The following is a 51,601-nucleotide window of genomic DNA, read 5'->3' on the forward strand; positions in this document are numbered from 1 at the left end:
ATGCGGCCGGTTACTACAGCTACAAATGGGCCGAAGTGCTCAGCGCCGATGCCTATGCCGCGTTCGAGGAAGCGCCCGAGCAGGTAGCCGAGACCGGCGCCCGTTTCCGCCACGAGGTGTTGTCGCGTGGCGGCAGCCGCAGCGCGGCCGACAACTTCCGCGCCTTCCGTGGCCGCGCGCCCCGGATCGACGCGTTGCTGCGGCATAACGGCATGGCCGGCTGAACCGGGAATGGGGAATCGGGATCGGGGAGTGGCAAGGGCGATCTCCCGGCACACCGATTCCCCATTCCCCATTCCGCGCGGCGTCCAGCGCCGCGTAGTTACACCCGGCCGAACACCAGCGTGCCGTTGGTGCCGCCAAAGCCGAAGCTGTTGGACATCACCGTGTTCAAGCTGGCGTTCTGGGTTTGCCGCAGGATCGGGAAACCTTCCGCGCGCGGGTCCAGTTCTTCGATATGCGCCGAGCCGGCCATGAACCCATCGCGCAACATCAGCAGGCTGAAGATCGCTTCGTGCACGCTGGCCGAGCCCAGCGAATGGCCGGACAACGCCTTGGTCGAGGACAGCGGCGGCACGTTGTCGCCGAACACCTCGCGCACTGCGCCCAGTTCGGTGACATCGCCCAGCGGTGTCGAGGTGCCGTGCGTGTTGAGGTAATCGATGGGGCGATCCAGCCCCTGCATGGCCATGTGCATGCAACGCACCGCGCCCTCGCCGCTGGGGGCGACCATGTCCGCGCCATCGGAAGTCACGCCGTAGCCCAGCAATTCGGCATGGATGCGTGCGCCGCGCGCGATGGCGTGGTCGTAGTCTTCCAGCACCAGCATGCCGCCGCCGCTGCTGATGACGAAGCCGTCGCGCTGCGCGTCGTACGGGCGCGATGCCACCGCCGGGCGATCGTTGAAGCCGGTGGACAGCGCACCCATCGCATCGAACATCACGCTCATGGTCCAGTGCAGTTCTTCGCCGGCGCCGGCGAACATCACGTCCTGCGCGCCATGGCGGATCAGATCCGCTGCCGCACCGATGCAATGCGCCGAGGTCGCACACGCGGCTGACAACGAATAGCTCAGCCCACGGATCTTGAACGCGGTGGCCAGCGAGGCCGATACCGCCGAGCACATCGTGCGCGGCACCATGTACGGGCCGACCTTGCGCACGCCACGGTTGCGCAGCAGATCGGCGGTTTCCACCTGCCACTGGCTGGAGCCGCCGCCGGAGCCGGCGATCACGCCGGTGCGCAGATCGCTGACCTGTTCGGCACTCAAGCCGGCATCGGCGATCGCATCGCGCATGGCCAGATAGGCGTACGCCGAGGCATCGCCCATGAAGCGCTTGAGCTTGCGGTCGATCAACGCGTCCAGGTCCAGTGTGACCGCGCCCCCCACCTGGCTGCGCAAACCGGCATCGGCATGATCGGGCAGTGCGGTGATGCCGGAGCGGCTTTGGCGCAGTGCAGTGGAGACAGTGTCCAGATCATTGCCCAGACACGAATTGATGCCCATTCCGGTAACGACAACACGGCGCATCAGAAGCTCTCCGTTGAAGTGAACATGCCCACGCGCAGATCCTTGGCGGTATAGATCTCACGCCCGTCAACGAGCATGCGTGCATCGGTCTGCGCCATCACCAGCTTGCGGTTGATCACGCGGCTGACATCGATCTCGTAGCTCACCAGGGTGGCGCTGGGCAGCACCTGTCCGGTGAACTTGACCTCCCCACAGCCCAGGGCGCGGCCGCGGCCGGGCGCGCCGATCCAGGTCAGGAAAAAGCCGGTGAGCTGCCACATCGCATCCAGGCCCAGGCAACCGGGCATCACCGGGTCACCGATGAAATGGCAGCCGAAGAACCACAGGTCCGGGCGGATATCCAATTCGGCGCGAATTACGCCCTTGCCGTGTGCACCGCCGGTGTCGCTGATCTCGGTGATGCGGTCGAACATCAGCATCGGATCGTTCGGCAGCCTGCCGCTGTCGGGCCCAAACAATTCTCCACGCGCGCTGGCAAGCAATTGGTCGCGCGAGTACGCACTTTGACGAGTCATGACGAACGTGTCCTGCAAGGAGCGAGAGGCAAGGTCGGCAAGGGTGCATGAGCCCGCGCGGTTCAATCAAACGTTTTATCCGTACGCATGCGTGCTGTTTCCAGCCGTTTGCGCTGTTCATCAGGGCCGGATTGCATGTGGAACGGCAGCATGCCGACATGCCGTCTCTGGGGAGCGCATGGTTGGCTCTGCAGCTGTGCCTTCCAGGCGTGATCGCTGGTGTTCGATGGCCGGTCGCGCCCGTTTGCCGCTTACATCGTGCGCGATCGCCGCTCAAGGCATGAGACGGCGCTGGCTTATCATGGATGCAGACCTGCAATAGAGAAACCAGCTTGATGCGCAAGATCGTGCACGTGGACATGGATGCGTTCTACGCATCCGTGGAGCAACGTGACGACCCAGGCCTGCGCGGCAAGCCGGTGGTGGTGGCCTGGCGCGGCGCGCGCTCGGTGGTGTGCGCGGCCTCATACGAAGCGCGCACCTTCGGCATCCGCTCGGCGATGCCGGCCCTGCGCGCCGAGCGCCTGTGTCCGGATGCGGTGTTCGTGCCGCCGGATTTTGCCCGCTACAAGGCGGTGTCGCGGCAGGTGCGCGAGATCTTCCATCGGCATACCGATCTGGTCGAACCGCTGTCGCTGGACGAAGCCTATCTGGATGTCACCCAGGCCAAGACCGGCCTGCAGCTGGCCACCGAAATCGCGCAGCTGATCCGCACCCAGATCCGTGAAGAAACCCAGCTCACCGCATCGGCCGGCATCGCGCCGAACAAGTTCCTGGCCAAGATCGCCTCGGACTGGCGCAAGCCCGATGGCCAGTTCGTGATCGCGCCCAGCCGCGTGGACGCGTTCCTGCTGCCGCTCAAGGTCAATCGCATTCCCGGCGTGGGCAAGGTGATGGACGGCAAGCTGGCGGCGTTGGGCATCGTCACCGTGGCCGATCTACGCCTGCGCCCGCTGGAAGAATTGCAGGCGCATTTCGGCAGCTTCGGGCAGAGCCTGTATCGCCGCGCGCGGGGCATCGATGAGCGCCCGGTGGAGCCGGACCAGGAAGTGCAATCGGTCTCTTCGGAAGACACCTTCAGCGAAGATCTTGCGCTTGATGCGCTGGACCCGCACATCCTGCGCCTGGCCGAAAAAACCTGGCTGGCCACGCGCCGCACCGAACGCATCGGCCGGACGGTGGTGCTGAAATTGAAGACCTCCAATTTTCGTATCTTGACGCGCTCCCACACGCCCGAGCAGCCACCGGCCTCGTTCGAGGCGTTGGCGCAGATTGCGCTGGCGCTGACCCGACGCGTGGAGTTGCCCGGCGACACGCGCTATCGCCTGGTCGGTGTCGGGCTGAGCGGTTTCAGCGATGTGGAAGAGGGCGCGGTGCAGGGGCAGTTGTTCGGCGAGGTCTCGCAGGCGCCGTGAGCGCGTGCCCGCCGGCGTTGCCGCGCGCGTAGACGGGTAAAACGGCTGCGCTCGCGCGGTGACGCGGCCTGAATCCCGCACTGCATACACTGCCGCGTTCCCCGCACGAGGCCATCCGAATGTTTGCGTATCCGCTGGTGATTTTCGATCTGGACGGCACCCTGGTGGACAGCGCGCCCAATATCGCCGAAGCCCTCAATGACACCTTGCAGGAGCTGGGGCTGGAGCAGTTCAGCGAATCCACCATCCGCGGCTGGATCGGCGAAGGGGTGCAGGCGCTCCTGGCCGCTGCACTGCGCGAAGCCGGCAGCACGGACGATGCGGCCACGGTCATGCCGGTGATGATGCGGCATTACGAAGCATGCCTGCTGCACGACCCGCAGCTGTACCCGGGTGTCGCGCAGGCATTGCACGGCCTGCGCGATGCCGGGGCGACGCTGGCGCTATGCACCAACAAGCCATCGCGATTCATCGCACCGCTGCTGGAGCATCTGGGCATCGCCGCGTCCTTCAGCAGCGTGCTTGGTGGCGATTCGTTGCCGCAGCGCAAGCCCGACCCGACGCCGCTGCTGCACCTGGCCACGCAGTTCCGGTACACGCCGCAGCAATGTTTGATGGTCGGCGATTCGGGCACTGACGCGGCAGCGGCGAATGCCGCCAATATGCCGCTGGCCATGGTGCGTTACGGTTATCTGCGCGGCTTCGACGTGCAGGGCTCCGGTGCGGTGGCCATTGTCGATGACATGCGGGAACTGCTGGCGTTGACGTAGTCTGCTCGGCGGGACCAGCGCAGGAACAGGCATCGCCCGCCACGTCGTGCAGCGACGACCATCGCCGGAGCTGGCGGCGTAGGTCGCCCTAGGTGATGGTCTTTCGCGTGATCGCCGCCCCGGCCAGCTGCCAGGTGCCGCCACCGCGATCCACGCGCGTCATCGGTGGTGGATGAGCTGCGCCACGCTGCGCAGCCCGTACACGGCCACGCCCGCATGGCGTTTCGTTTTGAGAATGAATCGCATCTGTGTAGAATGCGCGGCCAGGCTTGACTGCATCGGCGCGCCCGCGCGTCGTTACGCCTGTTGACGCATTACCCCCACCGTATCACCTCAAGCCGTCGCCAGAGGTCTATCTCCTGTCGAGAGGTTTGAGAATGTCCGCATCACGCCGGTCATGGATGTCTGCGTCTGCATGTCGTCCCGTGTTGTCCCACCGTCAGCTGGTCCAGGCTATTGCGCTCTGCTGTGGCAGCGGCATTTGCAGCGCATCGGCTGAAGACGTTGCCGCTGAGCCGCGGTCGCTGGACACCGTGCACGTCACCGCCGCGCAGATTGCACGCCAGGCCTTGGGGTCATCCGTGATCACCGCCGAAGACATCGAACGGCGGCCACCGGTCAACGATCTGTCGCAGTTGCTGCGCACCATGCCGGGCGTCAACCTCACCGGCAACAGCGCCTCCGGCCAGTACGGCAACAACCGCCAGATCGATCTGCGCGGCATGGGCCCGGAAAACACGCTGATTCTGGTCGATGGCAAACCGGTGGGATCGCGCGATGCGGTGCGCATGGGCCGCAGCGGCGAGCGTAATACGCGCGGCGACACCAACTGGGTGCCGGCCGAAGCGGTGGAGCGCATCGAAGTGCTGCGTGGCCCGGCCGCGGCACGGTATGGCTCCGGTGCCTCCGGCGGCGTGGTCAACATCATCACCAAGAAGCCGACCGGCGATCTGAGCGGCTCGATGAGCATGTTCGGCCTGGTGCCGCAGCACAGTGCCGAAGGCGGCGGCCAGCGTGCCGGCTTCCAGCTCAGCGGACCGCTGACCGATACCTTCTCCTTCCGCCTGTATGGAAACCTCAACAAGACCGATCCGGATTCGCTGGAGCTCAATCGCCGCTTCGCCAGCAGTACTGCGGCGGTGCCGCCGGCCGGGCGCGAGGGCGTGCGTAACAAGGACATCAACGGCCTGCTGCGCTGGGATCCGAGCGAAGGCCAGGTGATCGAACTCGATGCCGGCCTCAGCCGCCAGGGCAATCTGTATGCCGGCGATCGCGCGGTCAGCGCCGATGGCCTGGCCGGTGCCGATCTGGGCGCACTGTTCGGCAGCGAAACCAACACCATGATCCGCCGCACCGCCTCGCTGACCCATCGCGGCACCTGGGCGCTCGGCACCTCCCGCCTCACCGCCGCGTACGAAGGCACCGACAATACCCGCCTCAACGAAGGCCTGGCCGGCGGATCGGAAGGCTCCATTGCCGCGGGCCTGCTGGACTCCACCGCCACGCTCGACAATCTCAATATCGATGGCGAATTCAATCTGCCCCTGCAGGCCTGGGCCGAGCAGGTGCTGACGTTCGGCTTCGAGCGCCGCCAGAGCCGCCTCAGCGATGCGTATTCGACGTCGCAGACGGTGAGTGCCGGCGGTGGTTTCCCCGGCCTTCCCAACGGGACGCGCAGCCCGCGCAGCGAGGCCACGCTCAGCGCGGTGTATCTGGAAGACAACATCTACGCCAGCGAGCGGCTGACGCTGACGCCGGGTGTGCGGCTGGATCACCACAGCCAGTTCGGCAACAACCTCAGCCCCAGCCTCAACGTGCAGTACAAGCTCAGCGAAGACTGGTTGCTCAAGGGCGGCATCGCGCGCGCCTTCAAGGCGCCCAACCTGTATCAGTCCAACGCCAATTATCTGTATTACACGCGCGGCAATGGCTGTCCGGTGCTGTTCCCCAATCTTGGCTCGGGCTGCTATATCCAGGGCAACGACGATCTCGATCCGGAGACCAGCATCAACAAGGAAGTCGGTATCGAGTGGGCCCCACAGACCGGTCACCATGCCTCACTGACGTACTTCCATAATGCCTACGACGACAAGATCGTCGCCGGGATGGTGCCGGTCGGCGTCACGGTCGACAGACGCGGGCAGGTGTTCCAGTGGACCAATGCATCGGAAGCGATCGTGCAAGGGGTGGAAGGCAATCTCACCCTGCCGCTGCTGGGCGAGCAGGGCCGCGTGTTGAAGTGGAATACCAATGTCACCTACATGATCGAGAACAAGAACACCGCAACTGATCAGCCGCTATCGGTGATCCCGGAATACACGGTCAACACCACGCTCGATTGGCAACCGACCCAGGCCTTGTCGTTGCTGCTTACCGGCACCTTCTACGGCAAGCAGGAGTCGGCCACGCAATCGAGCACCAGCGGTGGCGCCATCGCCCCCGACGCGCGCGACCCCTACGATCTATGGGGCGTCAGTGCACGTTACCGCATCACCCGTAAGGTCAGCGTGGGCATCGGTGTGGACAATCTGTTCGACACCCGCCTGTTCCGCGAAGGCACCAATAACACCGGCGGTGCAGCGGGTGCAGCCACCTACAACGAGCCCGGTCGCGCGTATTGGGCGAGCCTGAGTTTTGGTTTCTAACAGCAATTTAGCACCGCGCGCGAACGTGGGCGCAGGACAAGGAGAGCATGCAGTGACGCGACATGATTCCTGGCGGCCTGCGTGTGCCGGTGTGCTGATGTGGATCGTCGGCACGGTGCCGGCATTCGCACAGCCGGACCTGAGCCGCACGATCGGCAGCACAGTTGCCGATCGTCCCAGTGCCTCGTATGTCTTCAGCGCATTGCGCCTGGATTCGGCCGATGGCCAACGCCACTACCGCGTGCGCATTGCCACCCCCAAAGCGGCGCCGCCGGCCGCGGGATATCCGGTGGTGTATCTGCTGGATGGCAATGCGGCATTGATGGAACTGGATGAACGCCTGCTCGACAGCCTGTCCACCCACGGCGATGCGCCGGTGCTGGTGTTCATCGCCGACGACAGCGCGTTGCGCATCGATGCGATGGGGCGCAGCCTGGACTACACGCCTGCGCGCTACGGCGACGGGCGGGTGGAAACCGATCCGCTGAATCCGCAGCGCAGGACCGGCGGCGCGGCAGCATTCACGCAGCTAATCGCAACACGCATTCGCCCACAGGTGCAAGCGCGTGTGGCGGTGGATCGTCAGCGGCAGACCCTGTGGGGCCATTCGTATGGCGGGCTGTTCGTGCTGCAGGTGTTGCTGACGCAGCCGCAGTTGTTCCAGCACTACGTCGCGGTCGATCCATCGCTGTGGTGGGGCGATGGACTTGTCATGCAGCAGGCACGGCGTGTGGTCGCCCATGCACGGGAGGGTTCGGCAGGCACGCAGCCATCCAGGCGTCGGCTGACGCTGATGGCAGGTGAGGGCGCATCACCAGCGAACAATGCAAAACCGGATCGTCCGGTGCGGCCGCGTGCAGATCCACAGGCCGCACAGCGCCTCGTCACGTTGCTGTCGTCGTTACCTGGCCTCACCGCCGACTATCAACCGCTGCCAGGCCTCAGCCATGGCCAGACGTTAGGCGCATCGCTCGCGCCAACGTTGCAGGATGTAGCGACGCATCGATGACCTTCCATCAAGCAGGCGTTCGAGGATAACCCGCTCGACAAGCACGCTGCTGCGGATCGCAGTGTTGGCGCCCACGCATGCTGCGGTGACACCTCGGCGTAGGCACTTAATCCTCGCGCGTTTCGCTCAGGTCCGCAGTATCTGCGCCTGCTTCGCCCATGTCGCCATGCGCGTCGTCATTGTCGGCACGCGCGTAATGCACGGTTTCCACCGGTCCGCCAACCGCGCGGCCGCGCACCGGCAACAGCGCGCTGGCCGCTTCGTATTCGGCCAGCAGGGCGTGGCGCCGCGCTTCCGGCACGTCCTGCCAGTGGCAATCGGACAGCGCACCTTCCAGCGAATACAGCAGATTGAGGCTGGGCTTGAAGCCGGCACGGCGTACCTTCACGAATGCGCCCACCGCACCGACGGCTTGCAGGTCCTGCTGCGTGCGCAGCCCGACCTGGCGCAGCCATGCCGCGCTCTTGGGGCCGATGTTGCGCAGCCGTTCGGTGGTCACGTCAGCGCATCCACAAAGACCTGCGCAATCGCTTCCAGGCCGCGTTGGTCGTCCGCATCGAAGCGGTCCAGCTCCGGGCTGTCCAGATCCAGCACGCCGATTAACGCATCGCCCTTGACCAGCGGAATCACCAGCTCCGAGCGCGATGCCGAGTCGCAGGCGATATGCCCGGGAAACGCATCCACGTCGGCAATGCGCTGGCTCTGCCGGGTGCTGGCCGCTGCGCCGCACACGCCCTTGTCCAGCGGAATGCGCACGCATGCCGGAAGACCCTGGAACGGTCCCACCACCAGTTCGCGGCCGTCGTAGAAATAAAATCCGGCCCAGTTGAGCGAGGGCAGGGAGTTGAAGATCAGCGCAGCCAGATTGGCGGCATTGGCGATCCGGTCCGGCTCGCCGTGCACCAGGGCCTGGGCCTGGGCGGTTAGCTGGGCATATTGTTCCGGCTTGCTGCCGGTCAGCGAAGAGGTGGCGAACATGGCCGAAGTTTAGCAGCGGTGCTCTGCGGCGGCATGGCGCGCTAGCGCAGGGCAGCCGTGCAACGCGGCGCTTCGCGGCGCCCCCCGGCGCCCCCCGGCGCCCCCCGGCGCCCGTGGCCGGCGCGCCGCCTGCCGCAGCAACTGCTTGCCGGCTCAGCGTCGAGTACGGATGCGCACGCTATGCTGCGCGCCCTCACGGCAATGGCGGCGCGGCCGCAGGACCTGACCGATGCAGCATCCGGCGTTTTATGTCACCGGCACCGATACCGGAATCGGCAAGACCATGGGCAGCACCGCGTTGCTGCACGCCTTACGGGCGCGGGGGCGCACGGCGGTGGGCATGAAGCCGGTGGCCAGCGGGTGCGAGCGCACCGCGCAGGGCTGGCGCAACGAGGACGCGCTGGCCCTGCAGGCCGCCAGCGACCCGCAGCCGGACTACGCCACGCTCAACCCCTACGCCTTGCCCGCACCGCTGGCACCGGAACTGGCGGCAGCCGATGTCGGCGTGACGCTGTCGCTGGACCCGATCACCCAGGCGTTTGCGCAACTGCGCGCGCAGGCCGACGTCGTGGTGGTGGAAGGCGTCGGTGGCTGGGCCGCGCCGCTTAGCGCCGATCTGGATCAGGCCGACCTGGTGCGCGCGTTGCGGCTGCCGGTGGTGCTGGTGGTCGGCGTGCGGCTGGGCTGCATCAACCATGCGCGCCTGACCGCCGCTGCCATCGCCGCCGACGGCCTGGACTGCATCGGCTGGATCGCCAACGAGGTGGATCCGCAGATGGAACGCACCGAAGACAACATCCGCATGCTGCACGCGCGTCTGGCGATGCCGTGCTGGGGACGGATTCCGTGGCGGCCGGGTGCCGATGCCGCCAGCCAGGCGCAGGGGCTGCAGTTGCCGGCTTAGGTCAGACCCGGCAAGCACGCGAGCCTGCTGGCACGCAGCGTGGTCGGCATCTGGTTAGTCTGCGCCCAACGCGCGTGTTATGGCTGACCAGATAGTGCATGCACGCTTCACGCGCCGGCAGTTCGCGCGGTCACTGCGTTCCTGTAAGCAACACGCTTGCGGGGTCACCGCAGAAGCTGCGCACCTGCAGCGTCCCCGAGCCAAACCTGCGCAGCGAAAACCCAGCGATCGGACAATAAAAAAGCCCGACAGAGGGAGGGATCTGTCGGGCCGGATTGCACGGGGGGAGGGACCCATGCAAAGACGCTGAATTTTATTGGCGGTTACTTGCGCCGGGTCTTGCCTGCTGCGCCGGCTTGCTCGCTGCCGGTGTCGAACTGCTGCTTGGCGAATTGCCCAAGCTCGCTGGACATCTTCAACCCCATTCCCACCACTTCCTGATTGACCGAAGCCAGGCGTTCCAGGTTGTCGCGGGCCAGTTGCAGTCCTTTCGGCCAGAGCGTCTGGTAGGCGCCCAGGTCGCGTGCCTGCGCAAACTCACCGAAGAAGCTGGTGGTCGCGTTAACGTTCTGTTCCAGCGTGTCCAATGCCAACTGGTTGGCACGTGCTGCGGCAGAGGCGAACTGACTGGTGAAGCTGTTTTCGAACTGCGCCGACATTGCGAACCCCTTGGGGAAGCGTGTGACCGTTTGTTGCGTTGCAGCATACGCCGATATTGTTGCGATGCAACACGTTTACTGAAGATTTGCCAACTCTCTGCAGAAGCGCTTCTAGATCAAATGGTTAGAGAAGATCCGAAACGACAGAAGCCGCCCAATCGGCGGCTCTAGACACGGGACTGCGCGAACTAATTAGCCGCGATAGCGGCAGCCGGACGTACAGGTCTCATGCACCACAATCTCGCTCAGCTGCGGCAGCGCCGGCTTGAGCTGCTGCCAGATCCAGATCGCCAGCCGCTCGCTGGTGGGGTTTTCCAGCCCTTCAATGTCGTTGAGGTAATGGTGGTCAAGCCGGTCGTAGATCGGCTGGAAGGCGGCCTTGATGTCGCCGAAGTCCATGATCCAGCCGGTCTCGGCACCGGGTTCGCCGCTGACGTGCAGTTCGACCCGAAACGAATGCCCGTGTAGGCGGGCGCATTTGTGCCCAGGCGGCACATTGGGAAGACGGTGCGCGGCCTCGAGCGTAAAGACTTTGAAGATATCCATGCGCGGCATTGTAAGTGCGCCGGGCCGTCTGCAGCCGACGGCCAGCGCAACGCGCAGCGATATGGCCGCGTCACGGTGCCAAATCGGCGATCGCCTGGTTGCACTCCCCACATGCAGCGCAGCGTCGAGGTTCGACGCGCTGGCCAGCGCGCCCGTGTGTCTGTATGCGTCACCGCAGCGCATATCCGTATGCAGATATGTAATTTTTGTTAGTAAAACGCACATGGCTCACTGCACAGCCCCCTGTTCATGGATGCCGTGCGTGAAGCGCCCTACGCCTTACCTGCTGTCTCTTGCCGTGATTCCCCTTGCACACGCCGACGAGGCGACACCCGTGCCGGGTAAGACCCTGGCTACGGCTGCAGACCAGCGCCAAGCGCTACGACGCTGCACTGGCCGCGCGTGGTGGCAACCTGGAGGCGAACGTGCGCGGCAAGCTCAATGGCTCGCTGCAAGGCATCGATCAAACGCTGCTGGTCGCGGGCGGTTTGCCGGGCCGGCCGTGGTACCGCAACCTGATCTACGCACCGGGCCTGGCCACCGGCTACGAGGTCAAGACCTTGCCAGGTATCCGCGAAGCGCTGGAAGACCGGCGCTGGGACGATCTGCGCAACTACATCGTGCAGACCGCAGCGGTGCTGGATCGGTATCGCGAGGCCATCGATCGCAATACCGCGTTGATCGAGGGCTAGCAGAGCGCTGCACGGCAAAACTGGCAGTACGCGGCCTCAGCGATGCCGCCGCAGCTGCCGGTCTTGCCTGATGCCTGTTGCGCGCAGCCGGTTCGCTACAGCGCATCCTCTGCACCGCGCCCACAAAAAAGCCGCCCGGAAAGGGCGGCTTTTTCAATTCAACGCCAACCTAAGCGTCGGTCACACTGGCGCGCAGGAATCAGCGGGTGCCGCTCGGACGCTGGCCGCCACGGCCACCATCGCGACGGCCGGCGCCCGCACCGGCATTGGCCTGACGCGGCCCGCTGCTGCGCTGGCCACCCGGCTTCTTCGGGCCGGCATGCGCGTGCGCCTGGCGCGGGGCATCGCCATGCGGACGACGCGCGTGGCTCTTGCGTGGTGCGCGGTCGCCGCCCGGCTGTTCGGCACGGCCCGGCGCGCTGTTGCCCCAGCGGATCGGGGTCTGCGGCTCGTAGCCCGGCACGTCGCGGATTTCGACATCGCGGCCCAGCATGCGCACGATCTGGCGCAGCAGCTTGGCTTCGTCCTGCGCCACCAGCGAAATCGCCTCGCCGGTGGAGCCGTTACGGCCGGTGCGGCCGATGCGGTGCACGTAGTCCTCGGCCACCATCGGCAGGTCGTAGTTGATGACCTTCGGCAGCTGGTCGATATCGATACCGCGCGCGGCGATGTCGGTGGCCACCAGTACGGTGACGCGGCCGGCCTTGAAGTCGCTCAGTGCACGCATGCGCTGGCCCTGGCTCTTGTTGCCGTGGATCGCCGCGGTCTTGATGCCGGACTTCTCCAGGAACAGCGCCAGCTTGTCGCTGCCATGCTTGGTGCGCGCGAACACCAGGGTCTGCTCGCGGCTGTCCTGCGCCAGCAGGTGCAGCAGCAGGTCACGCTTGCGCGCGCCATCGACCGGGTGTACGCGGTGGGTGATGCTCTCGGCCACGGTGTTGCTCGGGGTGACCTGGATCTGCATCGGGTTGCGCATGAACTCCAGCGCCAGCTGCTTGATGTTCTCTTCGAAGGTGGCCGAGAACAGCAGGGTCTGGCGGTTCTGGCGCGGCAGCTTGGTCAGGATGCGCTTGATCGACGGCAAAAAGCCCATGTCGAGCATGCGGTCGGCTTCGTCCAGGATCAGCACTTCGATGCCGGACAGGTCCACGCTGCGACGCTCGATATGGTCGATCAGGCGGCCCGGGCAGGCGATCAGCAGGTCCACGCCACGGCGCAGCGCGTCGAGCTGGTTGCCCATGCCCACGCCGCCGTAGATCACCGCGCTGGGAATGCGCAGGTACTTGCTATAGCCGCGCAGGCTGTCATGCACCTGGGTGGCCAGCTCGCGGGTGGGGGTCAGGATCAGCGCGCGCGGCTTGCGCGGGCCGTTGACCGGCTGCGGCGAGGTGCCCAGGTGCTGCAGCAGCGGCAGGCCGAACGCGGCGGTCTTGCCGGTGCCGGTCTGTGCGCCGGCCAGCAGGTCGTGGCCTTCCAGCACCAGCGGGATCGCCTGCTGCTGGATCGGGGTAGGGGTTTCATAGCCCTGCTCGGCCAACGCGCGCAGCAGGAAGGGCGCAAGGCCCAGGGATTCAAAAGACATCAGGAAGCTCCAAGTAAAGCGTCGCCGCCAGGCACAGCCCGGAGCGCAGACGCATTGCAGATGCAAAAAGGTGAGGCTCGGAGCGTTCCCGTGAACCGCGCTGCGAGATGGTGGAACAACCCGATCAAAGAGCGATGGGTTTGTCGGCACCACGAAAGGCGTCGGGTGGGGCGGGCGAGCGGATCGATCGATCCTGGCCTCGCCGGCGGTCCCAAAGGGAAACGGACGGCCGCATGCAGACTCGGCAAGTGTACGCGGGTTTGGCGCGCTGCACAAAATTCACGTAGTGCGGTTGTGCTGCGGCTCAGTTGTTTCAGGTGTAACGGATGCCGCGGCAGGTCGTACAATCGGCCGATCCGTCACTGCAGCAGGAAGGTCATGAAGCTAGGTTCCCTGAAGGAAGGCGGCCGCGACGGCAGCCTGATCGTGGTCTCCCGCGACCTTGGCAAGGCAGTCCGCGCCACCGGCATCGCGCCGACCCTGCAGCGCGCGCTGGAGGACTGGAGCAATGTCGCGCCGCGGCTGAATGCCTTGTCGGCCTCGCTCAATGACGGCAGCGCCGACGGCGTGTTCGATCTGGATATGCAGGCCCTGGCCGCGCCGCTGCCGCGCGCCTACGAGTTCGTCGACGGCAGTGCCTACCTGCCACACGTGGAGCGCGTACGCCGCGCGCGCAACGCCGAGGTGCCGGAGAGCTTCTACACCGACCCGTTGATGTACCAGGCCACCAGCGCCGGCTTCTACGGCCCGCGCGATGCCATCAAGGTGATCAGCGAAGAGCACGGCATCGACCTGGAAGCCGAGCTGGTGGTCATCACCGATGACGTGCCGATGGGCGCTTCGTCCGAGCAGGCAGCTGGGCACATACAGTTGGTCGGCCTGGTCAACGATGTCTCGCTGCGCAACCTGATCCCGGCCGAGCTCGCCAAGGGCTTCGGTTTTGTGCAATCCAAGCCGCGCTCGGCGCTGTCGCCGGTCTTCGTGACCCCGGACGAGCTGGGCGATGCCTGGCGCGACAGCAAGGTGCATCTGCCGTTGGTGACCCACGTCAACGGCACCTGGTTCGGTGCGCCGGAAGCCGGCAACGACATGCAGTTCGACTTCGCCCAGCTGATCGCCCATGCCGCCAAGACCCGCCCATTGTCGGCCGGCACGATCGTCGGCTCGGGCACGATTGCCAACCAGGACACCAGCCTGGGTGCCTCGTGTTTTGCCGAACAGCGCGTGGTCGAGACCCTGCGCGACGGCAAGCCCAGCACGCCGTTCATGGCCTTCGGCGACGTGGTGCGGATCGAGATGTTCGCGGCCGACGGCGCCAGCATCTTCGGGGCGATCGAGCAGCGCGTCGAACGGCAGCCGCTGCCGTGAGCTGCGTTGCCGCGTCGCGTGATGTCGCCACCGGCTGCCGCGCATGAGCATGCCGCTGGAGCTGTTTTCGTACTGGCGCTCCAGTGCTGCCTATCGCGTGCGCATCGGTCTGCACCTGAAGGCGTTGGACTATCGTGCGCATCCGGTGCATCTGGTGCGCGGCGGTGGCGAACAGCATGCGCCGGCCTATGCGCAGCTCAATCCGCAGGAACTGGTACCCACCCTGCGGCATGGCCCGTTGGTGATCGCGCAATCGCTGGCGATCCTGGAGTATCTGGAAGATGCCTTCCCCGAGACGCCTCGTCTGCTCCCGGCAGCGCCTGCCGAGCGCGCCCGCGTGCGTGCGCTGGCGCAGGTCATTGCCTGCGATGTGCATCCGCTCAACAACCTGCGCGTCATGCAGTTGCTGGAGCGCGAGTTCGCGCTGGATGCAGCGCAGCGCCAGCACTGGACGCGGCACTGGATGGAGCGCGGCTTTGCCGCACTGGAACAGCAGCTGGCACGCGACCCGCTCACTGGCCGCTTCTGTCATGGCGATGTGCCAGGCCTGGCCGATGGGGTATTGATCCCGCAGCTCTACAACGCGCACCGGTTCGAGGTCGATCTGGGCCCGTATCCCACCCTGCAGCGCATCGAACAGGCCTGCCTGGCGTTACCGGCCTTCGACGCGGCACGACCGGAGATGCAGGTGGATGCGGTGGCGTGAGGGCTGCGCATCGAGGCCCTCATCCGCCCTTCGGGCACCTTCTCCCGTGGGACGGGAGAAGGGAAAGCCGGGCGTCTGGCCAGATCCGGGCCGTTGCGATGCTGGTTGATGTTGCGACGCAAAGCTGTACGGTTCAAAGCGCAAGCCCCAAGGCACCGCACGCTCACTGGTGTCCCTTCTCCCGCGGCACGGGAGAAGGGCAGGCCGGGCGTCTGATTCGAACCGGGCCGTTGCGATGCTGGATGAAGTTGCGACGCAAAACCGTACGTTTCAAAGCGCCAGCGCCAAGGCACCTCACTGTTGTCCCTTCTCCCGCATGCGGGAGAAGGTGGCGCGCAGCGCCGGATGAGGGCGCCTGTCGCATCGGCATCGCGAACGAGGAGCTCGTCGCAGCGTCCGCCCTGACAGTTCAGGAGCCGGCAACCCGAGCGCTGCAATGACCGGCCATCGCCGCCAGACTGATCAGATGAACCCGTGACTGATCTTCGGCGAAGCCGCCGCTTCGTAATCCGCGTAAGGATCGTGCTCGCCCGAGCCCCCTTCCGACAGGCGGAATTTCAGCGCCAGGCCATCGCGTGAATCGGCCGCGCGCAGCGCCTCTTCCTGCTCGATCTCACCGGTCTTGACCATCCGGAACAGGCATTGGTCGAAGGTCTGCATGCCTTCTTCCAGCGACTCTTCCATCGCCTGCTTGACCTCGTGCACCTGCCCGCGCCGCAGCAAGTCGCGGATCATCGGCGTGTTGAGCAGTACCTCGGTCGCCGGCCGGCGGCGTCCGTCCACGCCCTTGACCAGGCGCAGCGACACCACCGCGCGCAGATTCAGCGCCAGATTCATCAGCACGTTCTTGTGCGCGCTCTCGGGGAAGAAATTGAGGATGCGCTCGATGGTCTGGTCGGCATTGTTGGAGTGCAGCGTTGCCAAGCACAGGTGGCCGGTTTCGGCGAACGCGATGGCCGCCTCCATGGTCTCGGCGTCCAGGATCTCGCCGATCAGGATCACGTCCGGCGCCTCGCGCATCGCGTTCTTCAGCGCGCTCTGGAAGGCGTGTGTGTCCAGGCCCACCTCGCGCTGGTTCACGATCGACATCTTGTGCTTGTGCAGATACTCGATCGGGTCCTCGATGGTGAGGATGTGCCCGGTGGTGGTGCTGTTGCGGTGGTCGATCATCGAGGCCAGCGAGGTCGACTTGCCCGAGCCGGTGGACCCCACCACCAGCACCAGCCCGCGCGGGGTCATGATGACGTCCTTGAGCACCTGCGGCAGGTTGAGCTCTTCGATGCTCGGGATGCGGCTGCGGATGGCGCGGATCACCATGCCCACTTCGCCGCGCTGCTTGAACACGTTGACGCGGAAGCGGCCCGCGTCGGGCAGGGCGATGGCCATGTTGAGCTCGAGCTCGCGCTCGAACTGCGGCACCTGGCCTTCGTCCATCAAGGAATAGGCGATTTTCTTGACCATTCCCGGCGGCAACCCCGTATTGCCGAGCGGGTAGAGCTTGCCTTCGATCTTGATGTACACCGGCGCGCCGGTGGTCAAGAACATGTCCGAGGCATTCTTTTCGGTCATCAGCTTCAGGAAGTAGCCGATATCCATGCGCAATGGTTCCCCAACAAACAGCAGCGTCTCGTTGCAAGTCCGCCGCAGGCTTCCGACAATGGCCGTGCTCGAGACTTCTCGCTACGGCTCCCCTAATGACGGCTAGCTTCGCATACTTGCGGCGATCCCTGTATGGCATCGCCTGTTTCATGGTTTTTTCCTCTCCGGCCGCCGCCCAGGTGGCACCGGAGCTCACCGCCGCCGAACAGGCGGTGCAACGCGCCACCCAGGCCGATGCCGACCAATACGCCCCGGATCTGGTCAACCTGGCCCGCCAGGAATTGATGCAGGCCCAGCAGGCGCAACTGGACAAGCGCCAGCGCAAGCAGGTGCCGCAGATCGCCTTGCGCGCAGCGGCTGACGCCGATCTGGCCAAGGCCCGCAGCGAGGAGGCGGTGGTCACCGCCCAGCTGGAACAGCGCAAGCGGGAAGTGGCGCAGTTGCAGAACAGCCTCAACACCGGGGAAGGTGGCCGATGAAAGTGCGCCCACTGCTCTACATCGGTGTATTGAGCCTGGCCAGCTTGCCGCCGCTGGCGATGGCGGCCAAGGACGACCCGCAGGCCGACGCGCTCGACCGGCGCCTGGCGGCGCTGCAGAACGACCCGCAGACCAATGACTTGGCCCGCTTCGAGCGGCTGCAGGCCCAGCAAAGCGTGGCCGCACTGGCCGAGGCCAAGCGCCGCGACCGCGACGAGCTGGTGTTCCTGGCCGACCGCCGGGTCGAAATTGCCGAGCTCACCGCCCGCACCGCATTGGCGCGGCGCGAGCTGGATCGGCTGGAAGGCACCCGCAACGACCTGCTGATCGAAGCCAGCCGCCGCGATGCCTCGCGCGCGCGCCAGGAGGCCGAGCGCCTGCGCGTGCAGGCGCAGATCCAGGCCGAAGAGGCCGAGCGCATGCGTCAGGCCGCCGAACAGGAGACCCTGGCCCGGCAGGATGCCGAGCTGGCCCTCACTAGCGTGGCCGGCAAGCAGACCGCCAAGCTCAATGCCGCCCAGCAGAAGGCCGTGCAGCTGGCGCACGAGGAGGCCGAACTGGTGGCCGGGGCCAAGTTGCCGGCTGCCAAGTTCGATAGCCGCGGCGAAGTGTTTTCCCTGGGTAGCGGTGCCTTCGGTGGCAAGACGGCGTTGTCCGGCGATGCGGCCGGGCAGGCCAAGGCCCTGGCCGAATACCTGAACATCGGCAAGAAGGGCCGGGTCAGCATCGTTGGCTTCGACAACGACGCGGCCACGGCCAAGAAGCGTGCCGAGGCGGTACGCGATGCGTTGGTGGCCGGCGGGGTGGCTGCGTCGCGGTTGCAGGTCACCGGCGCCAAGGGTGCCGCCAGCAAGACGCGGGCGGCCGAGGTCGTTGTCGCGCCCTGATGGCAAGTGGTTGGAAGTTAAGGTCTTTTAACTCCGGCATGACGCCCGGTTGAACCGCAGTCACTGATTGACGCCAAGAAGCGGCGGAGCGGCCCTTTCGGCCTTGAACCCCCTGCGCGACCGGCGTAGGGTCGTACTTCCAGGCAGCAACTCCGCTGCCTGGAAAGTACGGAGGGCCGGGCCAGTGACGCAAGGGCACGCAGCGACGCAACGTGGTGGAAGAGCAGGTGGTCTCGCCAGCGCGTGTGCCGTTGTCCCCTTTGCCACCGTGACTCGTGGGTCTTCCATCCCCAAGCAGCGCCCCGTGCCGCCCGCGGCCGGGGCGTTCTTGTTTTAAGTGAAGGAGGCAACGCCATGTTCGAAGGGCAACCGCAGACCGAAATCGACGCATTGATCAAGTCCGATCCCGAGTTCAAGCAGCTGTACCAACGCCACAAGCTCTTGAACAAGAAATGCATGGATGCCGAACTTGGGGTGCTCCCCATCGACGACGTGACCTTGGGCCAGATGAAACGCGAGAAGTTGCAGGCCAAAGAAAAGCTCACCCGGATGTACGACCAGCTCACGCACTGATCCTTCCCCACCGCTAGAACAAGTTCACCGTCGCGGGCGGTGGCGGCCTCCTCGTCGGCTTGCCACCGTCCGCGTCTTTATTTGGCCAGCACCGGTCGTTGCATGTTGCCAAGGGCGGTTGGGCACGCTTGTTCATCGGGGCGCGCAATCGCTTCACGCCTGAATGAGCATTCCCCGCCGGTTCGTCGGATAATGACCGGTCTAGCCCGCGCGGCGCAGCGACGATATCCCGATGGCGATTCATTCCTCCGTACTCGAACTGATTGGCAACACGCCGATCGTCAAGGCCCAGCGCCTGGACACCGGCGTCTGCGAGCTGTTCCTCAAGCTGGAGGCGAACAATCCCGGCGGATCGATCAAGGACCGCATCGGCCTGTCGATGATCGAGGCAGCTGAGCAGCGCGGCGACCTGAAGCCCGGCGCCACCCTGGTGGAAGGCACCGCCGGCAATACCGGCCTGGGTCTGGCCCTGGTGGCGCAGCAGAAGGGCTACCAGCTGATCCTGGTGGTGCCGGACAAGATGAGCCGCGAGAAGATCTTCAATCTCAAGGCCATGGGCGCCAACGTGGTGCTGACCCGCTCGGACGTGGCCAAGGGCCACCCGGAGTATTACCAGGACCTGGCCGCCAAGATCGCCGCCGAGACCCCGGGCGCTTACTTCATCAACCAGTTCGGCAATCCGGACAACCCGGCCGCGCACGAATTCGGCACCGGCCCGGAAATCCTGGCGCAGATGGACGGCCAGCTGGACGCGATCGTGTTCGGCTGCGGCAGCTCCGGCACCATGACCGGCCTGTCGCGCGCGTTCGCCAGCGCCTCGCCGCACACCGAACTGGTGCTGGCCGACCCGGTCGGCTCGATCCTGACCCAGTACATCGAAGAAGGCACGGTCAGCGAAAAGTCCGGCAGCTGGCTGGTCGAAGGCATCGGCGAGGACTTCCTGCCGGATATCTCCGACTTCACGCGCGTCAAGAAGGCCTATTCGATCAGCGACGCGGAGAGCTTCCACACCGCGCGCGAGCTGCTGGCCAAGGAGGGCATCCTCGGCGGCTCGTCCACTGGCACCCTGCTGGCCGCAGCGCTGAAGTATTGCCGCGAGCAGACCACGCCCAAGCGCGTGCTGGTGTTCGTGTGCGATACCGGCAACAAGTACCTGTCGAAGATGTACAACGACTACTGGATGCTGGACAACGGCTTTTTGGAGCGCCCGCAGCACGGCGACCTGCGCGACCTGATCCTGCGCCCGTACAACAAGCGCGACACCGTCGTGGTCGGCCCGAAGGACCTGCTGACCACCGCGTACCAGCGCATGAAGCTGTACGACGTCTCGCAGTTGCCGGTGATCGACGACGGCGAGCTGGTCGGCATCGTCGACGAGAGCGACGTGCTGCTGCATGTATATGGCGACGAGGCGCGCTTCCGCGACCCGATTTCCACCGCCATGGTCAGCAAGCTTGATCGCCTGGATGTCGCGTCGCCGATCGAAGCGCTGCTGCCGGTGTTCGACCGCGGGCAGGTTGCCATCGTCATGGACGGCAAGCAGTTTCTGGGCCTGATCACCCGTATCGACCTGCTCAACTACCTGCGCCGCCGCGTGCAGTGATCGCATGCAGTGATCAGCCAGCGCCGCGCGCCCGGATGAGACGCGCGGCACCGGCCATTCAGACCTGCTTGCTACAATCCGCCACTTTTTCCGGGAACCTCCATGTCCAATCGCACCACCAATAGCCATGATGGCGAGCGCGCACTGTCGCTCGCGACGCTGGCGATCCATGGAGGGCAGTCGCCGGATCCCAGTACCGGGGCGGTGATGCCGCCGATCTATGCGACGTCCACCTATGCGCAGTCCAGCCCGGGCGAGCATCAGGGTTTCGAGTACTCGCGCACCCACAACCCCACGCGCTTTGCCTATGAGCGCTGTGTTGCATCGCTGGAAGGGGGCACGCGTGCATTCGCGTTCGCCTCCGGCATGGCCGCCACCTCCACGGTGATGGAACTGCTGGATGCCGGCAGCCACGTGGTGGCGATGGACGACCTGTACGGCGGCACCTTCCGCCTGTTCGAGCGCGTGCGCCGCCGCACCGCCGGCCTGGATTTCAGCTTCGTCGATCTGACCGACGCAGCCGCATTCGAAGCCGCGATCCGCCCCGACACCAAGATGGTGTGGATCGAAACCCCGACCAACCCGATGCTCAAGCTGGTCGACATCGCCGCCATTGCCGCGATCGCGCGCAAGCACGGCCTGGTGATCGTGGTCGACAACACCTTCGCCTCGCCGATGCTGCAACGCCCGCTCAGCCTGGGCGCCGACATCGTCGTGCACTCGGCCACCAAGTACCTCAACGGTCACTCGGACATGGTCGGCGGCATCGCCGTGGTCGGCGACAACACCGAACTTGCCGAGCAGATGGCCTTCCTGCAGAACTCCATCGGCGGCGTCCAGGGCCCGTTCGACAGCTTCCTCGCGTTACGCGGATTGAAGACGTTGCCGCTGCGCATGCGCGCCCATTGCGAAAACGCTCTGGCGCTGGCGCAGTGGCTGGAGACGCATCCCGCGATCGAGAAGGTGATCTACCCCGGCCTGCCTTCGCACCCGCAGCACGCACTGGCCCAGCGCCAGATGTCCGGCTTCGGCGGCATCGTCTCGATCGTCCTCAAGGGCGGCTTCGACGCGGCCAAGCGTTTTTGCGAGAAGACCGAACTGTTCACCCTGGCCGAATCGCTGGGCGGCGTGGAAAGCTTGGTCAACCATCCCGCCGTCATGACCCACGCCTCCATCCCCGTGGCCCGCCGTGACCAGCTTGGTATCAGCGATGCACTGGTAAGGCTGAGCGTGGGGGTTGAGGATGTGGGGGATTTGCGGAGTGATCTGGAGCGGGCCCTCGAGGCATTCCGTTCTCCATGACTGCGTCGCCGCAACGAAAGGACTTCTTCGCTTACTGGCGGAGCGGGCTGGCCGGCCTTCGCCTGCAGTCGTGGGTACGCCAACAGTCCTGGTTGCAGCGGATCTATCGCGTTTTTCCGCAGAATTGGCGTGACCGCGTTTCTTCCACACTATCCGCCCGCTCTTTGGTTCAAACGCGGTTCCAGCGCACGGATGCCTGGAAGCTGGACTCAAAAGGCGCTGACGCTCCCTTGCCGATGAACGCTGATTTCTCCGTCACCGAGATTCCATCGGTGGGAATCAACATTGTTGGCTATCTCCGTGGCGAATTCGGGCTGGCGGAGAGTGCAAGGATGTATGCGCGTGCGCTGATCAGCGCTGGCGTGCCCGTGTCGTTGTATGACCTGGACATGGGGCTTCCGCACTCCTGGGACGACCGGAGCCTGGATGGTCTCATCGACCAGCGCATGCCGCACCAGGTCACCGTCGTCTTCGTTAATCCCGACTACCTCGACGCCGCGTTCGAGAAGATCGGCCGGGCCCGCATGGAAGGACATTACGTCATTGCATGCTGGTTCTGGGAACTTGAAGTGATTCCGCCAAGTTGGCTGAGTGCCATTGCACTGGTGGACGAGATCATGGTGGCCTCACGTTTCATAGAGGATGCATTCCGCAGCGTGACCGGCAAACCGATCATGCGACTCCCGCTGCCGCTCTCTGACCAGCGTGATAGCGGCTTGCAGCGACAGGACTTCGGGCTGGATCCGGAAACCTTCGTTTTTCTTTTCACTTTTGATTTCCACTCTTTCGTGGCCAGGAAAAATCCACAGGCTGTGGTCAGTGCATTCAGGCATGCGTTTCCCGAAGGCCGCAACGACGTGCGTCTGGTCGTGAAGTCAAGCAATGGGCATATGTACCCCGAACAGATGGCAGAACTCCTGAGCCTGGTCGCGGCAGACAAGCGGATCCTGCTGCGGGACGAGGTGATCGACAGGATGCATGTGCGCGCACTGCAGCGATGCTGTGACGTGTACGTATCGCTGCATCGGGCCGAAGGCTTCGGGTTGGGGCTTGCCGAGTGCATGTCACTCGGCAAGCCGGTCATTGCAACGGGCTGGTCGGGCAATATGGAGTTCATGACGGACAGCAACTCCTGCCTCGTAGATTACGACCTGGTGCCGGTTGCGGGCCGATATCCGGAGTCGGATGGCGCGCGCTGGGCAGAGCCGCGCATCGCATCTGCCGCAGCTGCCATGCGTCGGCTTGCGGACGACCCGTCACAGGCGCGGCGGCTGGGCGAAGCAGCCAGGGCCGATATCTGCACAAGGCTTGCTCCCCGAAGCGTAGCGGAGCATCTGCTGGCAAGGGCTGCGAACGTGGTCGCGTCAACGCACTGACGGTGACTTTTTTCGATCCTGTGATGTAGCGATCTGGTTACCCCGCTTCACCAAAGTAGTGAAAACTTTCAGAGGTAGCAACGTTGGATATGATCCGGTCCGTATGGGCCTTCCGATACTTCATCCTGTCGTCGATCAGGAATGACCTGCGTCTGCGCTTCCTGCGCAGCAAACTCGGTGCATTGTGGATGATCATCCACCCGCTCATGCAGGTGCTGATCTTTGCAACGATTCTTTCCGAGGTGCTGGCCGCAAAGCTGCCAGGGGTCAATAACAAGTTTGCTTACGCACTGTATCTGATGGCGGGAACGCTTTGCTGGACCCTGTTTGCCGAATGCATTGGCAAGTGTGTTTCATTGTTCGTGGATAACGGCAATTTGATGAAGAAGCAGGCCTTCCCGCGGATATGTCTCCCACTCATTGCCGGCGGCACCGTTATGGTGAACAACCTGTTGCTGTTCCTGGCAATCATCATCGTGTTCGCTATCCTGGGGCACACTTTGGGCGCGCAGGCAGCCTGGCTGCCGCTGCTGATGCTGCTGACGTTGGCTTTCGCGATGTCGATTGGATTGCTGCTCGGCGTCTTCAATGTCTTCGTGCGTGACATCGGGCAGGTTGTGCCGGTCGTTCTGCAGGCAATGTTCTGGGTGACGCCTATCGTTTACACCATCGATATCCTTCCCGCGCAGACCCAGGAACTCTTCAAGCTCAATCCCCTGTTCCCGCTTGTCAGCGCTTATCAGGGGGTACTTCTTTACGGACGTTCCCCGGCGTGGATCGAGCTTGTCCCGCTCATGCTGGCGACCCTCGTCCTATGTGTCCTGTCCTTGGTCGTTTTTCGCCGCGCGAGTGCCGAAATGGTGGATGCCCTATGAGCCCTGTGTTGATGGTTGAGGGGCTTGGGAAGTCCTACCGTGTCTGGGGTAGTGAGTGGCTACGCGCTGCCAACTGGTTCGGGTTGAAGGTCAAGCCGCGAGAGGAGCACTGGGTTCTGCGGAATGTCGGGTTTTCAGTCGCTCCGGGTGAGTCAATCGGGATCATGGGGCGCAATGGCGCCGGAAAGAGCACATTGCTCAAGCTGATCACCGGCACGTCGCAACCGACCGAAGGACGCATCATCCGGCATGGCCGTATCGCCGCGATTCTCGAGCTCGGCATGGGTTTCAATCCGGACCTGAGTGGCCGGGAGAATGCCAGACATTCTGCCGGGCTCATGGGTTACACATTGGAACAAATCGACAAGGTGTTGCCCGAGATACAGGAGTTTGCCGAGATCGGAGAGTATTTCGATGAGCCGGTACGCACCTACTCAAGCGGCATGCAGGTGCGCGTCGCGTTTGCGGTGGCCACCGCATTTCGGCCCGATGTGCTCATCGTCGACGAAGCATTGTCGGTGGGCGATGCGTATTTCCAGGCGAAGTGCTTCAAGCGCATCCAGTCTTACAAGGACGAGGGTATGACGCTCATCCTGGTCAGTCACGCGGTCGGAGATGTTGTCAAACACTGCGATCGTGCCATTTTGATCAAGGACGGTAGCGTGCATGCCGATGGCCCCTCGCGTGAGGTCTCGAACCTTTATCTGGACGAGTTGTTCGGCAAGAAGCCTGCAGCGCTTCAGGCACAGGCCGATGATGCACCAGGCCAGATGCAGGCTGGGAATGAGGATATCTTTCATACGCGTCCTTACTACAATACGGGCGAGCACCGTTGGGGGCAGGGCGGAGCACGAATTCTCGATTATGTCGTTGTCAGCGGCGGCGAGGAATTTCCTGCTCGCGTAGAGAGCGGTACCAGGACGGTATTTTACGTCAAGATCGCCTTCGATCAGGATTTTGACAGTGTAGTGCCCGGGTTTTTGATTAAAACCCTCGAGGGTCTATTCCTCTATGGCACCAACTCCTTCCTTTCCAGTGGAGGGCGGGCAGGGATTTCGGTAAAAGCGGGGCAGGTAATCGTCTGCAAGTTCAGCATGCCTCTCGACCTCAATGAAGCGAACTATCTGGTCTCGCTCGGCATTTCCAGTGGTGACCCGCTTGTGGAATTGACGCCGCTGGATCGTCGTTACGACGCCATCGTGCTGAACGTCGCAAGAGGGATGCAATTCTGGGGGATGATGGACCTCAAGGCCGATTTCGAAATCGTAGAAGCGTTGTCATGACGGCGTCAGGATCTACCATCACATCAGAGAACATCAGTCATGACTGAAACAATGCATATTGGCGCGCGCGTGGCCGCTCTGCCTGAGAAATATCAGCCCATTTTCGGACACCCCGAGCTTTCGGAGGGAAGTTCGCGCGGCTGCGAAGACAGGTTCGTGCTGATTCGCGAATGTGCGCAACGTCTCCAGGGAGAGCTTGGTCGCCCGCTGCGGGTGCTGGATCTGGGCTGCGCCCAGGGATTTTTTTCCCTCAGCCTTGCGGCGGACGGACATCAGGTCCACGGTGTGGATTTTCTGGATCTCAATGTCGATGTGTGCCAGGCGTTGGCCCAGGAGCACCCGATGTTCGCTGCGTCTTTCGAGCACGGCACCGTGGAAGACGTGATCGCGCGGCTTGATCCAGATCAGTACGACTTTGTCCTGGGGCTGAGTGTCTTCCATCATCTGGTGCATTCCCAGGGAATTGCGCGAGTGACCGGATTATGCCGCAAGCTCTCCGAAGTCACGGACGCTGGAATCTTCGAGCTGGCATTGCGGGAGGAGCCGCTGTACTGGGGGCCCTCTCTGCCGCACGACCCGGCGGAGTTGTTGACCGATTATGCTTTCACCAGATTGTTGTCGAGGCAGGCGACCCATCTGTCTTCGATTTCCAGGCCGCTGTACTTCGCCAGCAGCAAGTTCTGGTACGTGGGTGAGGCTGTCGGCAGGTTCAGTTCCTGGTCGGGCGAGGCGCATGCCTATGGACGAGGAACGCATCAGTACAGCAGGCGCTATTATTTCGGCGACAATGTGTTCGTCAAGAAGATGACGATGGGCATCGGTGGTCGCGCGGAAATCAATTGGCAGGAGTTCAATAACGAGGTCGAGTTTCTCAGAAATCCTCCTGCATCGTATCCCGTACCAAAGCTGATTGCTGCCTTGGACGATGCATCGGATTTGTTCCTCGTCAGGGAGATGGACGACGGACGCCTGCTTTCGGAGTTGATCGACGACGGCTCGCCCTATGATCCGGATAAAGTAGTTTCTGAATTGCTTGAGCAATTGGTAATGCTCGAACGTGTAGGTCTCTATCACAATGACGTGCGTTGCTGGAATGTTCTGATTACGCAGGACGGCAAGGCCGTTCTGATCGACTATGGCGCCATTTCTGCCGAAGCCACCGACTGCTCCTGGCTGGGCGATCTGTTGTTGTCTTTCCTAATCACAGTCAAGGAAATCCTGCAGCGTCGCATTGTTCCGGCCAATCCCGGTCGGGAGCCGGCGCTGGACTTCATGACGCTTCCGCCGCGTTATCGCAATGCATTCATCCAGGCATTCGGAAGTGATCAAGCGCGCTGGACGTTTGCAGAGCTCCAGGAGTGTCTAGCGCGTTCCGAATCCGTCGCGCTACATGCGCCAGAGTGGACTTCGCTTTACAGCCACATGCAACAGGCGCTGCTGAGCTACAACACACGCCTTGGGGCGCTCTATACGCAGAACGAGCATGACCGTGTTGAGCTTGCGGCACGCGCATCCTTGATTGAGCGCCTGCAAGTAGGTGCTCAGCAGGCCCAGGACAAGCTTGCAACCCTTCAGCTGGAAGCAGAGACGGCCGATAACCGCTACCGCGATCTGGAAAAGGTGAGTAGCGAACTGCAGGAGTGGGCAAAAGATCTGGAAAAGCGCACTGCCGAAGCCGAGGACAGGGAGAAACAGCTTAACAAGGGCATGGCGGATCGGGAGGCCGAGAACGCAAGGCTAGTCTCGCAGATTTCGGTGCTCGAGTCCGAGCTGGAAGAGCGTCAACGGGTTCGTGAACTGTCGGAATTGCTTGCTGCTGACCTAAGTCGTGTGGTCGAGGAGCGCGATGGCATGCAGGTCAGCATGTCGGAGATGGAGCGCGTCAAGACGCAGCAGCAGTCAACCATCGACGAACTGCAGGCAAGAGTTGTTTCCCTGGTTCAGCGTGTCAATAGCTCGGAGACCACCAGTGCTACCGACGCACGCAGGGTCAAGGAGCTGCAACTGGATCTGTCCCATCGTTTGCGGGCGCTTGAGGAGGCGCGTAGCCGTATTCGTGAACTTGAGATGGCAGTGGATATCCTAGAGGGCCAGATCGGAGAGCTCCATACGAGCCGTTCATGGCGTGTGACAGCACCTCTGAGATGGGTCACCATGAGGGTGACCAAGCGTGGCGGACCTCTTGCGGCTCAGACATCGCCGCGGCTGGTGCGTACAGAGCCCGTCCTCGCTGAGGACGAGGTGGCAACACCCGCCGATGTGGCAATCGATAAGCAACTTGCAGCGCTGGACCAGCTGGGTAGCCGTATCAGGAAATCGAAGAAGTAAGGACAAGGATTGCCATGTGCAGGCAAGGACATCACGAAGGGGAATGTAGGTGAAGAGAGTTATTGTGCTTGGCGCGCAAGTGCCGTTTGTCAGAGGCGGTGCGGAGCTGCTCAATGAGGAGCTGGTCAAGCAGATCAATCTGTGGGGCAAGCAACGCCAGGTCGTCGCAGAGCTGGTGCAGTTGCCATACAAGTGGTATCCAGAAACGGAAATTCTGTCTTCCATGCTGGCATGGAGGTTGTTGAATTTGAACGAGAGCAATGGTCAGAAGATCGACCTGTGCATCTGCACCAAGTATCCGACGTATGCGGCTTCGCATGCCAATAAGGCCCTTTGGCTCGTGCATCAGCACCGAGTGCTTTATGACCTGGAACGCACGCGTTTCGATCAGCCCCACCTGACCGCGAAGGATTCGGCGGTGCGTGATGCCCTGCGGGCCTCCGATCGCGAGCTGCTGGCGGAAATCGAGCCGCGCTACACCATTTCTCAGACGGTCACCGACCGTCTACTGCAGCACAGCGGCCTGGGTTCTGAGGTTCTCTATCCGCCGTCGAAGCTGGCGCCATTCATCACCTCGGGAGACTATGGCGATTACGTGCTGTGTATCGGTCGTCTTGAGTCGATGAAGCGTCCCGATCTGCTGATCCGGGCTGCAAAGCATGTTCCCCATGCGAAGGTGGTCATCGCCGGAACCGGTGCCAGCGAATATGCCCACTCTCTGGCACCGCTGATCCGCGAGCTGGGCCTGACGGATCGCGTCGAGCTTGCAGGTTTCGTGGAAGACGAGAAGCTGCTTGAGCTGATTGCCAACTGCCGTGCGGTCTTCTATTCGCCGGTGGATGAGGATTACGGATTTGCGACGTTGGAAAGCTTCGCCGCCTACAAGCCGGTCATTACGGTTAAGGATAGCGGCGAGGTGGGCAGGATCGTCGAGTCCACCGGTAGCGGTTGGGTCACTAGCCCTACGCCAGAGGCGATCGCTGAAAGCCTGCTTGATTGTTACGCAAAAGCACCAGCGCAACTTCGTGCATTGGCCGAGGCTGGACAGCACATGAGTACCTCCATTACCTGGGATCGCGTGATAAGCAATCTGGTGGAGAGCCGGCTTTGAGTACGCCGTTTCGCATCGCAATGGTTGGGCCGCATCCTCCGGAGCGCTCAGGCATTGCCGAGTACACGGCAGGCCTGTCGAATTTGCTGCGCGACCAGGGCATGCAAGTCGATGCATTTACCCTGGAAGATCTTACTCGCCTCGGGGTGAGCGTCGCCGTCGGCAGATTGCTCGACGCAGATGCGATCGTTTACCAGATGGGCAACCACCCGGCGTTTCACGGCTGGATGCTGCCCTTGATGGCAGCAGCGCCGGGGATCGTGCATTTGCATGACCTGGTATTGCATCACATGGCTGCCGGAGTGCTTAACGACGAAGGCCGGCTACTCAACGGCGACTATCTGGGTCTGCTGGAAAAGTGGTGTTCGGTCACTGATGTCCGGACCGCGAGTCTGGCGCTTCGTAGTGGATCGCCTGTCTGGAATCGGGAGGACGTGGTGCGTTTCCCGCTGCACCAAGTGGCGACCAAGCTGGCCACCGAGGTGGTGGTGCATTCACAGTATGCGGCCGATCGCGTCAATAGAGATTTTCCCTGGCTCCCCGTCACGGTAGTGCCACAACTGTACCCGGTCGTTGCTCCGCACCGCGTCCGCGACGGCCTTCGTACTATCGCACTATTGGGTGGTGGACAGGCCAATCGCCGCTTCGACTGGGTCGTGCAGGCATTGGCGATGATCGACGCCGATCTGGATGAACCCATCACGCTGGAGATTGCTGGCCAGGTGGAGGAGGCCGTACTCTTACAGTTGGAAGCTCTTGCCGACCTGCGCAACGTGCGGTTGGTCAACCACGGTCATGTCGATGATGATCAGTTCTGGAAGGTATTCGAGCGCGCGGATCTGATGATCGCGTTGCGCCAACCGACGATGGGCGAGGCTTCGGCAGTCGTGTGCAAGGCAATGCAAGCTGGCCTTCCGAGCGTCGTATCCGATCACGGGTGGTACGCAGAACTGCCCGCTTCGGTCAGGAAACTCGCGCCGGACACGGAGTGCCCGCAGGCCCTTGCCGCATTGCTGCGCCAACTGGCACTTGACCCGGCAGCTTACGCCGCATGGGCTGAAGAGTGCTCCGATGCAGCAAGGCGGCCGGCGCTGGATCCGTATGTCGCTACCGAGCAGTATGCACGCCTGCTCAGACGGCATCGTGTCGTCTCCGATTTGAGGGACCAGGTTGCCGATGCAGTCGTGAGCCTGAAGGTCGAAATCGACTCGCCGCTTGCCGAAGAGTTGCATCGAATCGACGTGCTGAGCAGCCTGCGTGGGGACCGCTGGGTGAACCCAGCCCTGGCAGCATTGAATGATCAGGAACTCGATTCGCATGCGCGTGTAGTGGGAGCAACAGTGGGACCCTACCCCTACAGTGAGCCGCTGCCGGAAGAGGCCTTTCAGGGCCACGCTGCCGTTCCCGAGCAGGAGATGCTGGTTGCCCAACCATCCAGCACGGTCTCTTTGCGTGTCGAATTGACCAACGACAGCGCATACTCCTGGTTCAGTCCGCTCGGTCACGCACTGCGCCCGTTCGGCATTTACCTCGGACACTTCTGGATTCATGCAGAAACACCGACGGCAGTAGCCGAACAGCCCCGTCATTTTATTCACGATGCAGTCGCGCCGATGTCTTCTGCAGTCCACGATCTCACCGTCCGCGCTCCGGCAGTTCCAGGTGACTATTACCTGGAGATTGATCTAGTCCAGGAGTCGGTCTGCTGGTTCAAAAGCCGTGGCTTCTCACCGGCCCGACTTCTCATTCGAGTAGAAGCCGCTCAATAATGAGCGGCGCACTCATCCACCACAGGTCCTTATCCATGAAAAATAGTATGAAATCTCCTGCTTCCTTCGGTTCCATTGCCGTACTGGCAACGGTAATCGCGTTCACTGGCTGCTCAAAGGCCCCGGAGGCAGAACAGCCAGTGAAGGCCGAGCCGCAGCAGGCTGCCCAGACCACCGAGGCTGGCGGCATGTCGACTCCGCTGACGCAGGAGCAGGTTGGCGCACGCTACGCTATTGCCTCGGAGCCGGTGCTGGTCAATAACGGCGAACTGGTACGGATTGCGGTGTCAGTCACCAATTCGGGCAAGGTCGCGATCAACTCCAAGGGCACACTGCCGGTCAATCTCGCCATCTCCCTGGTGGATGATTCCGGCAATTTCTCAAATCGGGACTTCCTGCGCGCTCCGCTTCCTGCTGAGGGGATTCCGGCGGGTGGTTCCGCTGAAGTGATCGCAGATGTGCCCAGCCAGGCCGTGATTGGGAAAACGCTGCGACTCGGCCTCGTCCAGGAATCGGTGGCGTGGTTTAGCGACTTCAAGGTGGATTCGCTCGATTATGGTCCCCTCACTTCGTGCCAGGACCAGGGCAAGGAAACGGTTTGCGGTGCAGGCGGAAAGCCTTTGGCCACGCGCTGAGACTCGACGATCACAGGAAGGAGCCGCGTTCAGTCTCGGCTCGATTCCGGAACTTATAAGTAACCAAGAGAGGGATGATGAAAACTGCGTTGATTACCGGCATTTCCGGCCAAGACGGTGCCTACCTGGCCCAGCTGTTGTTGGATAAAGGCTATCGCGTGTTCGGCACATATCGCCGTACTAGCTCGGTCAATTTCTGGCGAATCGAAGAGGTGGGAATTGCAAACCACCCCAATTTGCACCTGATCGAGTATGACCTGACCGACCTTGGTTCGAGCATCCGTATGCTTGAAAGCACGGGCGCCACCGAGGTCTACAACTTGGCGGCCCAAAGTTTTGTGGGCGTATCGTTCGATCAGCCGACGACGACCGCCCACATCACCGGTATCGGCCCGGTCCACCTGCTGGAAGCCATTCGACAGGTGAACAAGGACATCCGGTTTTACCAGGCTTCGACATCAGAAATGTTCGGCAAGGTGCAGGCGGTCCCGCAAATCGAAAGCACGCCGTTCTATCCTCGCAGCCCTTATGGCGTTGCCAAGTTGTATGCGCATTGGATGACGGTCAATTACCGTGAGAGCTATGGCATCTTCGGCTCCAGCGGGATTTTGTTCAATCATGAAAGCCCGCTGCGCGGCCGCGAATTTGTGACGCGCAAGATCACCGACTCGGTGGCCAAGATCAAACTCGGGCGGTTGGAATGCCTGGAGCTGGGCAATCTGGATGCCAAGCGCGATTGGGGATTTGCGCGCGAGTACGTGGAAGGGATGTGGCGCATGCTTCAGGCCGACGAGCCGGATACTTTTGTTCTGGCGACAAATCGCACTGAAACCGTCCGTGATTTTGTCAGCATGGCGTTCAAGGGAGCCGGAATCGACGTCCAATTCCGCGGCAAGGATGCAGATGAAACTGCAGTGGATGTCGCTACCGGCAAGGTTGTGATGCGCATCAACGCGAAATTCCATCGTCCTGCAGAAGTGGACCTGTTGATCGGCGATCCTGAGAAGGCAACGCGCGTCCTCGGCTGGAAGCCTGAAACCACGCTGGAGCAGCTCTGCCAGATGATGGTCGAGGCCGACCTCAAGAGGAACGCGCATGGCTTCTCGTTCTGATCTGAACGGCAAGCGCGTTCTGGTCAGCGGAGCGTCCGGGTTCACCGGGCGCTATCTGACCCAGGAACTCAAAGAGCAGGGCTGCACCGTGATCGGAGTGGGAACCCGTGCGGAAAGCGCGGGTTCGGCCACTACAGATGAGTTTCTCCCGATGGACCTGCGCGACGCGGCGGATGTTGCGCGCGTCGTTGCAGAGGTGGACGCCGAGTACGTCGTCCATTTGGCTGCGGTGGCCTTTGTCGGACATGGCGAAGCCGACGATTTCTATCGTGTCAATCTGATCGGGACGCGAAACCTGTTGCAGGCGCTGGCCTCCGCCCGACGCCGTCCAGAGAGAGTGCTGATTGCCAGCAGCGCAAATGTCTACGGCAATGCGACCGAGGGCGTCATCGAGGAATCGGTGGAGCCGGCTCCGGCGAACGATTACGCGGTAAGCAAGCTCGCCATGGAATACGTGGTAAGGCTGTGGCATGAGCGTCTTCCATTGGTGATCACGCGCCCGTTCAACTACACCGGCGTCGGTCAGTCAGCCAATTTCCTGGTGCCGAAAATTGTTTCCCACTTCGCATCGCGGGCTCCTGCGATAGAGCTCGGCAATACCGAGGTGTGGCGTGATTTCGGAGACGTAAGGTCGGTCGTGCTGGCCTATCGGCAGCTTTTGCAGACACCTGAGGCCGATGGACAAACCGTCAATGTCTGTTCCGGGGCTGCCAGTTCGTTGGGTGACATCATCAGGATCTGCTCGGAAATCACCGGACACCGGATCGATGTGCAGGTGAATCCTGCATTTATTCGTCAGAACGAAGTCAAGAAACTGCTTGGCAGCAATGCGAAATTGCAGCGCCTGATCGGTGACTGGCGTTGCCCGCCACTGGAGGACACGTTGCGTTGGATGCTTGAGGACGCTGCACGAACGCATTGAATCAGTGGACGGCGGCAGATCGTGGAGCCGAACACGCGCAGGGCACGAGCGCTACCCTGGCATCACGACGATTGCAGATGTGCCGCTCAGATTACTGCCGCATGGAAGGGAGGCGCCGACTGCGTTGCAGTCGAGCGCCTCAGCATTCATCTCGAGCACGCGGAAGTGCATAGCTCGAAGCTGGTAAGGCCGAAGGCAAGAGGGCGCTGATCGTCTGAGATGCCGACCTGCGAGGGCGACACGGGCACCTCGTAGCTCAGAACCACGTGCACTACTTCGCCAGGCTGATGGGGCGCTACGGGTATCCTAAGCTCCAAGGGTGATGGCTCCCCGACAGTCACGCGCTTATCCAGCGATTGGATGCCGTTGACCTTGGCACGTATACGCAGGGTTCGCTGTGAACCAGCAAGGAAGGGGTTGCCACGGAGAATCAATATCACATTACCGGCGGTTGCAGTGGTCACCCGGTAGCGCAGTGAAGATGTCATACCTACTGACCAGACGCCCCATGCCTCATCTGTTGACCAACCTTCCGCCAAGAAAGTCCGAAGTGAAGGCAATGCAATCGCGGTGTCTGCTGTAGGTTCTCCGACCAGACTTTGCCTGGCAGCTTCCGCACTTGCGGGTTTTGTACCGCCAGGCAGGCGAAAGACGACGACGGCACCATCTTCGCGAACCATCGTCGGCGGCGTACCGAGCGCTTGTTCCCACTCGGCGACGACACCGGCACCTTGGTCGACATACCCTCTTTTATCGATATAGACGGCGTCGAACCCGTAGCGACGAAGGGCATCGAGTTGCGTACTGGCAGGCCGTGTTTCGAGATTCCGGTAAAACAGGTCGCCTTCGCGCCCCTTCATGCCGCCATAGCTCCATTTGAGCTGCCGAGAATGCACAAATCCAACAACATGGTCATACGCATTCAACCCGTTCTTCGGTGGCACTTCCGGGAAAGCCATGTACGGCAGCTGGTAGATCGCAGCACCGGCGGGCAGGGACGCTTCGATGCTGCCGATGAAGCGCTTGTCTCGCTCATACGCACCGCGTGCTCCAGCCTGGCACTCGCCACACACCGCTGGAGTCTGGTCCCATACGCCAAAGATCAACATGACAACGGCGGCGACCGAGGCAATGGTCACGCCGTGCCGGCGTCCCAGCTTGTCGGAAAGTGTCTGTATCGCAATTGCCACCGCCGCAAGGGTACTGAACGTCAGGAAGATGCTGGCCCGATTCCAGCCGCGGATGGACGGTGAAACGACGTGTGCGAAGAGTGATCCAAGACCACCGATGGTCATGAAGGCGAACAGCACGCCGGAAAGGATTGCAAGCAGCGCGATGCGCTCTTCAGCATGGCGCTCGGCCAGCCGTGCAAACATCACCAACGCAAGAATGGCCAGGCCGAGAGAACCTATCAGGCCGAGGGAAGCAGTCCTGTTTTCATTGACCAAGGGTGTGCTGGCCATGTACTGGGCGGTCACATTGGACAATTTTGCAGACCGATGTTCCGGCTGTGGCAGGATCAACTGCATGAATTTCACGCCATACAACTCCGACTCTGCGGGTGCACGTGCGGCAACTTCCGGGTTGCGACCGTTGATCCGTTCGTTGATCACGTTTGGTGCAATGTTCGCCAGCGTTCCAAGGGCAAGGAAAAAGATCGCAGGTGCGGCGATACGTGCGATCGACGTCCAATTCCTCTGGTAAAGCGCGATCAGGCAGCTGGTTCCGATCAGGATCAGGCCAAAAACCGTGTAGTAAACGCCGAAACAGCTCAAAACAAGATAAAGCGCGGCAAGGGCGATCTTGCGCGCAGGCCGCGCACGCAGGAAATCCAGCGAAGCATCCGAGCGCGCGATACGCACGGCGATCATGAAATAGATCGGGATGCTGAAGTAGCAGGTGTAAAAAATGTGCCGAAGTCGGAGGAAATGAAAAGGCGCCAGCGTAAATAGTATGGCGGTAGCGAAGGATAATGATCGGCCGACTTGCAGCCAGCGCATCACCCAGTACGCAGTCAGAAAATTCGCAGCGAAGCCTGCAAGGAAAAACAGGTTATGCGCCACGGCATTGCTGCTGGTCAGCATGCCGGCAAGCTTCAGGAAGAGAAAACTGCCGGCATCGGCCCCGGGATAGTCAAGAAAGGATGCGCCGAAAGGAAAGCCGCTCCGATCATTCTCGAAGATCCATCCTTCCATGGCGCGTTGCGTCAGCCAGAGGCTGCTCAGGGAGTCGTCGCTGTATGAAAAAGGGTAGGCAAGAATCGAAGACAGCCCGGCACGCCAGCCGACGACCAGGACGCTGCCGGCGATGACTGACAGCACGGCGCCGAATAGTAAGGCAAGCCAATCCGTCTTCAGGAGGAGGCCGGGCCGCGTCATTTGAGAAAGTGGGGTGCTCATGTAATCAACAAGTAGGAATGGGGTGCTGCTCGGTCATGCGGTGGATCGCTTTTGGCCGGATGACTCGGCTCAATTGCGTCCCGCACGTTGTTTGTCGCCCTGTAGCAGCAGTTTGCTCAGAACGAATGACACGGGCAGGGTCACTGCGATGGAAATCAGCGGTCCGATTGCTGCAGGCACCCCGAGATGCCCGACGGTGAGCTTCAATGCCAACGCCCCGAGTGCATAAGTCACGGCATAGATAAGCGGGAACGCCGCAAATTTCAGCCAGCTATGTGCAGCGCGGAAGACATACCGTGTATTTATGAGGTAGCTGAGCAGGATGCCGGCACAAAAACTCGCCAGATACGCCCATTGGTAATGAATGAAGCGCAACAATACCCAGTACAGCACGAGGGTGACGCCCGTATTGAGCGCTCCGCCTACCAGAAAACGAAGCGCAACAACGATCCACGACCGGTCCCGTCCCCGTTGGACGGAGCCGGCGGCCTTCAGCTCATCCGGCCGCATTCGCCAGACTCTTGAAGTCAGCGTAGTCGCGAATGTATTCGTCTGAGTCGTAGGGCTCGGAAGCAAATACCAGAAGAACAGCGTCCTTCGAGTACTTGTATTGGGTTCCCCAGATCATCGGCGGCAGATGGATGCCCTGGTTCGGCGAGTTGAGTTCGACGTCGATGCGGCGGGTGCCGTCATCCGCAAGGACTCTGACCGAGCCGGAGACACAGATCAGAAACTGATGGCAGCGCTTGTGCGCGTGTTCGCCGCGGGTCTCCTGGGTGGGGACGCCATAAACCAGGAAATACCTTCTTGCATTGAAAGGCAGGAAACTATCGAAATCTCCCACGGAGAGCGAGCCACGCATGTCGGCAAAACTGGGCATCCGGTACAGCTTGACGCCCGGAACGGCAGTGTCGGTGATTCCCTGATCAACCGGCAATGCGGCAGGCTGGTTTGCGTCCTTGTCGGAAACGTAGCCGACAATGCGTGCGGGATTACCAACCACAATGGCATTGGGCGGCACAGAACGCGTAACGACTGCGCCAGCGCCGATCATCGCACCACTGCCGATGGTGGTGCCGGCCAGGATGGTTGCATTGGCGCCAATCGAGGCGCCCGACTCGACCACGGTGCCGAGGAATTTCTCGGGATACACCCTGCTGCGCGGGAACAGGTCGTTGGTGAACGTTGCATTCGGCCCTACGAAAACGTCGTCGCCCAAACGCACGCCGTCCCACAGTTGCACGCCGCATTTGACAGTGACCCGGTCACCTACGATGACATCGGATTCAATGAAAACGCCGTCGCAGATATTGCAATCGCGACCAAGGCGGGCGCCGGGCAGCACGTGGGCAAATGCCCAGACGCGGGTGCCTTCGCCGATGGTGTCGCTCTCGCAAAGAGCATTGGGGTGCACGAAATGACTCACGGGTTATCCTTTTCGAAGTTTTCGACCGACTGCATGATCGACAGCGGACGTGCCTTGGTATTTTCGAACGCATGCCAGGCGTATGTGCCCACGATACCCAGGCCCAATGAATTGAGTGCGCCGAAGAAGAGAATGGTCAGGATGGTCAGGGTGTAGCCCGGCACTGCGACGAGTCCGGAAAACTTCGCGGCCAGCACCAGCGCACCGAGCAGCGTGGTAAATGCAAGCGCGATCAGGCCCAGCGCCGTCAGCATGCGGACCGGCAGGTCGGTGAACGCAAAGACGCTGTCGGACAGATACCGCAGTTTCTTGCTCAGGGTCCAGGCGCTCTTGCCGTGCTGCCGCTCGCGCCGCTGGTAACTGACGAATTCGCGCTTGCCGCCCAGCCAGAACAGCTGCGCAAGCAGGCTGGAATGGGCTTCGTTCAACAGCAACAGCCGCTCGAGGAAACCACGGCTGACAGCGAAGATATCCACGCCACCCTTGGGAATGTCCTTGATGACCATGCGTCGATAGGTTGCCCAGAACAAGGTCGACGCCAGCTTCGAGGCCGCCGGATCGCTGCGCGCTTCGCGCACGCCGAAGGCCACGTCATAGCGCTCGCTGGCGTAGCGTTGCCAGAAGTCGATGACCAGCGTTGGGGGTTCCTGCAGATCGGCGGCCATGACCGCCGTCAGCTCCCCGGAGCTGAGCTGTAGTCCGGTCCGGATCGCCGGAAATGCGCCGAAGTTGCGGGTCAGCGTTGCCAGTTGCGAACGGAACGCGCAGCCAGGCAACTTTTCGCGCAGCAGGGCGTAGCTGCGGTCCGGGCTGCCGTCCACCACGAAAACCGCTTCGAAATCCCCGGCCACGCTCCGTGCGATGAAGTCGACGGCCTGTAGCAGGTCATCGATCGAACCCTCGTTGCCATAGATCGGAACGACGAGGCTGAGAGAAGGCGATTGCACGTTGCTCAGAACCGGTTGCATGCTTCGATGACCCGGTCGACTTCCGCGTCGGTCAGCTCGGGGAAGCAGGGCAGTGTGGTGACGCGCGCCGCATCGGCTTCCGTGTTGGGCAGTACCACTGAATCAAATGCACCCGCATGGCAGGGCTGACGGTGGTCACACAACGGGTAATGGACTTCCGTCTGCACACCGGCGGCCTGCAAGTGTGCACGCAGTTGCTCACGGTCATCGCAACGCACGACGTACAGGTGCGCCACGTTGTCAGCGCCCACCTGGCCGGCTGCTTCGATCCTGGGGTTGGACAGCCCCTGGGCGTAGCGGTTGGCGATCTCCCTGCGACGCTGGTTCCAGCCATCCAGCAGGGGAAGCATGTACCGCAGCATGGCGGCCTGCAGCTCGTCGAGGCGACTGTTGCGGCCACCCCGCAAGCTGTTGGTGTACTTGGCTGTCCATCCGTACTGACGCAGTTGCGCAGCTCTGGCGGCCAGCTCGTCGTCGTTTGTCACGATCGCGCCGCCATCGCCCAGTGCACCCAGATTCTTGGTCGGATAAAAGCTGAAGCAAGCGATATCGCCGAAGCTGCCTGCGCGATGGCCATTTCGCTCCGCGCCGTGGGCCTGGGCGCAGTCCTCCAGGACCTTGATGCCACGCGGTTGGCAAAGCGCGACGATCGCTTCGATGTCGGCAAGTTGGCCATACAGGTGGGTCACGATGACGGCCGCTGGCGCACTGCCGCCAGCGAGCACTGCTTCCAGCGCAGGTACGGACATCAGCCCAGTGCCCGCACCTGTATCGACAAACGCCGGCGAAGCGCCACATGCCAGGACTGCGCTGGTGCCATACATCGCGGCATTCGCAACAACGGCCACCGTATCACCGGGGCCGACGCCCAACGCCTTCAGGGAGAGCTCCAGGGCGTCGGTTCCATTGGCGACGCTGACGCAATGACGGACGCCGCAGTAGCTGGCGAACTCCTGCTCAAAGGCCTTCACGTTCGGACCGAGCACATAGTAGCCACTTGCGACAATAGTGCTTGCGATCTCAGACAGGGCATCCTGTACGGGCGCGATGTGGCGGGACAACGAGTTGACGGGAATCAGAGCGTCCATGGAATCCGAGGTATCAAGTGAAGTGTGGATGGATTTGAAATGCTGCGGCAGCAATGCACGGCCGAGAAGTCTTTGAGCAGAAGGATATCGCGTTCGACCGCTGGTCAGCGGGCGGGCCTGGCCCAGGCGAACGATTGGGGGAGCCGACCTAAATTGTTTGGTATGGCGCCGGACTTTCGGTGCAGCGCAGGATGTTTGAACCAGCACAAGCATCGGCCCCGCAATCGGTGCCGGCAGTGCATGGGCAGCGCTAGCTGCCAGATCCGCCTCCTTGCAGCTCGGTCTATCGCGTATCCGTCTTCATTCGCAGCACCCGGATTTGCCGATGCACCCGTTCCGGCGACGAGAGGCGACACAGAGCTGACGACCTTCAACCCACGTGCCGCCGGAACCTCGAAGCTCTGCAAGGGCATCTACGGTATCCCGATAAGTGATGCCAATTATAACGGCACGTGCTGTCGTGGCGGACAGTTTGTCCGCCACCCCCTGCGATCCTGACCGGCGCCGCGCAGCCGATTGGCCACGCGGCGCGCACCGCATCAGCTCAACGCCTGTTCCAGCTCCGGCAACAGCGTGAACAAATCCCCCACCAACCCGATATCGGCAATCTCGAAGATCGGCGACTCCGGGTCCTTGTTGATCGCCACGATCGTGCCGGCGTCCTTGATGCCGGTCAGATGCTGGATCGCCCCGCTGATGCCGATTGCCACGTAGAGCTCGGGGGCGATGATCTTGCCGGTCTGGCCGACCTGCAGCTCGTTGGGCACGTAGCCAGCGTCCACTGCGGCGCGCGAGGCGCCCACGGCGGCGCCGAGTTTGTCGGCCAGGCTGTAGATGTGCTGGAAGTTTTCCGCCGAACCGACGCCGCGGCCGCCGGAGACCACGCGCTTGGCGCTCTGCAGGTCCGGGCGATCGGAGCTGCCTGCGGCCAGGCCGACGAAGCGGCTGTGGGTCGGCAGCGTGGCGTCAACCGAGACGGATTCGACCGCCGCACTTCCGCCCTTGGCGGCCTCCGGCCACGACGCGCTACGAATGGTCGCAACCACGATCTGGTCGGCCGGGGCCTTGACGGTGATGATGGCGTTGCCCGCATAGATCGGACGCTTGAAGGTATACGCGTCTTCGACAGTCATCAGATCGGAGATCTGGTTGACGCCCAGCAATGCCGCCACGACCGGCATCAGATCCTTGCCAAAGGTGGTGGAGGGGCCGAAGACATGGGTGTAGCCCTGACCCGCCAGTTGGGCGATCTGCGGTCCCAGCACCTGCGCGATGGCGTGTTCGTTGGCCGCGTTGGCCACGGTCAATACACGCGCGACGCCGGCCAGCTGCGCGGCCTGTGCGGCAACGCCTGCTGGGTCGGCGGCCAGCACGACCACATCAATGGATTCGGCCGAGATCGCCTGTGCGGCGCTCAGTGTCTTGGCGGTGGCCGCATTGAGCTGGCCGTTGAGATGTTCGGCAACGATGAGAACCTTGGCCATTACAGCAACCCCTTCTGCTTGAGTGCGGCCACCAGTTCGGCGGCATCCTTGACCATCACTCCGCGGCTGCGCTTGGACGGCGCCGCGTAGTGGGTAGTGGTCAGGCTGTCATGCGCCGCGACCCCGAGATCGGCAAACGCCAGGGTTTCCAGCGGCTTGCTCTTGGCCTTCATGATGTCGGGCAGCTTGATGAAGCGCGGCTCGTTCAGGCGCAGATCGGTGGTGATCACCGCCGGCAGGTCCACCTCCAGCGTTTCCAGGCCGGCGTCGACCTCGCGGGTCACCGTGGCCTTGCCATCGGCAACGACGAGCTTGCCGGCGAAGGTCGCCTGCGGGCGGCCCCACAGGGTGGCCAGCATCTGGCCAGTCTGGCTGGCGTCGTCGTCGATCGCCTGCTTGCCCAGGATGACCAGGTCCGGCTGTTCCTTTTCTACCAGCTTGAGCAGGGCGCGCGCGGCGGTCAGCGGCTGGATCGCCGCGTCGGTGACCACGTGAATGGCGCGATTGGCGCCCATCGCAAGCCCGTTGCGCAGGTGCGCGGCCGCATCGGCCGGCGCCAGGGTGGCGACCACCACCTCGGTGGCGATGCCGGCGTCGCGCAGGCGCAGCGCCTCTTCCAGGGCGATTTCGTCGAACGGGTTGGGCGAGAGCTTGACGCCGTCGGTGACCACACCAGAGCCATCGGCCTTGACCTGAATGCGGACGTTGTAGTCCACCACGCGCTTGTAGGCGACGAGGATTTTCATCGTGTACGAGATCCTTCAGCTGTTGCGGGAAGGCCCGGCCGCGGCGGCAGGCTCGGGAGTGGGGCCATTCTAACCGGGCAAGCAGCACCATGCGATGGCGTATGGATGCTGCGGCGCAACAGTTCCGCGCAGTGTTTGGACAATGCTTAGGCCCGGTATTGCCCGGACCGTATATCCTGTGTGGTTTGAAAATGCGGCGCCGCGCGCGCGCGACCAGGAGGGGTAGACAGTGGCGACTTGGCTAGTAACCGGCGGGGCCGGCTTCATCGGCGGAAATTTTGTTCTTGAGGCAGTCGCGCGCGGGATCCGCGTGATCAATCTCGACGCGCTCACCTATGCGGGGAACCTGAACACGCTGGCGTCGCTGGAGGGCAATGCCGGCCATGTCTTCGTCAAGGGCGACATCGGCGACGGCGCGCTGGTGACCCGACTGCTGCAGGAACATCGGCCGGATGCGGTGCTGAACTTCGCTGCCGAAAGCCATGTGGATCGCTCGATCGAAGGCCCCGGCGCGTTCATCCAGACCAACGTGGTAGGCACCCTGGCATTGCTCGAGGCCGTGCGCGATTACTGGAAAGCGCTGCCGGACGCGCGTCGTGAGGCCTTTCGGTTCCTGCATGTGTCCACCGACGAGGTCTATGGAACGCTGGGCGAGACCGGCAAGTTCACCGAAACCACGCCGTACGCGCCCAATTCTCCGTACTCGGCATCCAAGGCGGCCTCGGACCATCTGGTGCGCGCTTTCCACCACACCTATGGGCTGCCGGTGCTGACCACCAACTGCTCGAACAACTACGGGCCGTACCACTTCCCGGAAAAGCTCATTCCGCTGGTGATCGCCAAGGCGCTGGCTGGTGAGCCGCTTCCGGTCTACGGCGACGGCAAGCAGGTACGCGACTGGTTGTTCGTCAGCGACCACTGCGAGGCGATCCGCACCGTGCTGGCCAAGGGCAAGGTCGGCGAGACCTACAACGTGGGCGGCAACTCCGAACGCCAGAACATCGAGGTCGTGCAGGCGATCTGTGCGCTGCTGGACCAGCATCGCCCGCGTGAGGATGGCAAGCCGCGCGCAAGCCAGATCACCCATGTGACCGATCGGCCTGGACACGACCGTCGTTATGCAATTGATGCCTCCAAGCTGAAGAACGACCTGGGCTGGGAACCGGCGTATACCTTCGAGCAAGGCATCGCGCAAACGGTGGAGTGGTACCTGGCCAACCAGGCCTGGGTGCAGGGTGTGCTGGATGGCAGCTATCGGCTGGAACGGATCGGCGCCGCGGCGTAACGCGAGCCCTTAGGCAAGAGCCTGCGCATGTAAGCGTGTGCGGGCCTCAACAGGACATACCTGATGACACAACGTAAAGGCATCATTCTGGCCGGCGGCTCCGGCACGCGCCTGTATCCGATCACCAAGGGCGTCAGCAAGCAGCTGTTGCCGGTGTACGACAAGCCGATGATCTACTACCCGCTGAGCGTGCTGATGCTCGCGGGTATCCGCGACATCCTGATCATCAACACGCCGCACGAGCAGGCGCTGTTCCAGACGCTGCTGGGCGATGGCTCTCAGTGGGGCGTCAATATTCAATACGCCGTGCAGCCCAGCCCTGACGGTCTGGCGCAGGCCTATCTGATCGGCCGCGAGTTTGTCGACGGCAAGCCGAGCTGCCTGGTGTTGGGCGACAATATCTTCCATGGGCATGGCCTGACCGATACCTTGCGCCGCGCAGATGCACGAGAGCAGGGTGCGACTGTCTTCGGTTACTGGGTCAATGATCCGAAGCGCTACGGCGTTGCCGAATTCGATCAGCAAGGCAAGGTCATCGACATTGCCGAAAAACCGGAAAAACCTCGTTCCAACTACGCGGTCACCGGCTTGTATTTCTATGACGGCAAGGCCAGCGACTACGCGGCTGCCTTGAAGCCCTCGCCACGCGGCGAGCTGGAGATCACCGATCTCAATCGTTGCTATCTCGATGCCGGCAACCTGCACCTGGAGCCCTTGGGGCGCGGGTATGCATGGCTGGATACGGGAACGCATCAGTCCTTGCACGAAGCGGCCAATTTCATCGAGACCATCCAGATGCGCCAGGGCCTGCAGGTGTGCTGCCCGGAAGAAATCGCGTTTGGCCAGGGCTGGATCGATGCAGAGCAGCTGGAGCGCCTGGCAGCGCCGTTGTTGAAGAATGACTATGGCAAGTATCTGACGGCATTGGCCAAGCGCGGGGTTGTCCATTGAAAGTGATCGAAACGACGTTGCCCGGCTGCGTCGTCATCGAGCCTGCGGTCTTCGGCGATGCGCGCGGTCAGTTCTTCGAGACATGGAATGCAGAGCGCTTCGGGCAGCATGGGCTGCCGACGAGTTTTGTGCAAAGTAACGTCTCCACCTCCGCCAAGGGGGTGCTGCGCGGTCTGCACTACCAGTGGCCCCGGCCACAGGGCAAGCTGGTAAGCGTGCTCGAAGGCGAGGTCTACGACGTTGCGGTGGATATCCGCGCTGGATCTCCCCACTTCGGGCGTTGGACCGCCGTTTTGCTGAGTGCAGAAAACCGCCGCCAAGTCTGGATACCCGAAGGCTTTGCACATGGGTTTGCAGTGCTTTCAGAGAGAGCGTTGTTCAGCTATCTCTGCACCGACGTCTACGTCAAGGAAGCAGATGCGGGTGTGCGTTGGAACGATGCGGCGATCGGCATCGACTGGCCGATCAGCGATCCGGTGCTCTCGGCCAAGGATGCCGCAGCGCCTTTCCTGGCGGATGTGCCGGGCGAGCGTCTGCCGGCCTTTGCACCGTGACGACATTGGTACTGGGAGCCAATGGACAGGTCGGCACGGAATTGCTGCGGGCACTGGCGGATGATGGTCCGATCCTGGCCACCACCCGCAATGGCCGATTGCCGGACGGCGCCGCGTGTGAGGTGGCCGACTTCGACGCACCGCATTGCCTGAGCGAATTGCTGGATCGCCTTGCGCCCACCCGCGTCGTCAATGCGGCTGCCTACACCGCCGTCGATCGTGCCGAGCAGGAGCGTGATGCGGCCTTCCGTGCCAATGCCGAGGCGCCGGCGGTCATTGCGCAGTGGTGCGCGCGCGCCGGCGTGCCGCTGGTCCATTATTCGACCGATTACGTCTTCAATGGGCAGGGCACTCGCCCCTATCGTCCGGACGACGCCACCGCGCCGCTCGGCGTCTACGGGCAGAGCAAACTGGCCGGCGAACAGGCGGTGCAGGCGGCCGGCGGCCGTCATCTGATCTTCCGTACCGCCTGGGTCTACGCGGCGCATGGAAACAATTTCCTGCGGACGATGCTGCGCGTGGGAGCCGAGCGCGATGTCCTGCGCGTGGTCGCCGACCAGATAGGCACGCCGACGCCTGCCGCGCTGATCGCCGACATCACGGCGCATGCGCTACGCCAGCCCGGTGAACCCTCCGGCCTGTGGCATCTGACCGCCGCCGGGCAGACCAGTTGGCACGGCTTCGCCGAAGCCATCTTCGCCCAGGCGCACGCGCGCGGGCTGATTGCCCGTGCGCCGCGCGTGGAGGCGATCACCACCGCCGACTATCCAACGCCGGCCACGCGCCCGGCCTATTCGCGACTGGATACCCACAGCCTGCAGGACACGTTCGGCGTCCGCCTGCCCGACTGGCAGGACGGACTGAGCCAGGTGCTGGACACGCGCGCCCAGGGTTGAGCGGCTTCAATAGCGGCCTAGATCGGGGCGGCTTCAGCACCGACTCATAGCTTGCCTCTCGCTTCGGCTACCATCGGTGACTGGTCCACGCCAGGCCGGCGACCTGCTCTGCGCAGGTCGTGGCCAACGTGGATGTGCCGCTGAAGCGGATGCGATGCGTGATGCATGGGCTGGATATGTGCATGTGTGTGCGCTACGTCGCATCGGTTGGCACCGTGCAGGTTTTCGCGTGTCCCCCAGCGGGCGCGCCGGCCCATGACGGGCTCGGCCGTACCGTCATCACGCCATGACCTGCGCGCAGCGCGCTGCCTCCTCCCCCATCCAAAATCGCAAGGAATTCCAATGAAGATCGCTGTCGCGGGTACCGGCTATGTCGGTCTGTCCAATGGCGTGTTGCTCGCCAAGCACCATGAGGTCGTGGCGCTGGACATCGTCGAGGCCAAGGTCAAGCTGATCAACGAAGGCCGCTCGCCGATCGTCGACAAGGAACTCGAGGCCGCGTTGGCCGAGGGTGGCCTGAACTTCAAGGCCACGCTGGACGCCAACGAAGCGTTTGCCGGCGCCGAGTTCGTGATCATTGCCACACCCACCGACTACGATCCGGACACCAATTACTTCAACACCAGCTCGATCGAGGTGGTGATCGCCAAGGTGCTGGAGATCAACACCCAGGCGACGATGGTGATCAAGTCGACCATCCCGGTGGGCTACGTTGCCAAGCTGCGCGCGCAGTTCGGCACCGACAACATCATCTTCTCGCCCGAATTCCTGCGCGAGGGCCGGGCGTTGTACGACAACCTGTATCCGTCCCGGATCATCGTCGGTGAGCGCTCGGCGCGCGCGGAAACCTTCGCGCGGCTGCTGCAGGAAGGCGCACTCAAGCCCGACGTGCCGGTGTTGTTCACCGAGCCTACCGAGGCCGAAGCAATCAAGCTGTTCGCCAACACCTATCTGGCGATGCGGGTGTCCTACTTCAACGAACTGGACACCTACGCGCTCACCCACGGGCTGGACAGCCGCCAGATCATCGAAGGCATCTGCCTGGATCCGCGCATCGGCAGCCACTACAACAATCCGTCCTTCGGCTACGGCGGTTACTGCCTGCCCAAGGACACCAAGCAGTTGCTGGCCAACTACCAGAGCGTTCCGCAGACCATCATCCGGGCGATCGTCGATTCCAACACCACCCGCAAGGACTTCATTGCCGCCGACGTGCTGCGGCGCAATCCCAAGGTGGTTGGGATCTATCGCCTGATCATGAAAGCCGGCTCGGACAACTTCCGTTCGTCCAGCATCCAAGGCGTGATGAAGCGCCTCAAGGCCAAGGGCGTGGACATCATCGTGTACGAACCGACGCTGAGCGATCCGGAGTTCTTCCGCTCGCGCGTGGTCAATGACCTGGAGGCCTTCAAGCGCGAGGCCGACGTCATCATCAGCAACCGCATGGCCGACGCGCTGCAGGACGTGCAGGACAAGGTCTATACGCGCGATCTGTTCGGCGACAACTGAGCCCGGCAGGTCCTGCGTCTTGGCGCGTGGCGATGCCATTCGTCCAGGCCATCCATGATGTTGTCTTGGGCTACGGGGGCGTTCGCTGCCCTGCGGCGAACGCCCACGGGGCGGCAGTGGCATTGCCCGGTCGCATCCACGTGCGATGCAGCCTGCGCAAGCAGGCGACCTGTGACCTGTCTGCGCAGCGTGTTGTGATCGAAGCGAGGCAGGGATAACGCAAAACGGCGGCCATTGGCCGCCGTCGATGTTGCCGTCTACGTCGAGTGCGTGATCAGGCGCGGCCGTAGGTGTCCTCGAAACGCACGATGTCGTCTTCGCCCAGATAGCTGCCGGACTGCACTTCAATCAGTTCCAGCGGCAGCTTGCCCGGATTGCGCAGGCGATGCGTGACGCCCAGCGGGATGTAGGTACTCTGGTTTTCGGTCAGCAGCAGCACTTCCTCGCCACGGGTGACTTCGGCAGTGCCGCTCACCACGATCCAGTGTTCGGCGCGGTGGTGGTGCATCTGCAGGCTCAGCACGGCACCGGGCTTGACGGTGATGCGCTTGACCTGGTGACGCTGGCCCATGTCGATCGAGTCGTAGGCGCCCCACGGGCGATACACCTTGCGATGCCAGGTGGCTTCGGAGCGACCGTCGGACTTGATCCGGCCGACCACATCCTTCACTTCCTGGATGCGATCGCGGTGGCCGACCAGTACGGCATCCGGCGTCTCGACGACGACGACGTCTTCCAGGCCGACCATGGCGATCAGGCGCGAACCATAGGCATAGGTGTTGCGGCAATCCAGCTGGATTACATCGCCATGATGCGCATTGCCCTGGCCATCCTGCTCGGACACATCCAGCAGCGACGACCACGAGCCAACGTCGTTCCAGCCGGCATCCAACGGCACCACGACTGCATCGGCGGTCTTTTCCATCACCGCGTAGTCGATCGAATCCGACGGGCTTGCTGCGAAAGCATCCTTGTCCAGGCGGGTGAAGTCGGCGTCGCGCTTGCCGTTCTGCCACGCGGTCTGGCAGGCATCGGCAATGGCCGGATGGAACTTGCGCAGTTCTTCCAGGTAGCGCGAAGCACGGAACAGGAACATGCCGCTGTTCCAGTAGTACTCGCCGCTGGCCAGGTAGCCTTGTGCGGTTGCCAGGTCGGGCTTCTCGACGAAGCGTTCGACCGCACTCGCGCCAGTGCCCGCGCCGGCCTTGATGTAGCCGTAGCCGGTTTCCGGTGCGGTCGGCTTGATGCCGAAGGTCACCAGCTTGCCCTGTTCTGCGGCTGCTGCAGCAACGTTGACCGCAGCCTGGAAGGCAGCCTCGTCGCCGATCACATGATCGGACGGCAGCACCAGCAACAGCGGGTCGGCGCCGTCGCGGGTCGCTTCCAGCGCAGCAACCGCGATGGCGGGGGCGGTATTACGGCCCTTGGGTTCCAGCAGGATGGCAGAGGGCTTGACGCCCAACTGCTGCAGCTGCTCGGCGGCCATGAAGCGGTGTTCCTCGTTCGCCACCACGATGGGAGCATGGCCCGCGACGGGAGCCGCGCGCAGCCAGGTGGCCTGCAACATGCTCTTGTCGCCGACCAGCGGCAGGAACTGCTTTGGATAGGACTCGCGCGACAGCGGCCACAGGCGCGTGCCGGAGCCGCCGGACAAGATAATCGGAAGGACGTCGCTCATGAGCGGGGGGAACTCCAGTGCGTCAAAGTGGGGGAGGATGGTAAATCAACCGCGCAGCAGATCGGAAATCTCTTGCGTGCGGCTTTCCAGCAGGGCGGCATCGCCGCGGGTTTCCACGTTCAGACGCAACAGCGGCTCGGTGTTGGAACTGCGCAGGTTGAAGCGCCATTGGCCAAAGTCCGCGCTGATGCCGTCGGTGTAGTCCAGCTCCGGCGACAGGTCGGCGTAGTGCTCCATCACGCGGGCAACCGCGGCCTTGGCGTCGGCCACCTTGAAGTTGATCTCGCCGCTGCAGGGGAACTTCTGCATGCGCGCCTCGACCAGATCGGCCAGCGAACGACCGGACTGCGACACCAGCTCGGCGATCAGCAGCCAGGGGATCATGCCGGAATCGGCGTAGGCGAATTCACGGAAGTAGTGGTGCGCGCTCATCTCGCCGCCGTATACGGCGTTCTCGCTACGCATCTTTTCCTTGATAAAGGCGTGGCCGCTCTTGCATAGCACCGGAATGCCGCCGGCTTCTTCGACCTGCTCGACCGTGTTCCAGGTCAGGCGCGGGTCGTGCACGACCTTGCCGCCCGGCTGCTTGGCCAGGATGGCTTGTGCGAGCAGGCCGACCAGGTAATAGCCTTCGATGAAGCGGCCGGTGTGATCGAAGAAGAAGCAACGATCGAAGTCGCCGTCCCACGCGATACCGAAATCGGCGCCGTGGTCCTTGACCGCCTTGGCAGTGGCGTCGCGGTTTTCCGGCAGCAGCGGATTAGGGATGCCGTTGGGGAAGTTGCCATCGGGCTCATGGAACACGCGGACGAACTCGAACGGCAGATGCGGCGCAAGCAGATCCACGATCAGGCCGGCGCCGCCGTTGCCGGCATTGACCACCAGCTTGAGCGGCTTGAGCGTGCTGCGGTCCACGTAGCTGAGCAGGTGCTCCAGGTAGGCGGTCTTGTCGGTGCGGCTCTGCTCGGCGGCTGTGGGCTCGCCGGGTGCGGCGGTATCGGCCGCGACGGTGTCGCGGATGGCGAACAGGCCGGTATCGGAACTGATCGGTCGCGCCTGCTCGCGGACCAGCTTCATGCCGTTGTAGTCCATCGGGTTGTGGCTGGCGGTGACCATGACGCCGCCAGCGGCCTTGAGGTAATCGGTCTGGAAATAGACCTCCTCGGTGCCGCACAGGCCGATGTCGATGACCTCGCGGCCGCTGGCGCGCAGGCCGGCCGAGAGTGCTTCCTGCAGCGCCGGGCTGGCCAGGCGCACGTCGTGGCCCAGGACCACCGGCCCCTGATCCAGCTGCGCCGCCAGTGCCACGCCAATGCGGCGGGCCAAGTCCTCGTTGAGTTCATCCGGCACACGGCCGCGGATGTCGTAGGCCTTGAAGGCGGGTAGCGTCATGGGCAATTCCTAGGGTGGGGGACACCCGAGTTTAGCGGGTGCGCCGTGTCTTGGGTGTGGCGGAATTGCGACCGAGGACAGGGAACAGTCAGCGGATAGAATGGCCGCTTCACATCAGCGAGGTGAGGGCGGTGATGCGCAATGATGGACGTGACAAGGCAGCCGGCAAGCGCTACGCCGATGCCGAGGCGGCGCTCGAGGGCGTGCTGGCCGATGGCCAGACCCTGGCCGTGGGCGGCTTCGGGTTGTGCGGGATCCCGGAGGCGCTGATCGCCGCCGTGCGCGACAGCGGGGTCGGCGGGTTGACGGTGATTTCCAACAATGCCGGGGTCGATGGGTTCGGGCTTGGTCAATTATTGGCCACGCGGCAGATTCGCAAGATGATCTCGTCCTACGTGGGCGAGAACAAGGAGTTCGAGCGTCAGTATCTGGCTGGCGAGCTCGAGCTTGAGTTCAACCCACAGGGCACGCTGGCCGAGCGCCTGCGTGCGGGCGGTGCGGGAATCCCTGCGTTCTACACCGCCACCGGCTACGGCACGATCGTGGCCGAGGGCAAGGAAACCCGCGAATTCGACGGCAAGCACTATGTGCTGGAAACCGCACTGCAGGCCGACGTCGCGCTGGTCAAGGCGTGGCGAGCCGATACCGCGGGCAACCTGGTGTTCCGCAAGACGGCGCGCAACTTCAACCCGGCCTGCGCCATGGCCGGTCGCGTCTGCATTGCCGAAGTCGAAGAAATCGTGGAGCTGGGCGCCATCGACCCGGACCACGTGCATCTCCCCGGTATCTACGTCGACCGCTTGGTGCTCAATGCCACGCCGGAAAAACGCATCGAACAGCGCACCGTGCGCGAAGGACAGCAGTAATGGCCTGGACCCGAGACCAGATGGCCGCCCGTGCGGCGCGCGAACTGACCGATGGCGCCTACGTCAACTTGGGAATTGGACTGCCGACGCTGGTGGCCAACCACATCCCGGAAGGCGTGGACGTGTGGCTGCAATCAGAGAATGGACTGCTCGGCATCGGCCCGTTTCCCACCGAGGACGAAGTGGATGCGGACTTGATCAATGCGGGCAAGCAGGCCGTCACCGCGCGCGCCGGTGCCAGTTATTTCGGCAGCCACGATTCGTTCGCGATGATCCGCGGCGGACATATCGACCTGGCGATCCTGGGCGCAATGCAGGTCACCGACCGCGGCGACCTGGCCAACTGGATGGTGCCCGGCAAGATGGTCAAGGGCATGGGCGGCGCGATGGACCTGGTGGCCGGTGTCAAGCGCGTGGTGGTGCTGATGGAGCACGTCGCCAAGGACGGCAGCCACAAGATCCTGCGCGAATGCGACCTGCCACTGACCGGCGTCGGCGTGGTGGATCGCATCATCACCGACCTGGCGGTGTTCGATGTCACCGCTGACGGGTTGATGCTGGTGGAGGCGGCCGATGGAGTGGAGCTGGAAGAGTTACGCCAGAAGACAGGAGTGAAAATCTTGACGCCTCGACCGTGAGGCGAGGGCGGATGGCCTTCGGGTCATCCGGCCCGAACCAATCCCCGCCCAGTGAATCGATCGTCGAGTTGCAAATCCCCCAGCCACGGCGCCTGCCAGCGTCCGGAGCCGACGCATTGCAGCGGGATCTGTACCGAAGCTAGATCGAAATCCAGCAGGTAGCTTTCCTCCTGCATAACCCTGCAGACGTCTGCAATAAAGGCTAGTGCACCTTGATGCACCTGCGCAATTGTCGTCCACTGCGCTGGCGATCGCTCCGGACTGGCGTAGACCGCGGTCGTGCCCGCGTGCGCGCCCGTGAAATGTGAAAACTGCGGGGAAGGAGCGGTGAGAAGTGTTTCCAGAAGCAGATCGTGGCGCAGGATCGTCGATTGCTCCGGGTCCCCTTCGATACGGCCATCAAAATAGCGGGCGGCTGCCCAGCATTGATCGGAGATCTTTGTGGCGCGCCCGTTCAATGCAAAATAAACACCTCCCAGCGGCTGCCCGGTCAATCTTGCGAGGTTGGCCTGGATGGTGCCTGAGTAACCTATATCGGCCACCATGG

At 62.9% G+C, this 51,601-nt stretch carries 47 protein-coding genes and 1 pseudogene; 30 read left to right on the top strand and 18 right to left on the bottom strand.

What is annotated here, in order from left to right:
• The coding region (locus tag OZ10_RS04790) for a M3 family metallopeptidase (protein ID WP_039564049.1) at positions 1 to 224 on the top strand (224 nt) is incomplete at its 5' end.
• 98 nt (positions 225 to 322) lie between these two features.
• Here OZ10_RS04790 and fabB read toward each other — a convergent pair.
• Positions 323 to 1,531, bottom strand: coding sequence for a beta-ketoacyl-ACP synthase I (gene fabB / locus OZ10_RS04795; protein ID WP_039403648.1), 1,209 nt, complete (start codon positions 1,529 to 1,531; stop codon positions 323 to 325).
• A complete protein-coding gene (fabA, locus tag OZ10_RS04800; RefSeq protein WP_039403728.1) occupies positions 1,531 to 2,046 on the bottom strand; it encodes a 3-hydroxyacyl-[acyl-carrier-protein] dehydratase FabA in 516 nt (171 codons plus the stop codon). Before fabA ends, fabB begins: the two co-directional genes overlap by 1 nt.
• Positions 2,047 to 2,381: 335 nt before the next feature.
• Here fabA and dinB point away from each other — a divergent pair, with 335 nt between their 5' ends.
• The 4 genes from dinB (at position 2,382) to OZ10_RS04820 (ending at position 7,885) form a co-directional block, all read left to right on the top strand.
• Complete coding sequence (gene dinB / locus OZ10_RS04805) at positions 2,382 to 3,461, top strand: DNA polymerase IV (protein WP_039403645.1); 1,080 nt, start codon at positions 2,382 to 2,384, stop codon at positions 3,459 to 3,461.
• 119 nt (positions 3,462 to 3,580) lie between these two features.
• Positions 3,581 to 4,231: a phosphoglycolate phosphatase gene (gene gph / locus OZ10_RS04810; RefSeq protein WP_039403643.1), complete on the top strand. Its 651-nt coding sequence runs from the start codon at positions 3,581 to 3,583 to the stop codon at positions 4,229 to 4,231.
• Between the two features lie 428 nt (positions 4,232 to 4,659).
• Positions 4,660 to 6,876 carry a TonB-dependent siderophore receptor gene (locus tag OZ10_RS04815; protein ID WP_486684670.1) on the top strand — a complete coding sequence of 739 codons (2,217 nt, stop codon included), beginning with the start codon at positions 4,660 to 4,662 and terminating at the stop codon, positions 6,874 to 6,876.
• 97 nt (positions 6,877 to 6,973) lie between these two features.
• Positions 6,974 to 7,885, top strand: coding sequence for an alpha/beta hydrolase (locus tag OZ10_RS04820; protein ID WP_052209968.1), 912 nt, complete (start codon positions 6,974 to 6,976; stop codon positions 7,883 to 7,885).
• A gap of 106 nt (positions 7,886 to 7,991) precedes the next feature.
• On the opposite strand, the gene OZ10_RS04825 is transcribed toward OZ10_RS04820, so the two are convergent.
• Complete coding sequence (locus OZ10_RS04825; protein WP_039403635.1) at positions 7,992 to 8,384, bottom strand: TfoX/Sxy family protein; 393 nt, start codon at positions 8,382 to 8,384, stop codon at positions 7,992 to 7,994.
• A complete protein-coding gene (locus tag OZ10_RS04830; RefSeq protein ID WP_039403631.1) occupies positions 8,381 to 8,863 on the bottom strand; it encodes a GAF domain-containing protein in 483 nt (160 codons plus the stop codon). The genes OZ10_RS04825 and OZ10_RS04830 overlap by 4 nt, the downstream gene beginning before the upstream one ends.
• Before the next feature lie 229 nt (positions 8,864 to 9,092).
• On the opposite strand from OZ10_RS04830, the gene bioD reads away from it, so the two are divergent.
• On the top strand, positions 9,093 to 9,767 hold the full coding sequence (gene bioD, locus OZ10_RS04835; RefSeq protein ID WP_039403628.1) for a dethiobiotin synthase: 675 nt from the start codon (positions 9,093 to 9,095) through the stop codon (positions 9,765 to 9,767).
• 323 nt (positions 9,768 to 10,090) lie between these two features.
• On the opposite strand, the gene OZ10_RS04840 is transcribed toward bioD, so the two are convergent.
• Together OZ10_RS04840 and queD are read right to left on the bottom strand one after the other, a co-directional pair.
• Positions 10,091 to 10,426: a phasin family protein gene (locus tag OZ10_RS04840; RefSeq protein ID WP_039403625.1), complete on the bottom strand. Its 336-nt coding sequence runs from the start codon at positions 10,424 to 10,426 to the stop codon at positions 10,091 to 10,093.
• A gap of 192 nt (positions 10,427 to 10,618) precedes the next feature.
• Entirely contained in the window at positions 10,619 to 10,972 is a 354-nt protein-coding gene (gene queD / locus OZ10_RS04845) for a 6-carboxytetrahydropterin synthase QueD (RefSeq protein WP_008576903.1), read from the bottom strand.
• Between the two features lie 308 nt (positions 10,973 to 11,280).
• Here queD and OZ10_RS04850 point away from each other — a divergent pair, with 308 nt between their 5' ends.
• Positions 11,281 to 11,664, top strand: coding sequence for a transferrin receptor-like dimerization domain-containing protein (locus OZ10_RS04850; RefSeq protein ID WP_228890284.1), 384 nt, complete (start codon positions 11,281 to 11,283; stop codon positions 11,662 to 11,664).
• Positions 11,665 to 11,863: 199 nt separating this feature from the next.
• On the opposite strand, the gene OZ10_RS04855 is transcribed toward OZ10_RS04850, so the two are convergent.
• Positions 11,864 to 13,246: a DEAD/DEAH box helicase gene (locus tag OZ10_RS04855; RefSeq protein ID WP_039403615.1), complete on the bottom strand. Its 1,383-nt coding sequence runs from the start codon at positions 13,244 to 13,246 to the stop codon at positions 11,864 to 11,866.
• 378 nt (positions 13,247 to 13,624) lie between these two features.
• On the opposite strand from OZ10_RS04855, the gene OZ10_RS04860 reads away from it, so the two are divergent.
• Both OZ10_RS04860 and maiA read left to right on the top strand, forming a co-directional pair.
• Positions 13,625 to 14,614, top strand: a complete 990-nt coding sequence (locus OZ10_RS04860; protein WP_039403612.1) for a fumarylacetoacetate hydrolase family protein — start codon at positions 13,625 to 13,627, stop codon at positions 14,612 to 14,614.
• Between the two features lie 43 nt (positions 14,615 to 14,657).
• A complete protein-coding gene (gene maiA, locus OZ10_RS04865) occupies positions 14,658 to 15,320 on the top strand; it encodes a maleylacetoacetate isomerase (RefSeq protein WP_039403609.1) in 663 nt (220 codons plus the stop codon).
• Between the two features lie 462 nt (positions 15,321 to 15,782).
• Here maiA and OZ10_RS04870 read toward each other — a convergent pair whose 3' ends face one another.
• Positions 15,783 to 16,916: a PilT/PilU family type 4a pilus ATPase gene (locus OZ10_RS04870; protein WP_039403605.1), complete on the bottom strand. Its 1,134-nt coding sequence runs from the start codon at positions 16,914 to 16,916 to the stop codon at positions 15,783 to 15,785.
• Positions 16,917 to 17,014: 98 nt separating this feature from the next.
• On the opposite strand from OZ10_RS04870, the gene OZ10_RS04875 reads away from it, so the two are divergent.
• The 14 genes from OZ10_RS04875 (at position 17,015) to OZ10_RS04940 (ending at position 33,174) form a co-directional block, all read left to right on the top strand.
• Positions 17,015 to 17,398 carry a DUF4398 domain-containing protein gene (locus OZ10_RS04875; RefSeq protein ID WP_039403594.1) on the top strand — a complete coding sequence of 128 codons (384 nt, stop codon included), beginning with the start codon at positions 17,015 to 17,017 and terminating at the stop codon, positions 17,396 to 17,398.
• Complete coding sequence (locus OZ10_RS04880) at positions 17,395 to 18,285, top strand: membrane protein (RefSeq protein ID WP_039564053.1); 891 nt, start codon at positions 17,395 to 17,397, stop codon at positions 18,283 to 18,285. The genes OZ10_RS04875 and OZ10_RS04880 overlap by 4 nt, the downstream gene beginning before the upstream one ends.
• A gap of 354 nt (positions 18,286 to 18,639) precedes the next feature.
• The gene (locus tag OZ10_RS04885) at positions 18,640 to 18,858 is read left to right on the top strand and encodes an HP1242/YdcH family protein (protein WP_005991804.1); all 219 of its coding nucleotides are present in this window, start codon (positions 18,640 to 18,642) and stop codon (positions 18,856 to 18,858) included.
• A 232-nt stretch (positions 18,859 to 19,090) separates the two neighbouring features.
• Positions 19,091 to 20,461, top strand: a complete 1,371-nt coding sequence (locus OZ10_RS04890) for a pyridoxal-phosphate dependent enzyme (protein WP_039403582.1) — start codon at positions 19,091 to 19,093, stop codon at positions 20,459 to 20,461.
• Between the two features lie 102 nt (positions 20,462 to 20,563).
• Positions 20,564 to 21,763, top strand: coding sequence for a cystathionine gamma-synthase (locus tag OZ10_RS04895; RefSeq protein WP_039403579.1), 1,200 nt, complete (start codon positions 20,564 to 20,566; stop codon positions 21,761 to 21,763).
• Positions 21,760 to 23,139 (top strand): glycosyltransferase family 4 protein, encoded by a 1,380-nt coding sequence (locus tag OZ10_RS04900; RefSeq protein WP_039564054.1) that lies wholly within the window; start codon positions 21,760 to 21,762, stop codon positions 23,137 to 23,139. Before OZ10_RS04895 ends, OZ10_RS04900 begins: the two co-directional genes overlap by 4 nt.
• An 89-nt stretch (positions 23,140 to 23,228) precedes the next feature.
• Entirely contained in the window at positions 23,229 to 24,014 is a 786-nt protein-coding gene (locus tag OZ10_RS04905; protein WP_039403699.1) for an ABC transporter permease, read from the top strand.
• Positions 24,011 to 25,297: an ABC transporter ATP-binding protein gene (locus tag OZ10_RS04910; RefSeq protein WP_039564055.1), complete on the top strand. Its 1,287-nt coding sequence runs from the start codon at positions 24,011 to 24,013 to the stop codon at positions 25,295 to 25,297. The genes OZ10_RS04905 and OZ10_RS04910 overlap by 4 nt, the downstream gene beginning before the upstream one ends.
• Before the next feature lie 39 nt (positions 25,298 to 25,336).
• Positions 25,337 to 27,625: a methyltransferase domain-containing protein gene (locus OZ10_RS04915; protein ID WP_236726948.1), complete on the top strand. Its 2,289-nt coding sequence runs from the start codon at positions 25,337 to 25,339 to the stop codon at positions 27,623 to 27,625.
• Between the two features lie 49 nt (positions 27,626 to 27,674).
• The gene (locus OZ10_RS04920) at positions 27,675 to 28,736 is read left to right on the top strand and encodes a glycosyltransferase family 4 protein (protein WP_039403570.1); all 1,062 of its coding nucleotides are present in this window, start codon (positions 27,675 to 27,677) and stop codon (positions 28,734 to 28,736) included.
• A gap of 20 nt (positions 28,737 to 28,756) precedes the next feature.
• Complete coding sequence (locus OZ10_RS04925; protein WP_039564056.1) at positions 28,757 to 30,505, top strand: glycosyltransferase; 1,749 nt, start codon at positions 28,757 to 28,759, stop codon at positions 30,503 to 30,505.
• Positions 30,506 to 30,540: 35 nt separating this feature from the next.
• Positions 30,541 to 31,140: a glycosyltransferase gene (locus OZ10_RS04930; RefSeq protein WP_228890273.1), complete on the top strand. Its 600-nt coding sequence runs from the start codon at positions 30,541 to 30,543 to the stop codon at positions 31,138 to 31,140.
• 77 nt (positions 31,141 to 31,217) lie between these two features.
• Positions 31,218 to 32,252, top strand: coding sequence for a GDP-mannose 4,6-dehydratase (gene gmd, locus OZ10_RS04935; protein ID WP_039403696.1), 1,035 nt, complete (start codon positions 31,218 to 31,220; stop codon positions 32,250 to 32,252).
• Complete coding sequence (locus OZ10_RS04940; protein WP_039403561.1) at positions 32,236 to 33,174, top strand: GDP-mannose 4,6-dehydratase; 939 nt, start codon at positions 32,236 to 32,238, stop codon at positions 33,172 to 33,174. Before gmd ends, OZ10_RS04940 begins: the two co-directional genes overlap by 17 nt.
• Positions 33,175 to 33,320: 146 nt before the next feature.
• On the opposite strand, the gene OZ10_RS04945 is transcribed toward OZ10_RS04940, so the two are convergent.
• From OZ10_RS04945 to OZ10_RS04975, 7 genes are all read right to left on the bottom strand, one after another.
• Entirely contained in the window at positions 33,321 to 35,573 is a 2,253-nt protein-coding gene (locus OZ10_RS04945; protein ID WP_039403559.1) for a hypothetical protein, read from the bottom strand.
• 69 nt (positions 35,574 to 35,642) lie between these two features.
• Positions 35,643 to 36,083 (bottom strand): GtrA family protein, encoded by a 441-nt coding sequence (locus tag OZ10_RS04950; RefSeq protein ID WP_039403556.1) that lies wholly within the window; start codon positions 36,081 to 36,083, stop codon positions 35,643 to 35,645.
• The gene (locus tag OZ10_RS04955; protein WP_039403553.1) at positions 36,070 to 36,999 is read right to left on the bottom strand and encodes a WxcM-like domain-containing protein; all 930 of its coding nucleotides are present in this window, start codon (positions 36,997 to 36,999) and stop codon (positions 36,070 to 36,072) included. The genes OZ10_RS04950 and OZ10_RS04955 overlap by 14 nt, the downstream gene beginning before the upstream one ends.
• Positions 36,996 to 37,967 (bottom strand): glycosyltransferase family 2 protein, encoded by a 972-nt coding sequence (locus tag OZ10_RS04960; RefSeq protein ID WP_039403547.1) that lies wholly within the window; start codon positions 37,965 to 37,967, stop codon positions 36,996 to 36,998. The genes OZ10_RS04955 and OZ10_RS04960 overlap by 4 nt, the downstream gene beginning before the upstream one ends.
• Positions 37,952 to 39,055 carry a DegT/DnrJ/EryC1/StrS family aminotransferase gene (locus tag OZ10_RS04965; RefSeq protein WP_039564057.1) on the bottom strand — a complete coding sequence of 368 codons (1,104 nt, stop codon included), beginning with the start codon at positions 39,053 to 39,055 and terminating at the stop codon, positions 37,952 to 37,954. The genes OZ10_RS04960 and OZ10_RS04965 overlap by 16 nt, the downstream gene beginning before the upstream one ends.
• A gap of 539 nt (positions 39,056 to 39,594) precedes the next feature.
• Positions 39,595 to 40,539, bottom strand: coding sequence for an electron transfer flavoprotein subunit alpha/FixB family protein (locus tag OZ10_RS04970; protein ID WP_039564058.1), 945 nt, complete (start codon positions 40,537 to 40,539; stop codon positions 39,595 to 39,597).
• The gene (locus OZ10_RS04975) at positions 40,539 to 41,285 is read right to left on the bottom strand and encodes an electron transfer flavoprotein subunit beta/FixA family protein (protein WP_039564060.1); all 747 of its coding nucleotides are present in this window, start codon (positions 41,283 to 41,285) and stop codon (positions 40,539 to 40,541) included. The genes OZ10_RS04970 and OZ10_RS04975 overlap by 1 nt, the downstream gene beginning before the upstream one ends.
• 229 nt (positions 41,286 to 41,514) lie before the next feature.
• Here OZ10_RS04975 and rfbB point away from each other — a divergent pair, with 229 nt between their 5' ends.
• The 5 genes from rfbB (at position 41,515) to OZ10_RS05000 (ending at position 46,480) form a co-directional block, all read left to right on the top strand.
• Positions 41,515 to 42,570, top strand: a complete 1,056-nt coding sequence (gene rfbB / locus OZ10_RS04980) for a dTDP-glucose 4,6-dehydratase (RefSeq protein WP_039564061.1) — start codon at positions 41,515 to 41,517, stop codon at positions 42,568 to 42,570.
• 63 nt (positions 42,571 to 42,633) lie between these two features.
• Positions 42,634 to 43,521: a glucose-1-phosphate thymidylyltransferase RfbA gene (rfbA, locus tag OZ10_RS04985; protein WP_039564062.1), complete on the top strand. Its 888-nt coding sequence runs from the start codon at positions 42,634 to 42,636 to the stop codon at positions 43,519 to 43,521.
• On the top strand, positions 43,518 to 44,075 hold the full coding sequence (gene rfbC / locus OZ10_RS04990; RefSeq protein WP_039403525.1) for a dTDP-4-dehydrorhamnose 3,5-epimerase: 558 nt from the start codon (positions 43,518 to 43,520) through the stop codon (positions 44,073 to 44,075). The genes rfbA and rfbC overlap by 4 nt, the downstream gene beginning before the upstream one ends.
• Entirely contained in the window at positions 44,072 to 44,971 is a 900-nt protein-coding gene (gene rfbD, locus OZ10_RS04995) for a dTDP-4-dehydrorhamnose reductase (protein ID WP_039564063.1), read from the top strand. Before rfbC ends, rfbD begins: the two co-directional genes overlap by 4 nt.
• A gap of 342 nt (positions 44,972 to 45,313) precedes the next feature.
• Positions 45,314 to 46,480 (top strand): nucleotide sugar dehydrogenase, encoded by a 1,167-nt coding sequence (locus tag OZ10_RS05000; protein ID WP_039403520.1) that lies wholly within the window; start codon positions 45,314 to 45,316, stop codon positions 46,478 to 46,480.
• A 274-nt stretch (positions 46,481 to 46,754) separates the two neighbouring features.
• Here the strand turns inward: OZ10_RS05000 and OZ10_RS05005 are convergent, their stop codons facing one another.
• Both OZ10_RS05005 and OZ10_RS05010 read right to left on the bottom strand, forming a co-directional pair.
• On the bottom strand, positions 46,755 to 48,158 hold the full coding sequence (locus tag OZ10_RS05005) for a mannose-1-phosphate guanylyltransferase/mannose-6-phosphate isomerase (RefSeq protein ID WP_039403518.1): 1,404 nt from the start codon (positions 48,156 to 48,158) through the stop codon (positions 46,755 to 46,757).
• Positions 48,159 to 48,203: 45 nt separating this feature from the next.
• On the bottom strand, positions 48,204 to 49,550 hold the full coding sequence (locus OZ10_RS05010; RefSeq protein WP_039403516.1) for a phosphohexomutase domain-containing protein: 1,347 nt from the start codon (positions 49,548 to 49,550) through the stop codon (positions 48,204 to 48,206).
• Between the two features lie 134 nt (positions 49,551 to 49,684).
• Here OZ10_RS05010 and OZ10_RS05015 point away from each other — a divergent pair, with 134 nt between their 5' ends.
• On the top strand, positions 49,685 to 50,416 hold the full coding sequence (locus OZ10_RS05015; RefSeq protein WP_039403512.1) for a CoA transferase subunit A: 732 nt from the start codon (positions 49,685 to 49,687) through the stop codon (positions 50,414 to 50,416).
• On the top strand, positions 50,416 to 51,054 hold the full coding sequence (locus OZ10_RS05020) for a CoA transferase subunit B (RefSeq protein WP_039564064.1): 639 nt from the start codon (positions 50,416 to 50,418) through the stop codon (positions 51,052 to 51,054). The genes OZ10_RS05015 and OZ10_RS05020 overlap by 1 nt, the downstream gene beginning before the upstream one ends.
• A 23-nt stretch (positions 51,055 to 51,077) precedes the next feature.
• On the opposite strand, the pseudogene OZ10_RS05025 reads toward OZ10_RS05020, so the two are convergent.
• Positions 51,078 to 51,601: pseudogene (locus OZ10_RS05025) on the bottom strand (rhamnan synthesis F family protein); the annotation flags it as partial.

It is taken from the genome of Xanthomonas cannabis pv. cannabis (genome assembly GCF_000802365.1).
Taxonomy (GTDB): Bacteria; Pseudomonadota; Gammaproteobacteria; order Xanthomonadales; family Xanthomonadaceae; genus Xanthomonas; species Xanthomonas cannabis.

Excerpts from the sequence above, each read along its gene's own strand:
- fabB (WP_039403648.1), bottom strand. The coding sequence starts at position 1,531 with ATGCGCCGTGTTGTCGTTACCGGAATGGGCATCAATTCGTGTCTGGGC.
- fabA (WP_039403728.1), bottom strand. The coding sequence starts at position 2,046 with ATGACTCGTCAAAGTGCGTACTCGCGCGACCAATTGCTTGCCAGCGCG.
- dinB (WP_039403645.1), top strand. The coding sequence starts at position 2,382 with ATGCGCAAGATCGTGCACGTGGACATGGATGCGTTCTACGCATCCGTG.
- gph (WP_039403643.1), top strand. The coding sequence starts at position 3,581 with ATGTTTGCGTATCCGCTGGTGATTTTCGATCTGGACGGCACCCTGGTG.
- OZ10_RS04820 (WP_052209968.1), top strand. The coding sequence starts at position 6,974 with ATGTGGATCGTCGGCACGGTGCCGGCATTCGCACAGCCGGACCTGAGC.
- OZ10_RS04830 (WP_039403631.1), bottom strand. The coding sequence starts at position 8,863 with ATGTTCGCCACCTCTTCGCTGACCGGCAGCAAGCCGGAACAATATGCC.
- bioD (WP_039403628.1), top strand. The coding sequence starts at position 9,093 with ATGCAGCATCCGGCGTTTTATGTCACCGGCACCGATACCGGAATCGGC.
- OZ10_RS04840 (WP_039403625.1), bottom strand. The coding sequence starts at position 10,426 with ATGTCGGCGCAGTTCGAAAACAGCTTCACCAGTCAGTTCGCCTCTGCC.
- queD (WP_008576903.1), bottom strand. The coding sequence starts at position 10,972 with ATGGATATCTTCAAAGTCTTTACGCTCGAGGCCGCGCACCGTCTTCCC.
- OZ10_RS04855 (WP_039403615.1), bottom strand. The coding sequence starts at position 13,246 with ATGTCTTTTGAATCCCTGGGCCTTGCGCCCTTCCTGCTGCGCGCGTTG.
- OZ10_RS04860 (WP_039403612.1), top strand. The coding sequence starts at position 13,625 with ATGAAGCTAGGTTCCCTGAAGGAAGGCGGCCGCGACGGCAGCCTGATC.
- maiA (WP_039403609.1), top strand. The coding sequence starts at position 14,658 with ATGAGCATGCCGCTGGAGCTGTTTTCGTACTGGCGCTCCAGTGCTGCC.
- OZ10_RS04870 (WP_039403605.1), bottom strand. The coding sequence starts at position 16,916 with ATGGATATCGGCTACTTCCTGAAGCTGATGACCGAAAAGAATGCCTCG.
- OZ10_RS04875 (WP_039403594.1), top strand. The coding sequence starts at position 17,015 with ATGACGGCTAGCTTCGCATACTTGCGGCGATCCCTGTATGGCATCGCC.
- OZ10_RS04880 (WP_039564053.1), top strand. The coding sequence starts at position 17,395 with ATGAAAGTGCGCCCACTGCTCTACATCGGTGTATTGAGCCTGGCCAGC.
- OZ10_RS04885 (WP_005991804.1), top strand. The coding sequence starts at position 18,640 with ATGTTCGAAGGGCAACCGCAGACCGAAATCGACGCATTGATCAAGTCC.
- OZ10_RS04890 (WP_039403582.1), top strand. The coding sequence starts at position 19,091 with ATGGCGATTCATTCCTCCGTACTCGAACTGATTGGCAACACGCCGATC.
- OZ10_RS04895 (WP_039403579.1), top strand. The coding sequence starts at position 20,564 with ATGTCCAATCGCACCACCAATAGCCATGATGGCGAGCGCGCACTGTCG.
- OZ10_RS04900 (WP_039564054.1), top strand. The coding sequence starts at position 21,760 with ATGACTGCGTCGCCGCAACGAAAGGACTTCTTCGCTTACTGGCGGAGC.
- OZ10_RS04905 (WP_039403699.1), top strand. The coding sequence starts at position 23,229 with ATGATCCGGTCCGTATGGGCCTTCCGATACTTCATCCTGTCGTCGATC.
- OZ10_RS04910 (WP_039564055.1), top strand. The coding sequence starts at position 24,011 with ATGAGCCCTGTGTTGATGGTTGAGGGGCTTGGGAAGTCCTACCGTGTC.
- OZ10_RS04915 (WP_236726948.1), top strand. The coding sequence starts at position 25,337 with ATGACTGAAACAATGCATATTGGCGCGCGCGTGGCCGCTCTGCCTGAG.
- OZ10_RS04925 (WP_039564056.1), top strand. The coding sequence starts at position 28,757 with ATGGTTGGGCCGCATCCTCCGGAGCGCTCAGGCATTGCCGAGTACACG.
- OZ10_RS04930 (WP_228890273.1), top strand. The coding sequence starts at position 30,541 with ATGAAAAATAGTATGAAATCTCCTGCTTCCTTCGGTTCCATTGCCGTA.
- gmd (WP_039403696.1), top strand. The coding sequence starts at position 31,218 with ATGAAAACTGCGTTGATTACCGGCATTTCCGGCCAAGACGGTGCCTAC.
- OZ10_RS04940 (WP_039403561.1), top strand. The coding sequence starts at position 32,236 with ATGGCTTCTCGTTCTGATCTGAACGGCAAGCGCGTTCTGGTCAGCGGA.
- OZ10_RS04945 (WP_039403559.1), bottom strand. The coding sequence starts at position 35,573 with ATGAGCACCCCACTTTCTCAAATGACGCGGCCCGGCCTCCTCCTGAAG.
- OZ10_RS04950 (WP_039403556.1), bottom strand. The coding sequence starts at position 36,083 with ATGCGGCCGGATGAGCTGAAGGCCGCCGGCTCCGTCCAACGGGGACGG.
- OZ10_RS04960 (WP_039403547.1), bottom strand. The coding sequence starts at position 37,967 with ATGCAACCGGTTCTGAGCAACGTGCAATCGCCTTCTCTCAGCCTCGTC.
- OZ10_RS04965 (WP_039564057.1), bottom strand. The coding sequence starts at position 39,055 with ATGGACGCTCTGATTCCCGTCAACTCGTTGTCCCGCCACATCGCGCCC.
- OZ10_RS04970 (WP_039564058.1), bottom strand. The coding sequence starts at position 40,539 with ATGGCCAAGGTTCTCATCGTTGCCGAACATCTCAACGGCCAGCTCAAT.
- OZ10_RS04975 (WP_039564060.1), bottom strand. The coding sequence starts at position 41,285 with ATGAAAATCCTCGTCGCCTACAAGCGCGTGGTGGACTACAACGTCCGC.
- rfbA (WP_039564062.1), top strand. The coding sequence starts at position 42,634 with ATGACACAACGTAAAGGCATCATTCTGGCCGGCGGCTCCGGCACGCGC.
- OZ10_RS05000 (WP_039403520.1), top strand. The coding sequence starts at position 45,314 with ATGAAGATCGCTGTCGCGGGTACCGGCTATGTCGGTCTGTCCAATGGC.
- OZ10_RS05005 (WP_039403518.1), bottom strand. The coding sequence starts at position 48,158 with ATGAGCGACGTCCTTCCGATTATCTTGTCCGGCGGCTCCGGCACGCGC.
- OZ10_RS05010 (WP_039403516.1), bottom strand. The coding sequence starts at position 49,550 with ATGACGCTACCCGCCTTCAAGGCCTACGACATCCGCGGCCGTGTGCCG.
- OZ10_RS05015 (WP_039403512.1), top strand. The coding sequence starts at position 49,685 with ATGCGCAATGATGGACGTGACAAGGCAGCCGGCAAGCGCTACGCCGAT.
- OZ10_RS05020 (WP_039564064.1), top strand. The coding sequence starts at position 50,416 with ATGGCCTGGACCCGAGACCAGATGGCCGCCCGTGCGGCGCGCGAACTG.